48 protein-coding genes and 1 other RNA gene (1 of these 49 running past the window's edge) are annotated in these 57,671 nt (G+C 48.7%); 28 read left to right on the top strand and 21 right to left on the bottom strand.

Going from position 1 to position 57,671, the window contains the following annotated elements; genetic code table 11:
- Window positions 1-107: 107 nt before the first annotated feature.
- The 10 genes from NDA01_RS12890 to NDA01_RS12935 form a co-directional block, all read right to left on the bottom strand.
- A complete protein-coding gene (locus tag NDA01_RS12890) occupies window positions 108-1,835 on the bottom strand; it encodes a phospholipid carrier-dependent glycosyltransferase (RefSeq protein WP_348228252.1) in 1,728 nt (575 codons plus the stop codon).
- Window positions 1,836-1,923: 88 nt separating this feature from the next.
- A complete protein-coding gene (locus NDA01_RS12895; RefSeq protein WP_348228253.1) occupies window positions 1,924-3,177 on the bottom strand; it encodes an ABC transporter ATP-binding protein in 1,254 nt (417 codons plus the stop codon).
- Complete coding sequence (locus tag NDA01_RS12900) at window positions 3,178-3,969, bottom strand: ABC transporter permease (protein WP_313930121.1); 792 nt, start codon at window positions 3,967-3,969, stop codon at window positions 3,178-3,180.
- Window positions 3,966-5,231 carry a glycosyltransferase family 2 protein gene (locus tag NDA01_RS12905; RefSeq protein WP_348228254.1) on the bottom strand — a complete coding sequence of 422 codons (1,266 nt, stop codon included), beginning with the start codon at window positions 5,229-5,231 and terminating at the stop codon, window positions 3,966-3,968. Before NDA01_RS12905 ends, NDA01_RS12900 begins: the two co-directional genes overlap by 4 nt.
- The gene (locus NDA01_RS12910; RefSeq protein ID WP_348228255.1) at window positions 5,221-6,525 is read right to left on the bottom strand and encodes a glycosyltransferase family 2 protein; all 1,305 of its coding nucleotides are present in this window, start codon (window positions 6,523-6,525) and stop codon (window positions 5,221-5,223) included. Before NDA01_RS12910 ends, NDA01_RS12905 begins: the two co-directional genes overlap by 11 nt.
- Window positions 6,526-6,548: 23 nt before the next feature.
- Window positions 6,549-7,721: a glycosyltransferase family 2 protein gene (locus tag NDA01_RS12915; RefSeq protein ID WP_348228256.1), complete on the bottom strand. Its 1,173-nt coding sequence runs from the start codon at window positions 7,719-7,721 to the stop codon at window positions 6,549-6,551.
- An 81-nt stretch (window positions 7,722-7,802) separates the two neighbouring features.
- A complete protein-coding gene (locus NDA01_RS12920; RefSeq protein ID WP_348228257.1) occupies window positions 7,803-8,960 on the bottom strand; it encodes a glycosyltransferase family 2 protein in 1,158 nt (385 codons plus the stop codon).
- Window positions 8,950-10,008: a glycosyltransferase family 2 protein gene (locus tag NDA01_RS12925; RefSeq protein ID WP_348228258.1), complete on the bottom strand. Its 1,059-nt coding sequence runs from the start codon at window positions 10,006-10,008 to the stop codon at window positions 8,950-8,952. Before NDA01_RS12925 ends, NDA01_RS12920 begins: the two co-directional genes overlap by 11 nt.
- 14 nt (window positions 10,009-10,022) lie before the next feature.
- The gene (locus NDA01_RS12930; RefSeq protein WP_348228259.1) at window positions 10,023-11,405 is read right to left on the bottom strand and encodes an FAD-dependent oxidoreductase; all 1,383 of its coding nucleotides are present in this window, start codon (window positions 11,403-11,405) and stop codon (window positions 10,023-10,025) included.
- Window positions 11,406-11,893: 488 nt separating this feature from the next.
- Complete coding sequence (locus NDA01_RS12935) at window positions 11,894-13,654, bottom strand: LIC_10190 family membrane protein (protein WP_348228260.1); 1,761 nt, start codon at window positions 13,652-13,654, stop codon at window positions 11,894-11,896.
- A gap of 92 nt (window positions 13,655-13,746) precedes the next feature.
- Between NDA01_RS12935 and NDA01_RS12940 the strand changes: the two genes are divergently transcribed.
- Entirely contained in the window at window positions 13,747-13,887 is a 141-nt protein-coding gene (locus NDA01_RS12940; protein ID WP_348228261.1) for a hypothetical protein, read from the top strand.
- 68 nt (window positions 13,888-13,955) lie between these two features.
- Here the strand turns inward: NDA01_RS12940 and NDA01_RS12945 are convergent, their stop codons facing one another.
- Together NDA01_RS12945 and NDA01_RS12950 are read right to left on the bottom strand one after the other, a co-directional pair.
- Window positions 13,956-14,924, bottom strand: a complete 969-nt coding sequence (locus NDA01_RS12945) for a peptidoglycan recognition protein family protein (RefSeq protein WP_348228262.1) — start codon at window positions 14,922-14,924, stop codon at window positions 13,956-13,958.
- Between the two features lie 346 nt (window positions 14,925-15,270).
- On the bottom strand, window positions 15,271-15,621 hold the full coding sequence (locus NDA01_RS12950; RefSeq protein WP_348228263.1) for a hypothetical protein: 351 nt from the start codon (window positions 15,619-15,621) through the stop codon (window positions 15,271-15,273).
- Between the two features lie 480 nt (window positions 15,622-16,101).
- Here NDA01_RS12950 and NDA01_RS12955 point away from each other — a divergent pair, with 480 nt between their 5' ends.
- The 8 genes from NDA01_RS12955 (at window position 16,102) to sds (ending at window position 27,949) form a co-directional block, all read left to right on the top strand.
- Window positions 16,102-18,546 (top strand): hybrid sensor histidine kinase/response regulator, encoded by a 2,445-nt coding sequence (locus tag NDA01_RS12955; protein WP_348228264.1) that lies wholly within the window; start codon window positions 16,102-16,104, stop codon window positions 18,544-18,546.
- Between the two features lie 48 nt (window positions 18,547-18,594).
- The gene (locus NDA01_RS12960; RefSeq protein ID WP_348228265.1) at window positions 18,595-19,299 is read left to right on the top strand and encodes a PD-(D/E)XK nuclease family protein; all 705 of its coding nucleotides are present in this window, start codon (window positions 18,595-18,597) and stop codon (window positions 19,297-19,299) included.
- A 163-nt stretch (window positions 19,300-19,462) separates the two neighbouring features.
- The gene (locus tag NDA01_RS12965) at window positions 19,463-20,098 is read left to right on the top strand and encodes an HPP family protein (protein ID WP_348228266.1); all 636 of its coding nucleotides are present in this window, start codon (window positions 19,463-19,465) and stop codon (window positions 20,096-20,098) included.
- A gap of 165 nt (window positions 20,099-20,263) precedes the next feature.
- Entirely contained in the window at window positions 20,264-21,076 is an 813-nt protein-coding gene (locus tag NDA01_RS12970) for a carbon-nitrogen hydrolase family protein (RefSeq protein WP_190434786.1), read from the top strand.
- Window positions 21,077-21,208: 132 nt separating this feature from the next.
- Window positions 21,209-22,672: a cation:proton antiporter gene (locus NDA01_RS12975; RefSeq protein ID WP_348228379.1), complete on the top strand. Its 1,464-nt coding sequence runs from the start codon at window positions 21,209-21,211 to the stop codon at window positions 22,670-22,672.
- 537 nt (window positions 22,673-23,209) lie between these two features.
- Window positions 23,210-25,042, top strand: a complete 1,833-nt coding sequence (locus NDA01_RS12980) for an N-acetylmuramoyl-L-alanine amidase (RefSeq protein ID WP_348228267.1) — start codon at window positions 23,210-23,212, stop codon at window positions 25,040-25,042.
- Window positions 25,043-25,064: 22 nt separating this feature from the next.
- Window positions 25,065-25,985, top strand: coding sequence for a glutamate racemase (murI, locus tag NDA01_RS12985; protein WP_431193396.1), 921 nt, complete (start codon window positions 25,065-25,067; stop codon window positions 25,983-25,985).
- 992 nt (window positions 25,986-26,977) lie between these two features.
- A complete protein-coding gene (sds, locus tag NDA01_RS12990; RefSeq protein ID WP_190559889.1) occupies window positions 26,978-27,949 on the top strand; it encodes a solanesyl diphosphate synthase in 972 nt (323 codons plus the stop codon).
- Between the two features lie 78 nt (window positions 27,950-28,027).
- Here sds and NDA01_RS12995 read toward each other — a convergent pair whose 3' ends face one another.
- Window positions 28,028-28,504, bottom strand: a complete 477-nt coding sequence (locus tag NDA01_RS12995; RefSeq protein ID WP_190553561.1) for a hypothetical protein — start codon at window positions 28,502-28,504, stop codon at window positions 28,028-28,030.
- A gap of 76 nt (window positions 28,505-28,580) precedes the next feature.
- Between NDA01_RS12995 and hetZ the strand changes: the two genes are divergently transcribed.
- The 3 genes from hetZ to NDA01_RS13010 all read left to right on the top strand — a co-directional run bounded on the left by hetZ (window position 28,581) and on the right by NDA01_RS13010 (window position 33,381).
- Window positions 28,581-29,774 (top strand): heterocyst differentiation protein HetZ, encoded by a 1,194-nt coding sequence (gene hetZ, locus NDA01_RS13000; protein ID WP_348228268.1) that lies wholly within the window; start codon window positions 28,581-28,583, stop codon window positions 29,772-29,774.
- Between the two features lie 11 nt (window positions 29,775-29,785).
- The gene (locus NDA01_RS13005; RefSeq protein ID WP_348228269.1) at window positions 29,786-30,898 is read left to right on the top strand and encodes a PatU; all 1,113 of its coding nucleotides are present in this window, start codon (window positions 29,786-29,788) and stop codon (window positions 30,896-30,898) included.
- A 113-nt stretch (window positions 30,899-31,011) separates the two neighbouring features.
- Window positions 31,012-33,381 (top strand): transglutaminase TgpA family protein, encoded by a 2,370-nt coding sequence (locus NDA01_RS13010; protein ID WP_348228270.1) that lies wholly within the window; start codon window positions 31,012-31,014, stop codon window positions 33,379-33,381.
- A 118-nt stretch (window positions 33,382-33,499) separates the two neighbouring features.
- Here NDA01_RS13010 and NDA01_RS13015 read toward each other — a convergent pair whose 3' ends face one another.
- Both NDA01_RS13015 and NDA01_RS13020 read right to left on the bottom strand, forming a co-directional pair.
- On the bottom strand, window positions 33,500-33,775 hold the full coding sequence (locus NDA01_RS13015) for a hypothetical protein (RefSeq protein WP_190434808.1): 276 nt from the start codon (window positions 33,773-33,775) through the stop codon (window positions 33,500-33,502).
- Window positions 33,776-33,993: 218 nt separating this feature from the next.
- Window positions 33,994-36,594, bottom strand: coding sequence for a M1 family aminopeptidase (locus NDA01_RS13020; RefSeq protein WP_348228271.1), 2,601 nt, complete (start codon window positions 36,592-36,594; stop codon window positions 33,994-33,996).
- Window positions 36,595-36,909: 315 nt separating this feature from the next.
- Between NDA01_RS13020 and ssrA the strand changes: the two genes are divergently transcribed.
- The 6 genes from ssrA (at window position 36,910) to NDA01_RS13050 (ending at window position 41,223) form a co-directional block, all read left to right on the top strand.
- Window positions 36,910-37,295, top strand: a transfer-messenger RNA (tmRNA) gene (ssrA, locus tag NDA01_RS13025).
- Between the two features lie 751 nt (window positions 37,296-38,046).
- Window positions 38,047-38,244 carry a hypothetical protein gene (locus tag NDA01_RS13030; RefSeq protein ID WP_348228272.1) on the top strand — a complete coding sequence of 66 codons (198 nt, stop codon included), beginning with the start codon at window positions 38,047-38,049 and terminating at the stop codon, window positions 38,242-38,244.
- Between the two features lie 85 nt (window positions 38,245-38,329).
- Entirely contained in the window at window positions 38,330-40,342 is a 2,013-nt protein-coding gene (locus tag NDA01_RS13035) for a hypothetical protein (RefSeq protein ID WP_348228273.1), read from the top strand.
- Between the two features lie 34 nt (window positions 40,343-40,376).
- On the top strand, window positions 40,377-40,835 hold the full coding sequence (locus tag NDA01_RS13040; RefSeq protein WP_431193397.1) for a C6orf136 family protein: 459 nt from the start codon (window positions 40,377-40,379) through the stop codon (window positions 40,833-40,835).
- Between the two features lie 122 nt (window positions 40,836-40,957).
- The gene (locus tag NDA01_RS13045) at window positions 40,958-41,107 is read left to right on the top strand and encodes a metallothionein (RefSeq protein WP_313930136.1); all 150 of its coding nucleotides are present in this window, start codon (window positions 40,958-40,960) and stop codon (window positions 41,105-41,107) included.
- The gene (locus NDA01_RS13050) at window positions 41,092-41,223 is read left to right on the top strand and encodes a hypothetical protein (RefSeq protein WP_348228274.1); all 132 of its coding nucleotides are present in this window, start codon (window positions 41,092-41,094) and stop codon (window positions 41,221-41,223) included. Before NDA01_RS13045 ends, NDA01_RS13050 begins: the two co-directional genes overlap by 16 nt.
- Here the strand turns inward: NDA01_RS13050 and hemL are convergent.
- Window positions 41,220-42,518 carry a glutamate-1-semialdehyde 2,1-aminomutase gene (hemL, locus tag NDA01_RS13055; protein WP_348228275.1) on the bottom strand — a complete coding sequence of 433 codons (1,299 nt, stop codon included), beginning with the start codon at window positions 42,516-42,518 and terminating at the stop codon, window positions 41,220-41,222. The two genes, NDA01_RS13050 and hemL, sit on opposite strands and share 4 nt — an antisense overlap.
- 409 nt (window positions 42,519-42,927) lie before the next feature.
- Between hemL and hisIE the strand changes: the two genes are divergently transcribed.
- Window positions 42,928-43,578 carry a bifunctional phosphoribosyl-AMP cyclohydrolase/phosphoribosyl-ATP diphosphatase HisIE gene (gene hisIE / locus NDA01_RS13060; RefSeq protein WP_348228276.1) on the top strand — a complete coding sequence of 217 codons (651 nt, stop codon included), beginning with the start codon at window positions 42,928-42,930 and terminating at the stop codon, window positions 43,576-43,578.
- A gap of 251 nt (window positions 43,579-43,829) precedes the next feature.
- Here the strand turns inward: hisIE and NDA01_RS13065 are convergent, their stop codons facing one another.
- The gene (locus tag NDA01_RS13065; RefSeq protein ID WP_348228382.1) at window positions 43,830-45,071 is read right to left on the bottom strand and encodes an MFS transporter; all 1,242 of its coding nucleotides are present in this window, start codon (window positions 45,069-45,071) and stop codon (window positions 43,830-43,832) included.
- 288 nt (window positions 45,072-45,359) lie between these two features.
- Between NDA01_RS13065 and NDA01_RS13070 the strand changes: the two genes are divergently transcribed.
- From NDA01_RS13070 to aroF, 8 genes are all read left to right on the top strand, one after another.
- Window positions 45,360-46,106 carry a sucrose-phosphate phosphatase gene (locus tag NDA01_RS13070; protein ID WP_348228277.1) on the top strand — a complete coding sequence of 249 codons (747 nt, stop codon included), beginning with the start codon at window positions 45,360-45,362 and terminating at the stop codon, window positions 46,104-46,106.
- A gap of 14 nt (window positions 46,107-46,120) precedes the next feature.
- Window positions 46,121-46,747, top strand: a complete 627-nt coding sequence (gene ruvA / locus NDA01_RS13075; protein ID WP_190434833.1) for a Holliday junction branch migration protein RuvA — start codon at window positions 46,121-46,123, stop codon at window positions 46,745-46,747.
- Window positions 46,748-46,803: 56 nt separating this feature from the next.
- Complete coding sequence (locus NDA01_RS13080) at window positions 46,804-48,777, top strand: hypothetical protein (protein ID WP_348228278.1); 1,974 nt, start codon at window positions 46,804-46,806, stop codon at window positions 48,775-48,777.
- Window positions 48,778-48,898: 121 nt separating this feature from the next.
- Window positions 48,899-50,569 carry an alpha-amylase family glycosyl hydrolase gene (locus tag NDA01_RS13085; protein WP_348228279.1) on the top strand — a complete coding sequence of 557 codons (1,671 nt, stop codon included), beginning with the start codon at window positions 48,899-48,901 and terminating at the stop codon, window positions 50,567-50,569.
- A 242-nt stretch (window positions 50,570-50,811) separates the two neighbouring features.
- Window positions 50,812-52,467 (top strand): alpha-amylase family glycosyl hydrolase, encoded by a 1,656-nt coding sequence (locus NDA01_RS13090; protein WP_348228280.1) that lies wholly within the window; start codon window positions 50,812-50,814, stop codon window positions 52,465-52,467.
- A 158-nt stretch (window positions 52,468-52,625) separates the two neighbouring features.
- Window positions 52,626-52,895 carry a 30S ribosomal protein S15 gene (gene rpsO, locus NDA01_RS13095; protein WP_190434841.1) on the top strand — a complete coding sequence of 90 codons (270 nt, stop codon included), beginning with the start codon at window positions 52,626-52,628 and terminating at the stop codon, window positions 52,893-52,895.
- Between the two features lie 13 nt (window positions 52,896-52,908).
- Window positions 52,909-53,388 carry a PAM68 family protein gene (locus NDA01_RS13100; protein WP_348228281.1) on the top strand — a complete coding sequence of 160 codons (480 nt, stop codon included), beginning with the start codon at window positions 52,909-52,911 and terminating at the stop codon, window positions 53,386-53,388.
- Between the two features lie 138 nt (window positions 53,389-53,526).
- Window positions 53,527-54,585, top strand: a complete 1,059-nt coding sequence (gene aroF / locus NDA01_RS13105) for a 3-deoxy-7-phosphoheptulonate synthase (RefSeq protein WP_348228282.1) — start codon at window positions 53,527-53,529, stop codon at window positions 54,583-54,585.
- 38 nt (window positions 54,586-54,623) lie between these two features.
- On the opposite strand, the gene NDA01_RS13110 is transcribed toward aroF, so the two are convergent.
- The 3 genes from NDA01_RS13110 to NDA01_RS13120 all read right to left on the bottom strand — a co-directional run bounded on the left by NDA01_RS13110 (window position 54,624) and on the right by NDA01_RS13120 (window position 55,926).
- Window positions 54,624-54,782, bottom strand: coding sequence for a ribonuclease HepT family protein (locus tag NDA01_RS13110; RefSeq protein WP_348228283.1), 159 nt, complete (start codon window positions 54,780-54,782; stop codon window positions 54,624-54,626).
- Window positions 54,763-55,077 (bottom strand): nucleotidyltransferase family protein, encoded by a 315-nt coding sequence (locus NDA01_RS13115; protein WP_348228284.1) that lies wholly within the window; start codon window positions 55,075-55,077, stop codon window positions 54,763-54,765. The genes NDA01_RS13110 and NDA01_RS13115 overlap by 20 nt, the downstream gene beginning before the upstream one ends.
- Before the next feature lie 132 nt (window positions 55,078-55,209).
- The gene (locus NDA01_RS13120) at window positions 55,210-55,926 is read right to left on the bottom strand and encodes a hypothetical protein (RefSeq protein WP_348228285.1); all 717 of its coding nucleotides are present in this window, start codon (window positions 55,924-55,926) and stop codon (window positions 55,210-55,212) included.
- A gap of 364 nt (window positions 55,927-56,290) precedes the next feature.
- Here NDA01_RS13120 and NDA01_RS13125 point away from each other — a divergent pair, with 364 nt between their 5' ends.
- The gene (locus NDA01_RS13125; protein WP_348228286.1) at window positions 56,291-57,556 is read left to right on the top strand and encodes a GNAT family N-acetyltransferase; all 1,266 of its coding nucleotides are present in this window, start codon (window positions 56,291-56,293) and stop codon (window positions 57,554-57,556) included.
- Window positions 57,557-57,566: 10 nt separating this feature from the next.
- On the opposite strand, the gene NDA01_RS13130 is transcribed toward NDA01_RS13125, so the two are convergent.
- On the bottom strand, window positions 57,567-57,671 hold the 3' end of the coding sequence (locus NDA01_RS13130; protein ID WP_348228287.1) for an ATPase, T2SS/T4P/T4SS family. 1,194 nt of this gene lie beyond the right edge of the window; the window shows 105 of its 1,299 coding nt (coding positions 1,195-1,299); its start codon lies off the right edge, out of view; its stop codon occupies window positions 57,567-57,569.

Here is a 57,671-nt window from a genome sequence, read left to right on the forward strand (position 1 = left end):
CGGGTCACCGAGTCATAAGGTTGTCGTGATCTGTAACTGAGAGCAACTGTCTCTCCATCATCAGCACCCGACAAACTTCTGTCGTGACCTCGTCTATACAGTGTCGTCTAATACAGAATTGCCAGAAGCGGAGTAATCGGCACTAAAAAGCGCATTTGGAAGCTGCAAAAAGGAGAAGCCCAAAGGACAACGTACAACAAGACGAAGCCTGCAAACCAGGACGCAGCTGAAGAGTAGCGACGGATAAAAACCCATCCAGGTAGAAACAAGAGAAACAAAGGGCCGAGGGTACCACCGTAATCAGCTGCATTCACCGTCATATCCCAAGGCAAGGTGAGCAGATTTAAGACAGAGTCGGGACGCCCAAATTGCTCTAAGAAATGATCTAATCCTCTTTCGGAAACTGCATCCCAGCGATCGGCAGGGGCACCAAACAGACTGAACAGTTCTGGAAAAACTGGATTTCCTGAAGCGAGCCAGCTGCGGAGATACCAAGGAAACGGTAACACTAGGCTGCCTACACTAAGAGCGATCGCGGGGATGACAGCTTGTCGAAAGTTTTTCGTCTGGAACCAAAGCTGTAGAAATAGCCCTATCGCTGCTAGTGCCAGCACAAAGAGCGCCAAGTGTTTACTAGCCAATGCCAAGCCTAGGTTCAGTGCTGCTAAGACTAACCACTGCCAATGTCGCTCTTGTACATATTGCCACAGAGCATATAACACGAGTCCTACATGCAACGCCAAGGCTAAATCAACATAAGCGCTGGTGGCCTCCCACAAAACAATTGGAACAGTTACTAAGAAAGCACTAGCGAGCCACGGAGAAACTCCAGCAACAAAACGGCGTGTGAGCTGGTAAGTCAGAAGAACGGTCAGGGGCAAAGAAACAAAATGGAGTAATTTGGCAGCGATCGGTCCGCCTAAGGCCAAACCTGCCCCAAAAATCAACTCCCAAGTCATTGGATAAAGCGAAACATACTGAGCTGGCAGGTCTACTAAATATCCTGCTTCCAGCCACATTTCTGGAAAACTGAGGTGGTAACTGAGCGCATCAAACTCCTGCTCTGGAGCTAAAGCACACACAAATGCAATGGCGATCGCGATCAGAGTAACTCCTTGCCAAATTCGATCAGCAGGGGCCACGGTCGGGCTGAGGCGGGGTTGAGCAGCTGAGCGAAGTTGCAATGAATTGTCAGACTTGAAACAGTAGCCCAGCCACAAACTACCTGCTGCCAAGACAGTTGCGACTAAAATTTGAATACTCAAACGATAGTAAATCCCTAGGAACGCGAGTCCTAGAGAGAGATAAGCCAGCGCACCTAAGCCAATTGCACTGTGGTAGAGCCAGCGATTGCGCCAGTCCTGAAACTGCCAACGCAACAGCAATCGACAAACTCCTAGTCCCAGAAATTGAGCCGCTACCACCGTCAAGCCAGCTCCTACGATTCCTATGACACTACGCCCAACGGCTTCATGAAAGTAAGGTAACCCTGGTAATAAAACCCGGCGGATCAAGAGATAAGAGAGAGCCACATAAATTGTCAGTCCACCAAATTCAAGCAAAGTGCCATAAAGCAGTTGGGATGGTTGGGTGAATTTTTCCTGTCGTAGCAGTTGACTAATTTTTCTGCCAACCCGCTGCGCTAAAAACAGTAGTAATGCTGCTCCCAAGCCGATCCCCAACAGTGGCAGTAGATCGACTAGATTGGACCAAACTAAGGCTAAATTTTCTGTGGGTGACAACCAGACTTGGCGGTAATAAATCAGAAGTAGCCCCACCGTCCAAGCTAACCATAGAGCAAGTAGGCAGTACTGCGACCCTCTTTGGATTCTCATGGCTGATTTGCTCCTCTTAGGATGCTCGGCTGGCTTAGTCTGAGAGAATAAAAGAAGAGCCAGATTTAGGTTGCCGAGTCGCGATCGCCTAGTAGCGTGTTCCTAAAGCTGGCACTTGGGCAGGGCTAAGCCGCCAGCGATGAGGAGAAGACAGAATTCCCTTTTGCTGAATGGGTGAGCGAACCGATAAAGGATAGGCATGCCAATGGTAGTCGTAGGCATAAGCCCAGTTCTGTTCATAGATGCCCACATCCACAAAGTAGTCTCCCCCCACTAAATCAAGGCGATCGAGATGTAGTGTGATTTGGTTTTTGCCGTCGAGCAGAGGTAGCGATCGCCCTAAAGTTTCGGTACTGATATCAAAACAAGCTTGGCCGTCTTCTCGGCTGATCGTCACGCTAATGATTGGAGATTCCACTGGCTGCTCAGCTTGGTAATGAATCTCGATAGCTAAGGGAGCTCCACTCTCAATTTCACCTTGAGGTAGCAAGCGTACATTGGTAATCTCAGCTTCTAAAGAACCGAAACGGTTTTCATTGACTCGTAATTCAATCCCTGAATCGGTTAGCTTAGGAGGGCGTGTAGGAGTCCGCCGCCGAGTCTCAGAGCGCATTTCAGCCACATATTGGCCTGCAACGATTCCAGGTTCGCCATAAGCGATAATTTGGCCATCGCGTAGCCAGATTGCTTGGTCACACAGTTCTTGAATTTGTTCTGCACTGTGAGAAATTAGAATAATAGCGCAGCCTTGCTCTTTCAATTGAGCAATGCGATCCAAGCATTTGGCTTGAAAGGAGATATCCCCAACCGATAGAAATTCGTCTACTAGTAAAACTTGGGGGTCAGTATGCACCGCAACTGCAAAGGCTAGCCGCATCTGCATACCAGTACTGTAGGTTCTGAGGGGACTGTCAATAAAGGGAGCTAGTTCGGCAAACTCAACAATGGCATCAAAGCGGCGTGCCACTTCCCGCCGAGTTAATCCTGCGACTACCCCACTCACAAAAACATTCTCGCGTCCCGTTAGATCCGAGTGAAAGCCAGCTCCTAGATCTAGCAAGGCTCCAATCCGACCATTGATTTTTACTTTGCCTTCATCCGGTCGGCCCACCCCTCCAATTAGCTGGAGCAAGGTAGATTTTCCGGCTCCATTTCTGCCAATAATCCCTAGCATTTGCCCTGGCAGAACGGTAAAACTAATATCCCGTAAGGCCCAGAACTTCTCAACGGGTTGCATCCGACGCAAACCAGATAGAACGGCTTCTTGAAAAGTTAAGGGGCGATCGCCATGATATCGGGAGAACTGCTTGCCTAAACCCTGGACCGAGACTGCGTAACGCATTTACAACTCCTCCACAAAGCGATCGCTCTGCCGTCTGAAAATCTGGTGTCCAATGGGAAGCAGCACCACACTCAACGCACTCAAAATTCCTAGCGCCATCCAGTCTGGTTGTACGCCCTGGATCAAAATATCTCGGTAGGATTCCACTAAAAGCACAATTGGATTGAGGTGATAAACCAAACGTAGATTTTCCGGTACACTTTTCAGGTCGTAAAACAAGGGTGTGAGATAGAACAACAGTTGCAGAATCACCCCAAGAATGTGCTGAGTATCCCGAAACGTGACATTGACCGCGGCTAAAGGATAGGTGAGGCTGACTGTGAGTACAAACTGCAACGCTAGTAGCAGCGGCATCGCCAAGATAATTGGCTTGAGTTCGATGCCATCAATACTCATAAACACTAGCAAGATGGGCAGCGCTAAAGTAAAGTGAATCAGGCCAGTCGTGACAGTGACTGCGGGCAAGATGGCTGCGGGAAAACCAGGTTGTCGAATTAGTGCCCGGTTATTAGTGATCACACCTGTAGCTTGAAAGAGAGAGCTTTGGAACCAGTTCCACACCAATAAGCCGCTGAACACAAATGAGGAATACTTAGGAACATTAACTGGCAAGACAAGCTGGAAAACAAAGGCAAAAACAGCCAGTTGTAACAAGGGGTTAATGAGCGTCCAAGCCAGACCCAAAGCCGATCGCTTGTAAAGAATTTGGATATCACGAATTACTAATTCGCGGAGGAGATCTAATCGCTGCATCAACTTCCCCTGACGGCGTGATAGGCTAGCTGTTCTCACGACACTGCCTCTGGAGCGCTAGCTGAGTCAAGCAGTACTTCAACATCTATGTTCTCGATGCGTTGGCTGCGAAGTCGATCAAAGCTGTAGGAAAATGCTCCTACTAACAGACCTAAAACTTCTAAAGCAATCAGAGAACGAGAGAGCCGATTGGGACGCAGGAAGCGCCGCAGCACTGATTGTAAGAACCATTGGTAAAGCATGACATGCCCTACAGCCAACCAGTGAACTCTACCCTTACTAGTAGAAGCGACTAAATGAGCACCAAAACCGCAGTTATCCCTGAAAATCTCTCGTCGCAATTGAGCTAGGCTCGGTTCAGCCGTATGCCAAGCGATCGCAGCAGGTTCATATACCAAAGTATGCCCTTGGGCTAAAAGACGGTGGAACATTTCCAACTCATCGCCACCACGGCTAGGAGTACCATCTCCCAAAGCTCCATCAAAACCGCCTAGCTCAGTAAAGAGAGAGCGGCGGAAAGCCATATTAGTGCTTGTACCTAGCAGATTTGTCCATAACAAATTCCGGTTGGGCACCTCTGCATTCACAATCCGTGATTCTGAAAACACCGTTTTGCAAACGGTACGACGCTGCAACCGTTGCTTCATGCCACCGTAATGCAGCTCATACAGGTATTGTGCTTGAGTTTGTAGTTCAGCAGGTGCAGCCAATCCGGTAACGGCCATAACTTTGCTATCAGCAAAAGTTCTCGCGATCGCTTGCAACCAGAACTTATCCACTGTTACATCGTCATCAATAAAAGCGACGATGCCATGACGTGCAGCTGCAATGCCACGATTGCGCGCCCATGCTAATCCAGTTTGGCTTTCACGGACATAGCGCACTGGCAACTGAGCAACGAGTTGTGCCGTGTCATCATTACTAGGAGTTCTATCGACCACAATGATTTCGTAGCTGGGATAGTCCAGTGCCAGCAAGGATTGTAGACATTGGCTTAGAGCAGAGACGCGATCGCGGGTGCAAACGATGATGCTAATTGGCTCAGCCATAGTTGCTTGTGGCTCAAGCTCTAGGAATTGTTGCTCAACTGTCGCTGCCATCAACTCCCAGCCCAACTGTTCGGTCGCAGCTTGCTGCAATTGCTCAGCTGTCACAGCAATCTGATGACGCACAGGTAAGTAGATCCAACCCAGCGGTTTTTGGTGGTAACGCACCAAAACTTGCAGTTGATGAAAATCTTCCAGATTCCAAACAGAAGAAAGCGGCTGGCTAAAGTCTAAATCAAGTACCTTAGTTGACATAAACAAGCTCCGGAGACTGAGAAGGTTGAGCTGGAAGTTCGTAAGTAACTTGAGGCGAGGAGTTAGTGACATTAACAGCCTTGTCTAGGACCAATGCTGGGATCAACGCTGGAGCCAAAGTCGTAGCTAATGTCGGACGTAGGTGAGCGGCATGTAACCTTTCTGTTCCAGGGATGGCTGGAATGCGACCGATGATTTGTTTGCCATAGCGGAGACGAACTCCAGTAGGGCGCTCTTGCTCTAATCTGCACTCAGCCTGAGCTAACCCTGCCTTGAGATCGATTTCGATATCTAAGAGGTTGGGACTGGAAACAGGGCGAGAACCTTGTAAAAAGGTAGTTAGAGCCTGTTGAGTGCTAGAAGCTTCAGCGATGCCACGCAAATACCAGTAGCCTAAGAGGCGATCGAGCAAAGTGCGCCAGTAGCTCCGTAAGCGCATCCACTCTAAAAGATCGAGCGATCGCCGTAGTCCTTTGGCCAGCAGATCGCCAAGTGCTGGCATTTTGAATATTACAATTAGGGCCATTCGGTCAACCCAGGAGCACCGAGCAATCATGGTTGACACTAATAAAGTGGGTTTTAGCTCTGGATATTTCTGGCCCAGCTGAACATCTGCCTTGCCTTCTTGATATTTGCGACGTAACGAGCGATCGAGATCAGTTAACTCGTGGTGATAGCCCATCGCTGCTTCAGCAAACGTAAATTTTGCCTTAGCTTGCAATAACCTCATGCCTAGCTCATAGTCCTCATGGCAGCGGAACTGAGGGTCAAATTTGCCAACTGCGGCAAACAAATCTGCACTCACTGAGAAGTTGCCACTGAGCAAATCGCAGTAAGCGAAGCGATATCCAGGCTGACGCATTCTCTGAAACATAGCTTCCCACCAACCCCGTAAGGTAATTCGGAAGAAGCCTGTTTGAGTTTTTAGGATAGTGGGTAGGTAACCCAATACCACTTGATTAGCTTGTTTCTGGTGAGCTTGCACATGAGCTGCGACAAAGCCTGGAGAAGCCTCAATATCATCATCTAGAAAGATGAGTAACGGAGCTAATGCCAAGGCTGCCCCTTGATTGCGGGCAACCGCAGGTCCCTGGCTCGGTTGCTCAATCACCTTAAGCGTATAAGGCGCTTGATAAGCCTTGAGCATCTCGCTGGTGTCGTCGGTACAACCATCCGCAGCAACGATCACTTCCATCTCAGACAAAGGATAGTTTTGCTGAGCTAGGGCATCAAGGGTCCGTTTGAGAACAGCACTGCGGTTGTGGGTGGGAATAATTACACTAACAGTCGGCATGGTGTTAACGGCTTAAGGAGAACTTAGGCAGATTGTTTGCGAGCAGTTAAATAAGCTTTGGGACCAGCGAGACAACCTTGGAGTTCGGCAAGGGCGAGATCTAAGGGCAAGCTATTTGGCAGTCGGAAGATAGCGCGAAATAGATTAGGGAGTTGGTCGTGGAGAAACCATGCGATCGCAGGCTGCACCATTACCCATTCTTTTTCCACTAGCAGGGTGCGAGTCCAGAAAGCGTAAACGCCCACACCATAACCGTAGAGAGCTCGGCGCAGTTCTTCCCAAGTGCGACGATGGCGATGCCAACTCAGTGCTGTAGGTTCGTAGACAATGCGGTAACCTGCCAGCAGGATGCGAGCAAACATTTCATGGTCACCGCCAGAGCACGTAGCAGTGCCTGCATCCAGATAGGGATCAAATTCACCTACTTGTTCAAGTAAGCTGCGGCGTACCGCCATGTTAGCCCCAGCACCCACTCTGCCTGTTGCCAATGGGTTCTGTTTAGCACTCTCAAACACAACTCGGTGGAAGCCTTTGCCAAAGGGACTATAAGTTTCAAACCACTCTTGAGCTTCTGTTTCTAGCTCCAGAGGCATGGTTAAACCTGTGGTGCAGATAACGAGGGGATCGTCAAAATTAACTAAAAGCGATCGCAACCAATTTGGGTCAGGAGCCGCATCATCATCGGTGAAGGCGACAATTTCATGGTGAGCTTCTCGTAAAGCTCGGTTGCGAGCGTTGTTCAGCCCTGGGCGCTCTTCGCGCACATACCGAACTGTGGGATAGTGAGTGACTAACTCCTGAGTGGCATTAGTGGCAGGGCAGTTATCGATGACTAAAATCTCTTGACCGTCATCTGGCAGTTGAATCAGAGCATCCAGACATCGCTTTAAGTCATCGGGGCGATCGCGGGTACAGATGGCCACTGTAGCTAGAGGCAAAGCAGAAATTTTACTCTGCACTTCATCCCACTCTAGATACTCCCGCAGCCACTCTTCCCAAAGTTGAGACCCAACAGCATTGACCAACCGTTCTCGCAACTCCAGACCACTAATGTGTCCTTCTGCGACAGGCAGGAGCGCTTTGCCTAGCGGTTTGCCATTAGAGCGAATCAAAACTAATGCTTGATTGTATCGTTCTAAATTTGTAATCTCAGCGGGTAACTGTTTTAAGTCAATGTCTAGGACTGCGGTCGCCATTATTTCCCCCAAAATGCAGTCAAAAATAGTAGATTCTGTTTTCAAAAAATCCGGATAATAGTTAAAAAATTCACTTATTCTTCAGCCATCTGAAGACGTATTGAATTGATTTCCTTGCATCCACCGATGGAGTGATCTCTCTATTAGTAGTTTTATCCTGATATCAGCCTTGGAATTAATAAACTCTGGTGAAGTACTGACTACTTTTCTGTTAAGCCTAAGTGAACTTGTTGATCTAGCCCCTCGGAAGTATTTAGTAGCAAGTGAATCAGTAATCATCCCGAAAAAATTCATCATCAGTAAAATATAAAATTCTGGTCTTAGTAAAGAAGTTGTAAAGTCTACGTTGAAAGCGGCTGTCAACCAGAACAGCGAAGCTAGATAGTTTTTACCTTGGTAGCTTTGACGAGCTAAGTATAGATAGAAACTACTGCTCGACAAGCGGTAGATTAAAGCAGGGATATCAGAATATTTTTGACGGATTGCCCGGAGCATCAAGGCATGAGATTTGGCCATTGAAGTAAAATCACGGGACATGCTAGCTGGAAGCTTGCGATATCCAACTAGAAATTCTGGAACAACTCGAAATTGGTAATGTTCAGCAATTCGCAGATATAAATCCCAGTCTTCACAGCCCTGAGCATTTTGCTGCTTGAAATTGCAGTTGTAACCGCTCACCCTCTCTAAACAGCTGCGACGAATCAAGGTTGAGCTAGCATTTCCTAAAAAATAGTGGCAAAGTAGGGTTCTAAAAACAGAACCTTCGATCAGAGAAGCTCGATATTCCCCAGTTTGCCAGTCAGCCTCATCAATATCTGCTGACCAAGAATAAACGAGACCTACTGACGCAGGGGCCTGCAAAAGACAGCACACCTGTTTTTCTAAATTAGTGCGATACCAAATATCATCAGCATCAATGGGAGCGATAAATTCTCCCTTAGCTGTTTGAATCGCTAGATTACGAGCTGCTGCCACTCCTAAATTGGATTGCCGTAGTAATACAATGCGGCTATCGTTTTGACTGATTTGATTAACGATCTCAGCAGTGCGATCGCTAGAGCCATCATCAACCACTAACACTTCAATATTTTTGTAAGTTTGGTTGATTACAGACTCAAGCGTTTTAGCGATAAAACGTTCAGCATTATAAGCCGGAATAATTACAGACACTAAAGGAGTATCAGTCTCCTGGCAGCGACTCATCTTTGCAGCCTGATTAAAAGATGGATTAATGATCAAAAAGTGTTTTAGTCACAGCTCGGTCCTTACCGAGTTTCTCTTGCCAATGCAGATAATTTCCTATTAGAAAAGCAAGGCCGCTATAGATGTAATAAAGCCAGTGCATCAAAATTGCTTTTAGTGTGAAACTCAAGTCCCGCTTTTGTCTGAAAAAGCGATATACGTCTTGATTCAGAATGAGAAGGGCGATCGCCACCAGCAAAAGTCCCCACACAGCCTGAGGACTATAAAAACTGCTCAGCCCTAGCAACAGAAGCAAATAAACTGCCACAACACTAAGACGGCTAGAAACTTGAAGATTGAGATCGTTGATCATCCCAGAACGACTATCGAGCAATAATTGAGTCCAAGGGATACCGCGATCGAACAAGTCTGTTTTAATCAGGCTGTTGAGCTTCCAAGCTTTGTGATGTTTCACTTGTACCTGTTTGGCTAAAAGAATCTTGCCGCCTGCCTGCTTGATACGATAACCCAAATCAATATCTTCGATGCTGGGACGAGAATAGCGTTGGGTATCAAATCCTCCTAAAGCCAAAAAGGTAGAACGCTTCACTGCACCACAGCCTGCCCAAAAAGTAGAAGCATCTTCACATCCAGTTTGATGGGTATAGTGATGCAGTAAGTTTTTGTACTGAGCTACAAAGTTGGTGGCTTTGGGGGCATCGTCGTAAGAGCCGAACACAGCGTCTAGCGTGAGATCCTTACGCAGAACTTCTGCTAGACGGTTTAACGTTTGGCTGTTGACTTCACAGTCAGCATCAATAAAGCAAAGATATTGACCCTTAGCTACCTGAGCCCCGACGTTGCGAGCAAAGCCAGGGCCGCTCTGTGATTGATGAGTGCTGAGCACAGTGGCCCCAAACTCGGAGGCTATCTGAGCAGAGCGATCGCTAGAGCCATCATCAACTACAATCAGTTCCCAATTTTGGAAGTGCGATCGCCTAATGGCGCTCAGACAAGCCCTGAAAGCTTCACCTCCGTTATAGACTGGAACCACAATGGAGAGGAATGGATGAGAAAGAGCCTTGAGTGGTGCTGGTTGTCGCATGATCATCTGTGCCCCTACATCCAGCGACCCGCAGCCGTAGACAGAGGCTGCACTTGCGCCGCCCCTTCTGGAAATAACTTTTCAATTAAGCGGAACACATCTTCAATTACACCGTCACTATTCATGTAGTGGAACGAGCCAGTTCTACCTGCCAGATGCAGGTTATCCCACTGGTTGAGGTAGTCTTTGACTTTGCTGAGGGTTGGTTCGTATCCAACTCGGTAAACCGGATAAGCGTAAGGCACCCGCAACACCCAACTTTTGTGCACATCCGCTTTGCTGATCCAACCAATCTGATGCATTTGCTCAATCACCTTGTCCAGAATGGCGTCATCCGACATTTCCCAAGTGGGTTCGCCTCGGCTGGAAAAAATTTCGATCGCCAGAGAGGTGTAGTCATTGCTAGGAACCATTTCTGGCGACCAATTTTTGGGTTCATGAGTGCGACCAAAAATTAGGTCTTTCATGGGAAAGTAGGTCCAGCTATCCTGGCTGACTTGTGGGCGTTTGAGCGCTACAAACAAACAAATGATGTCTCGGTACTCCAAGTTGTAACTCTGTAAAATCTCTTGGCTACCAAGCTCTTCGGGAATCGCTTGCAGTAGGGAGTTGAGTGGAATCGTAGAAACAATTTGATCTGCTTTCAAGGTCAGCGTGGTGCCGTCTTGATGACGAACATTAACTTCAAAACCTTGAGTGAGGGGTGTGCAGCTCAGCAAAGAAGTATGGGTGTGAATCGTGCCGCCCATCGCCAAGATGTTCTCACGCAAGGCATCTGGAATCATGCCAAACCCAGCGCGTGGGTAGTAGAACTCAGAGATGGCAGTAGCAGGCGTTTCTTTAGCTGGAGCGATCGCCTGCTTCACCATTCGCCATAGGCTAGGAATGCCAATCCGTTGAGAAGCCCAAGTCGCAGAGAGCTGGTCGCAGGCAATACCCCAAACTTTCTCGGTGTAGGGTTGGAAAAATACTTCGTACAGTGCCCGACCGTAGCGTTTAATTACCCAATCTTCAAAAGAAATATCCTGACGAGTCTTTTCAGTAAATTTAGCTACTAGGTAACTAAACACCATCTGGGCTGCTTTAAGCGGCGAAAAAATGGATAGCGCTCCCGGCAGTTGAATGGGATAGTTAACAAATTGCTGGTTTAAATAAATGTGGCTAGTGCGAGGTACTACTCGTAAATCCTTGCCTAATAAATCTTTAAGCCATTGCACAACCGTGGGATTGTTGCTGTGAAACCGATGCCCACCGATATCGAAGCGAAAGCCATCTTGCTCGAAGGTTCGTGCGAGTCCTCCCACTTCAGCGCCTTGCTCAATCAGCGTGACTTTGCAGCCTCGCTTTAAGAGTTCCTGAGCTGCGGCCAGACCTGCAAGACCACCCCCTAAAATCACAAAATTTTGCCTAGATCTCGTTCCGAAGTAGACAGTTTCAGAATCTATAGCATCTCTCAAAACTTTCGCGGCGATCATCCAGGTAATACTCCAGCAAAGTCAATGTTCACAGTCAACTTGTCCACGCTGAGACTGTAGCTAAACCCGAAAGCGTCAGAAATTCTGGCACAGGCCAACCCTGCTCCGAAACTTCCATTAAGGGGTAGAGTTCTCGCGTTAAATTTTTAGGAATTCTGGGACTTAATCACTGAATCTCCGACCTCGGTATAAATCTACCAATAGGGTGAGGCTCTGTAGTCCTATCAGGGCTGATAGAAATAACTTTGGCACTAAGCTCTAGAGTTTCACAGGGCTGCTACTGAAAGTTTATTAAAAGGAAATATGCCTAGCCATACATACTGAGGGGAAAAATTGCTTAGGCTCCTACTGATTCATAGCTTCAAGCTCTTTAGAATACTTCTTCAGTATGTAAAGTTGCGATTAAATCCTTAAGGCACGGTATTTACTGAGCTAGGAAGCACTTCAGGCTTGCGTACGAATCCTGCGGGAAGACCACGGACAGGACCACGTAGCCATATGTCCTTAGCAGGCTGAGGAGAGCAAGGCAGTTCTGCTGCCCAGCAAGCTCCCTTGGAGTTTTGAGGCGAGGAATAAACAACATTGTTAACTTGTTGTTGTGTCAATTTGGTCTTAGGCAGTGCAGGTGGTAAGACAAGACGCGATCGCACTGGGGGCTGACTCAAAGCCACGAGTACCAAGGTGCCCGAACACAACAACACCCAAGATTGCCATCGATGTTTTTGGCGGTGGGGATTAGCCGTAAATCGTTTGTTCAGCTCAATACAACGGTTTTGCAGCTTGGCATGAAACAAAATGGCAACGGACAAGACAGGTAAAAGCACAACGTAGCCAATCCCAAATCTTAAGAGGGGAGATTGCAACATCATGAAGCTGGTGCCAACTACAGCTAACCCCAACACCCAAAGCTGTCCCTGATTTTGTTGCGAGATGACAGTCCGAAAGACATAAATCATGGAAACGATCGAAAGCCCAATTAATAAAACAATTAATTTGCTAGAGCCGATCGCATTGAACCACTGCCAAAACAGCCACAAAGTCGCAGAAACTCCGGTAGGAGCTGAACCAAACCAAGTCCCCCACCCACGCGTCACTTCGGCCAGTTGCTTTGCCTCTTGCACCGTTTGGGACCAGGGCAAATCAAGGCAGAGGAAAGTAGAGGGATAAAGCGGACATCCAGAAGTCACAAGGCTAAATAGCAACATGGGTAGCAGCAAACCTGCCAAAACCGCACCACCCACTAGTAACCGCTTGAAGCTTGGGCGCTTAGCTACTAGATAAAATAAGCTAGCAATTAATAAAATTGGCAACGCAGTCAGCTTAATCGTGACGGCTCCAGCTGCCAAAATTAGCGGAATTAGTTCAGGCTCTAAAATACTTTTTGGCCCTGCATTCACAGAATCGGTCCGTTGCTCAGAAATCACTAAAATACTCCAAGCTACGACTCCCGTTAAAAAAATGACGGGGATGTCTGGCGAGGGAGATACCAAAATGACTGACAGCAAGTGGGTAAACAACAGCGGTGGCAGCACTAAGCCAAAAAACAAGGTAGCAAACCAATCGCTGAGCTTAGCCTGAGCTGTGAAGCTTCGAGTCAAACTGACCCAGAAATGTAATACGGCTAAAAGTATGGCAAAGCCATTAGGCAAAGCGCTAACGCGTCCTCCTAAACCCACGGGATTCAAAGGAGCCGCTAGAGCAAACCAAGATGAAGCAAAACCGAACTGTTTTTTCAACAGCGCTAGACCCGGTACTGTACCGAATTCGGACAGCCAACGAATGCTGCCGTAGTGATAAATGCCAGTATCGATCCAAGTAACCTGTCGAGTGGTAATAACCGCGATCGCCAAGGTAAGGATTGAAATTCCTAAAATTAGCCGAGGTGATAGATTGACCCGCCAGGCTACAACTTCTTGACGGGCTGATCGCGGCAATAGTGAAGCAGCAACTAAAGCAACGGTAACCAACCCACCGACTACAGGTGATAGGGGCAATAAGAGAGAGGTGCCTAGCAGTGCTACTGCCAGAACTATCAAACCTAACCAAAGTGCTGCCATCGGGCGATGGGGCGATCGCTCAAAACAGTCTGCCTGCAATAGGTTTAGCAGAGCTACACCAATCGGCCAGCAAGCCATACTTAACAGAGTCCAGGCAGCAATAAAGTAAAGCATGAAGGCTAGTTGTGAACTGAAGCTAGGCTAGCATTGCCGCTTGGTTGAGCCTCTAGCTTGAGGAGATTCAAACCATTGCCTTATAAAGGTTTTTGTTTATTCAATCGGAATACAGTGCCTCAAAGATGCAGCGATCGCGACTACTCTACTCGGTCTACGGTCCTTGCTCAAACCACAATGCAGAGAATGATGATGTCTTTGTCGGCGTCGTGAGAACCGTGTTTCAGTTCTAACCAGGTATATAACCAGTTATCTACTCAGGCGATCGCCTAACTCGGGAAGATCGCTCGGCCAGCTTTAACTAGCTGCGAGGTGTAGGAGCCGTCAGAGCGGGTCGAGTGTAAGCACGCAGCAGCGTCAGGAACGTTTGCTGATTAAAACTACGGGGGTCTTTGCGAGATCCAGAGCGATCGACTGCTTGATGAGTGGTAATCCTCGATTCGGGCACAGCGGCTCTTGCAACTAACCAACTCAGCGATTCATATTGAGCAGCTGTGTAACCGCTGTGACGGTTGCCGTTATTGCGACCATCGGGAGGCGTTTCTAAGGAGATATGGTAAGCAAAATTATTGACAGAGGGAGGAAATTTGGGATGCGTTTTCACTGCCTCTGGACCATTCGGGCCATTAAACACCGAGTTGCCTGCCCCAAAGGCTCGCTTATCGGGGGAAACGAGATACACAATCGTCCCATCCTGAGTAATTAATGCGTGGTAGCTTGCCTGGTCTTCGTCTCTAGGATGTGGAGTTTGAAAGAATGAGATGGTGCTGTTCGCCGAGCTGACGGTTTCATGCAGCACGACAATCGGTGCATGGGCAGCAGAACGACCATACACATCTTTGAGCACTCGCTCTCCATAATTCGTGGGATCTGCAAAAGCGACCAGTTCTCTGGGTTGATAAGCTGGGACTGCGGGGGGTCTTGTCGGTGGCTGAGAGGAGGCAGGGGGCGCAGGCTGCGATCGAATGGGCTGCGATCGAACGGGCCGAGAGACTTGCGGCGGCACTGGCTGAACGGTGGGGGAAGCGGACAGCGGGACAGTAGGCACAATGACACTAGACTGAATGCTAGCTCGACTATCAGAGGGTCGCATTTGGCTAGGTGGCACTTGGGCGATCGCAATTTGCTGAGGTTGATTCGCCAGAATCTCGGCATCTCCAGGTTGGATGGTTGTTACGGCATAAACCAACCACACCACACTAATCACAACAGTCGCCAAGACAGCTTTTAATTGATTATCAAGACTCTGAAACCGACGTAGAAAATTCATAGAGTTTTGAGTAAGGGTTAGGGAGTTGCCAATAGAAGAACACTGCTAGTAGTTTTGAGACCTAACTTATGTTTAACGCTCAGTCTAACCAGGCTCAGGACAGAATGGCAGAGATTATTGCTCCTGAAATATTGCAAGCCTAAATAGTTTATGAGAGGCGCACTTCATCAGCTTACGGCTGGTGATGGAGCCATTGATTTAGACATAAGAAAACCCCATCCAGTTTCTGAAATTTGGATGGGGAGATCAGGCTAGTTTAAGAACTTAGGTCAGTGGTTGAAATAGCTAACTTTGGCAGAATTGGTAAATAGATTTTCGCTGGGTAAGCAAAATAATCTATCTACTTCTAGTCGTTACCCGTCACTTTTTCAATTAGCTGCTTTGCCCCTTTGATAATTCCTGAGTTTGGCTGCTGCTCTTGATAGGATTCTAGATTTTTTTCGTACTCTTGCTCCAAAGCACTGGAATCTTTAGCGACTTTTGTGGCGTTGTTGTAAGCTTGCTCACGCTTTTCAACCGACTGCTTCTCTGCCTTAGATGGGTTGGCTTGGTCAGCTCTGAAGTTAGGTACGTTTGCGTCGCCCGCATAGCTAGCTTGCGAAATGATTAGGCTCGATAAGCTCAGTAAGCCAACCAGCGCTATCACTACTAGACTACTGCGAACAAACTGTCCAATAGCGGTAAGAATTCGTTGCATACCCATTTCCTCGTGATTCTAGTTAGACTTTGCAGGCCTTGATCAATACAACCAGCAGCGCGATCGATAACAGCGGTATCAATATCCTTTTGACACGAATCCTACGGCGTCTTAGGAAGCAGCGCCGTCTACCAGAAGGTACATTACTCTTGGCCAAAGAATTACGAAGTATGAATGCTAGGCCCAGGGAGTTAATTAGATACTTGTACGATCGCCCTTAGCAGCACCTCAAGAGCAGCACCTCAAGAGCGATCGCGTAGCTTAAGTTTAAGGAATTTGCTCTAAATGGTGCTTCCAATCATCCGGAGTGCTTCTATAACTTTAGATATAGATGGCAAAATTTTTGAGGTTTCGCGGTCGCACGACCATCTAGAGGGCAGGTTGACAGAAGTCACTCCGCTTCAGCCGACTGAAACTTCCACAGCATCATGGAAGGCCTCAAGTCTGCTACTGTGACTGGCGATTAGTGTTTGGTTCGTAGTGTTTGAGAGCAATCTCAACCAAGATTTGCTGATGAAAGATGAAGACAAAACCAGAGAGCAACTCCTCGACGAAATTGCAGCACTACGGCAGCAAAATCATGAACTGGAGGTTTTGCATCAGCATACCCAGGCACTAAAGCAAGCAGAGGCTGAGCGCCAACAACTGCTGTTGCGCGAGCAGGCCGCTCGGACAGTCGCAGAATCAGCCGAAAGACGAGCCGCATTTTTAGCAGAAGCCAGCCGAGTTCTGGCTAGTTCTCTCGACTACGAAGCGACCTTGGAAAGTGTGGCTCAACTCGCCGTCCCGCCGATCGCTGATTGGTGTTTGGTGGATGTCTTAAATCAGGACGGGACCTTGCGACGCTTAGCCATTGCCCACCCCGACGCCACGAAAGTAGCCCAAGCTTGGCAGCTAAATCAGCTTTATCCTCCCCCAACTGACGCTGCCTCTGGGCCTGCCTATGCGGTACGAACGAGAGCCTCAGAACTGATTCCTCATATCTCTGAGGAGATGTTAGTTGCTTATGCTCAGAACGCTGAACATTTAGAGCTGTTGCGGAGTTTGAGTTGCCAATCTGCAATGGTGGTGCCGCTGATTGCTCGCGATCGCGTCTTAGGAGTGATTACCTTCGCCACGGCTGAATCAAAGTGGCAGTACAACACAGTAGATCTGGTTTTGGCAGAAGATTTAGCGCAACGAGCCGCGATCGCCGTAGATAATGCCCGTCTCTATCAAACTGCCCAAGCCGCTCTGCAAGAACGAGAAGCAGGATTGCGGCTCCAGCAAAGCGTTGAGCAAAAGCTGACTTTGTTAGTCGAAGCTTCTAGTACCTTAATTAGTTCTCTAGAGCTGACCGTACTGCTGCCTAAGATTTTAGACCTGTCTTGCAATCTCATTGCTGCTGATGCTTATGCCGTCTGGCGTTTCCTACCCTCCCTAAACAAATGGCAAGTTGTTTCAGCCGCCGGATTGTCCGAGGCTTACCAACAATCTGTGATTCAGGTGACAACTGCTACACCCACGATGCCCGACGAACCATTTGTGATCGAGGATGTAGAACAGTCGCCCCTCCTAGAAATGCGCAAAGCGGGCTATCGCCAAGAAGGAATCATGGCGCTCCTAGTACTACCGCTAAAAATTCATGGAGAAACCTCTGGGACTTTGGTGTTTTATTACCACCAACCCCACCCATTCCACGATACCGAAATCCGAGTGGGGATGGCCTTGGCTAACTTGTCGGCTTCAGCCATCGGCACAACCGAGCTATATCAGGAGCAGAGACGCCTACGCGCAGAAGCAGAAGCAGCCAACCGCATCAAAGACGAATTTTTGGCGGTGCTCTCTCACGAATTACGCACCCCTCTGAATCCCATTTTGGGCTGGGCCAAGTTACTCAGAGGCGGCAAGCTAGAACCCGCCAAAGTGGATTTAGCCCTAGAAACCATTGAGCGCAATGCCAAGCTGCAAACTCAGCTCATCGAAGATCTGCTCGATGTCTCTCGGATTCTCCAAGGGAAGCTGACCTTGACGGCTCATCCCGTGAATTTAGTAGCTGTGATTGCCGCTGCGATCGAAACAGTCCGGTTGGCAGCAGAAGCTAAATCGATTCGCATTCACACCTTCTTCGAGGACGGCGTTGGTCAAGTTCTGGGGGATCAAAACCGACTCCAACAAGTAATTTGGAATTTGCTGTCTAATGCAGTAAAGTTCACCCCCGCAGGCGGGCAAGTAGAAGTAAAGCTAGAACAAATAGGGAGTCAAGCCCAAATTCGCGTGAGTGATACGGGCAAGGGTATCGCCCCAGAATTTCTGTCCTATATCTTTGACTACTTTCGCCAAGCAGACAGCACCACCACTCGCATCTTCGGCGGCTTAGGTCTAGGACTGGCGATCGCTCGGCATTTGGTAGAGCTGCATGGTGGCATGATTCAAGCTGCTAGCGCCGGAGAAGGGCAAGGAGCCACCTTTGTCATCCGTTTACCACTGTGGCAAGTTGAAGAAAGGGATCAGCATGAACTGCTCCCTGGGGATGCTCCCGTTCTCAGCCTGCAACCCTGGCTAATAGCCGTGAGAATTTTGCTGGTGGATGATGATGCCGACACCAGAGAAGTGGTGGAGTTCATCTTGAGCCAAGCAGGCGCAACCGTCACTGCTGTAAGTTCTGCGGGAGCAGCCTTAGAAGCGCTGAGCCAAGCTCAACATGATTTGCTTTTGAGTGACATTGGCATGCCGCAAATGGACGGTTATATGCTGATTCGTCAAGTGCGATCGCTGCCCCCCGAGCAAGGTGGCAGTATTCCCGCGATCGCCCTAACCGCCTATGCAGGAGAGCTGAATCAGCAACAAGTGCTAGCGGCTGGTTTCCAACAGCATGTCGCCAAACCCATCGAGCCTGATTATCTAATTAAGGCGATCGCCCAACTGATGGGACGAGTGGATTAGAGCGCCAGAGGCTACAAACTTCTAGAATAAAGCGTTTGCTCTTGATCTATGTCCTTGGAATCGCAGCGACTCCCCCACTACACCGCCAAAACAGTACGCGAAAACGGCAAACAATATTATGTCAATAACCAAGGTAGACGTTTACCGAGTGTCACCACCATTCTCAATGCCACTAAACCCCAGGCTCATCGCGAAGCTTTAGCAAATTGGCGCGATCGCGTAGGGGCCGCCGAAGCCACTCGCATTTCTGGGGCCGCAAGCCGACGCGGGACAGGCACCCACAAGCAAATCCAGCGTTATTTGTCCGGTGAAGCAGTGGTTTGCTCAGAAACCGTGCAACCTTATTGGGACAGTGTCGCACCCGTGTTGCAGGAAATTCACCAGATTCGCTTAGTCGAAGGCTTCGTATTTCATGAAGACTTGGGTTACGCCGGACAGGTAGACTGTGTTGCCAGCTATCAAGGCGTGCCCTGTGTCTGTGAGTGGAAAACAGCAGATAAGCCAAAGCAAACCATAGAGCGGCTGTACGATTATCCCTTACAGTTAGTTGCCTATTTAGGCGCAGCTAATCAGCTATATCAAGACCACGAACTAAACTTGGCGCACGGATTGTTAGTTGTGGCTCTTCCTGGCCTAGCAGCCGAAGTGTTTTGGTTTGACTCAGAAACCCTCAGTGCTTACTGGCAAGAATGGGAAGCCAGAGTCGCAGAATTTTGGCGGCGGGCAAGGTATTGGGGGAAAGGGGAAGGATGAAGGATAAAGGATGAAAAGGTTAGAGCGTAGAAACCTGCGATCGCTGCTCTCTGCGCTAAGTATTATTGCCTTATTGCTCAAAAATCTGTAACATACAGAACAATTCATCATCAAATTTTGTGTATCACCTGTCCCCATAGACAAGGGCTTACACGACTCTCCTATGAAAAGCCACTTTCTCAACCTGCGTAGAGTAGAGCTAGATCAGTCATTACCAGCTTCACCCCCACGCCGCTTTAAGGCAAATAACATCAGGCGGTTTGTTCGGGTCAAGCGATGGCCTCAGCGATGGAACAACTATGTTGGCAAAATGCGGGGAACACCCATTCAACTGCCGCAGCCGAATTATAAATATGTGTTGTGGTCATGGTTGGGCGCTTTCTTAGCGATCGCCACCACCGGATACAGTTCGGCGATCGCTCAAGCTCCAATGTTGATTGCGCCGTTTGGAGCTACCTGCGTTTTAGCTTTCGCAGCGCCTGAAAGTCCTTTGGCTCAACCGCGTAACATTGTGGGTGGCCACTGTCTAGCGAGTCTGATTGGCTTGGCTTGCTTGCATCTGTTTGGCTCGGAGGCTTGGGTGATGGCGCTGGCAGTAGCAACCGCGATCGGTTGTATGCAGTTGACTCATACGCTGCATCCACCCGCCGGAGCTGACCCACTCGTGATCATCATGACAGGGGCAAGTTGGAAATTTTTCTTTACCCCAGTACTGACAGGCTCGATTTTGCTGGTGTTGTGCGCGGTCGTATTTAATAACCTGGCAGAAGATCGAAAATATCCTAAGTACTGGCTTTAGGAATTACGACCCGAAAAACGCAGCAAAAAGACGCGGCAAGCTAAGAATCGTTGCAGTCAAACCCAAAGGTGATAAACCATGCGACTTTGCAAGGGAAGATGGATATAGGCCACAATATTGGTTCTAGCTCACATTACTGACCTTGCATCTTTGTTAGCGACATCTATGAAGTCTTATCTGGCTGCCGCCATTCAAATGAATAGTCTGCCTAATTTGGAAAAAAATTTAGTGCAGGCAGAAGAACTGATCGACCTTGCAGTGCGGCAGGGCGCAGAATTAATCGGGTTGCCAGAAAATTTTTCCTTTTTAGGAGATGAGGACGCCAAGCTGGATCAAGCAGAAGCGATCGCCGTTGAGAGCGAAAAATTCCTCAAAACAATGGCTCAGCGTTTTCAAGTCACCATCTTGGGCGGTGGGTTTCCGGTTCCTGTCGGCAATGGCAAAGTTTACAACACAGCCTTGTTGATTGATCCGAGCGGACAAGAGTTGGCTCGCTACGAAAAGGCACATTTGTTTGACGTTGACCTACCGGACGGCAACACCTACCGCGAATCTAGCAGTGTACTCGCAGGCATGCGGGTGCCGCCCATCCATCCTTCTAAGGAGTTGGGCCAGATTGGGCTGTCGGTGTGTTACGACGTACGCTTTCCAGAGCTATATCGGCATTTGTCTCAAATGGGTGCGGAAGTGCTTTTTGTGCCTGCTGCATTCACAGCCTATACAGGCAAAGACCATTGGCAAGTTTTGCTGCAAGCTAGAGCGATCGAAAATACTTGTTATGTGGTTGCACCCGCCCAAACAGGTCGCCACAACAGCATACGGCAGTCACACGGCCATGCCATGATCATTGACCCCTGGGGCGTGATTTTAGCGGATGCGGGAGATAAACCAGGGATTGCGATCGCCTCGATTGAACCTGCGCGTCTAGATCAAGTCCGTCGTCAAATGCCTTCCTTGCAGCATCGCGTGTTTGTCTAAATCCAGCGTTTCTGGCAGGACTCATAGCCTAGAGCAGATTAATTCTGTAAAGAAACCTGTACATTAGACAGAATGAGTTCTGCGGAAGCAATGGCTGATTTAACTGCCTGGGTAGCCTCCTCCATCTTCTCCATGCCTTTTGTTCCTCCTGCTCCCTTGCTGGCAACGGCAGCGGAAACGGAGAGTAGTGCTCTGGTCCTAGCAGGAGTATTGCTGAGCTTAGTTGTCGTTTACTTAGCTAGCAAAATTGGTGGTGAACTTTGCGCTCGAATTAACTTGCCGCCAGTTTTAGGAGAGCTGGTGGGCGGTGTTGTCGTGGGTGTCTCGGCCCTACATTTGTTGGTTTTTCCGGAAGGTGGGGCCGATGCTTCCACCTCCGTAATCATGAATTTCATCCAAATGACCACAGGCTTGAGTTCGGAAGCGATCGCGAGCCTGTTTTCCGCTCAGAGCGAAGTTATCTCGGTTCTGGCGGAACTGGGTGTTGTGATTTTGCTGTTTGAAATCGGGCTGGAATCAGACTTAAAAGAACTGATTCGGGTGGGTCCTCAAGCAGCAGTGGTGGCTGTGGTAGGAGTAGCTGCACCTTTTGCCGCAGGCACAATTGGGCTTATCACCATTTTTGGCGTGCCCACGATACCCGCAATTTTTGCTGGGGCGGCTCTAACCGCTACTAGTATTGGCATCACCGCGAGAGTTTTGGCAGAGATTCAGCGCCTCAGCTCACGTGAAGGCCAGATTATCATCGGCGCGGCGGTCTTAGATGACGTGCTTGGCATCATTGTTCTAGCGGTCGTAGCGAGCCTTGCCAAAACCGGAGAAATTGAAGTCGCGAATGTAATTTATCTAATTATCAGCGCCACAGTCTTCTTAGTAGGCTCGATTCTCCTGGGTCGCTTTCTCAGCCCCTTCTTTGTCTCCTTGGTCAACCAGCTCAAGACTCGCGGCCAACTGCTGATTTCTGCCTTAATCTTTGCTTTCATCTTGTCCTACATTGCAGCCGCAATCCAGTTGGAAGCCATTTTGGGGGCATTCGCGGCAGGCTTGATTCTGGCAGAGACAGAAAAACGTGGTGAGCTAGAAAAACAGGTTATCCCCATTGCCGACATGCTCGTGCCGATTTTCTTTGTCACCGTGGGTGCTAGAACGGATATTGGTGTCCTCAATCCAGCGATTCCCAGTAATCGGGAAGGGTTGATTATGGCAGCCTTTTTGATCGTGGTGGCGATCCTGGGTAAAGTCATCACCGGATTAACAGTGTTTGGTCAGCCCAACATTAATCGGCTAGCCATTGGAGTTGGCATGATTCCGCGGGGCGAAGTGGGCTTAGTCTTTGCTGGCGTAGGGTCGGCGAGTGGTGTCCTTTCCAAATCTTTAGAAGCAGCCATCATCGTCATGGTGATTCTTACCACTTTTGTCGCACCTCCTCTGCTGCGGCTGGTGTTTCAAAATGGCCCGGATGCCTCAGCCAGTGAGCCAGCAGACTTGGCGTTGGCAGCAGGTCAGACTCAACCCTTGAGTGAAACCGTTGGACTGCAAGGCGATCGCGTTGAATCAGACACTCTCGAATCCACCAGCGAGCCTGGGCAACATTAGCCAATCAGCTGAGACAACGGGTACATTTGGAGGATTTCCACCTCAGAATCCTGAGGAGGTTCGCTGTAGGTTGATTAACACTATTGGATGAAACTTGTGTGGCTGAGTCTGCGTCCAATCGCTTATCAATCTCAATTGAACAGTGAGTCTGAGCGCAGCAGGCTGCTGCAAAACGATGGCCGAGTCCGTTGGCATCGTCGAAGCTGCAAGCAACGTCTGCAAATTATGCGTTTAACCGAGACTCTAACTTGAAAGATTGGTGGGTGTGAGGAATGTGGAGCAACAAGTCAGTTGCCAATGACCAATGGAATAACGCTGTTGGAGCAGTCTGGTTCAGGCAAAAGAGCCTACTAGCTAATCAACTTCTAGCTTCTAAGGCTGTGGTGTGACCTAAATCGTGGTATTTTTCAACGCAGCCTTCAAGTTTGAACTTAGCAGAGGAACGTAGCCCAGCATGGGGTTTGGCTTACTGAATTGGGTTGATTTCCAACTCGCCAATAGCTTACAGCGACGCAATCCAAACGAGGAGAAATCACAGTGAGGCTTCACTGGCTACTACCCAGCTTTCTGGGCATTATTTTGCTGTCGTCCCCTGCAGAAGCGGCTAGACTACAGTCTTGGCAATTTAATGCCAATCAAAATCAACTTGACTTCACAACTGACGATGGGGTGCAACCCAGAGCGCAATTGATTGCTAATCCCACGCGCTTGGTAATTGACTTACCAGGTACTAAGGTGGGCGGAGCTTTGAGAAATCAATTAGTGGGCGGAGCCATCCGTTCTATTCGGGTCGGCCAGTTTGATCCTCAAACCACTCGCATCGTTGTGGAGCTGACACCGGGCTATACGCTTGACCCACAGCAAGTCAAGTTTCGAGGCCGTTCGGCCAATCAATGGTCTGTGCAACTGCCGACTCCTCAACCTGTATCGTCAAATAATCCTGGGGTCGTAGTCCCCGGTTCACCTGTCAACCCTACACCTCCAGCCACTTCCCCAGTAGTGACGGGGGCTACCACTCAAATTCAGAATGTCCAGGTCACCCCTGATGGCATCTTTGTCCGGACGACGGGTAGAGCTCCAGAGGTCAAAGTCGATCGCAGTAATAATGGACAGCAAATCGAAATTTCCCTTAAAGGGACCGCTATTTCTCCTCGCCTGACCCAGCGATCGCTATCGATTAACCGCTATGGAGTCAGTCAGCTTCAGGTGACTCAAGCCCAAGCATCTCCTCCAGTCGCGCGCATCACCCTCAATGTGGCGAGAAGCAGCCCCAATTGGCAAGCTACAGTCAGTAACTTGGGTGGCGTAGTCCTCGTTCCCACCGGAGGAGTAACAGCAGCCACAGTCGATAGCCAGCGCCCCACCCCCAATAACTCGCGTCCAGTTCCCACCAGCCCTCCGGATACAAATCAGGTAGCCACCATTGAAGCGGTGGACCTAGAAAATAACGGTAATCAACTGCTGATTCGCGGCGATCGCTCGTTCACCTACACCACTGGCTGGGACCGCAATTCGGGGCTATACCGGATTACACTCAACTCGGCTCGATTGGCTGACCGGGTGCGGGGGCCTAAATTGGATGCAAGTAGTGCGTTGCTACGAGTACGCGTGCGGCAAGAAGACCCCCAGACAGTCGTCATTTTGCTCCAACCCGCAGCGGGTGTGCAAGTTGGGGACATTAACCAGCCCAGCAACCAAATACTGGCCTTACAACTGCAACGGTCGCGTCCAGCACCAGTGCTGCCTCCAGGTAGCACAGTCGGGTCTATTCCAGTCCCACCTCCCACCAACAGACCACCCACGACCAACCTGCCTCGCGTTCCCAATGGGCGGCTAGTCGTGATCGTTGACCCAGGGCATGGCGGACCTGATCCGGGTGCCGTTGGCATTGGCGGGCTCCAAGAGAAGGGCATTACTATGGACATTTCCCGTCAGGTAGCCGCAAGACTACAGCAACAAGGTGTGCAGGCAGTTCTGACGCGCGAAGATGACCGAGACTTAGATTTGGAACCTCGCGTTGCCTTAGCAGAGCGAGCGAATGCTAGCTTGTTTGTCAGTATCCACGCTAACGCCATTAGCATGAGCCGACCTGACGTCAATGGTCTGGAAACCTACTATTACAGCAGCGGCGAACGCTTGGCTCGGACTATCCATAGCAACGTGCTTCAAGGGACTGGAGCCCGCGATCGCGGAGTTCGCTCAGCGCGATTCTTTGTGCTACGCAAAACTTCTATGCCTTCAGTCTTAGTAGAGGTTGGCTTTGTGACTGGTGCAGAAGACGCGGCTAGACTGTCAACGTCGAGTTATCGGACTCAAATGGCTGACGCGATCGCACGTGGTGTTCTACAGTACATCCAGCAAAACTTTTAGTTCCACCTGAATGCAACCATCCGTGTCTAACCACTCACAGCCGCACTCCACTTCCCTTCCTAGCGACAATTTGACCTCAGAGCCGCAAGCTAGCTTAGAACCCAATCTGCCTACACCGTTTGCCACAGAACGACAGCGGGCCTACATTGGTGTGTTTGACAGTGGGGTCGGGGGACTCACAGTTTTGCGAGAGCTGTATCGGCAATTGCCCAACGAGTCAATTCTCTACTTTGGAGATACGGCTCGCCTTCCCTATGGCACGCGATCGCAAGCAGAGATTTTGCAGTTTGTGCGGGAGATTTTGACCTGGATGGTGCAACAAGGGGTCAAGATGGCAATCATGGCCTGCAACACCAGCTCAGCTTTGGCTTTAGAAGCAGTCCGGCGGGAGTTCAAAATTCCCATCTTGGGTTTAATCTTGCCAGGAGCCCGCGCCGCAGTTCAGCAGGGCAGCCGCATTGGTGTGATTGCCACTCCTGCCACCGCAGCTAGCAATGCCTACCGTCAGGCTGTTCAAGAAGTGGATGAAACGGCTGAAGTGTGGCAAGTAGGGTGTCCGGAGTTTGTGCCCTTGGTAGAGCAAAACCGCATTAGCGATCCTTACACCTACCAAGTCGCTCAGGAGTATTTAGCTCCCCTTTTGCAGCAACAGATCGACACGCTTGTTTACGGCTGTACCCACTATCCTCACTTGGCACCTGTACTACGCAGCCTATTGCCCCCCTCTGTGAAGCTAGTCGATCCGGCAGTTAGTGTGGTAGCCGCAGCAGCCCAAGAACTAGAGTTACTCGGGTTGAGAAATATCCGGTTGCCGCTACCTACCCGCTTTTGTGTAAGTGGCAACCCGGAACAGTTCGCTCAAATTTCTGTCCAGTGGCTTGGATTCACCCCGACCGTCGAAAAAATCAATCTTCCAGAAGTACGGAGTCAAATTGTTTCTTGAACCACCGCTGAGCTGTTACCGCTTCTCTAGGCCAAGGCTGGAGCAACTCTAGTCTTGGTATTTTTTCTGGGCAGGGGGGAAGATTAAGACAGCGCAATTTGAGCGATCGCTAGCCTCAGAGCTACGCCACCACTTACTTCAAGCACTCAACTTCTAGAGTACTCCGTCTTTCTGGCTAAGCGAAACAATTTAGCGTGGCACCTTAGAACTTCGCTGAGCCAACATCAGTAGCAAATAGATTGTAAATAAGTACCCTGTGGCTAGGAGCAGAATAATGGCTGGAATATCGTGATACATAAGACGGCCAGGAGCAAAGCGGGGGTTGGCGAAGGAAAGCAAGCTCAGACAAACAAAGCTAAATTAGCCTGCAAGAAATCACTGGTGTAGCCCCTAGACACACCAACTAATCTCTATCAAGTTGCTCAGCCTAACTGCCGCCTCTAGCCCCTCAAATTCTGGTTCGGCTACAAAAGACTAAGATTGTAAGCTACAACCCCAACAACATAAGTCTTTTGATTTAGGCAGCAGACAAAACCCCAACTGCCACTAGCATAAGGAGAAACCAGAAGACTGAACTGCCATTACCTACTGAGTATCTCAGTAGAGCAGACGATACAGTTACCCTGAGGCAACTCACAGTCTCAGTCGCTTTGTAAAGTATGAAATTGTTGAAATCCTTGTCATCTAGACTAACACACGATTTCCGTGTTTTTGGACCTTACTGCACAAGTTAAGTCGCTAGAAGTGGCTGCAATCGAAAAATTACAAACAATTGGGTTACTGCAAAACTTGTCACCTTTCCAAAGTCAAGTTCTGCGGTTGATTTCTTAGGCTCAAACGCCCAATCTACAGTAACTGTTGGCTCACAACGAGGTCGAATTATCAATCAGCTAAAAACAAATCTTTCATAATGCGGGAGGGTTAGCTTAAAATGAGGTTAGGATATGTAAAATTTCGTAACCTAATATCGTAACGCCTGAGCTGGCCTCTCCATGACCTCAGCTACTTCTTTGTTCTCTACTGTCGAAACTGACCTACGGGTCTTGACAGACAATCTGAAAAACTTAGTTGGTGCCCATCACCCCATTCTCTATGCTGCCGCCGAGCATTTATTTGGAGCGGGGGGAAAACGGCTGAGGCCAGCGATTGTCTTTCTGATCTCGCGAGCCACCATGCCAGGTCAAGACATCACTGCTCGGCATCGACGATTGGCTGAAATCACTGAAATGATCCACACAGCGAGCCTCGTCCATGATGATGTCGTGGATGAATCAGAAGTTCGCAGGGGTGTTCCAACCGTCCATAGCAGCTTCGGAAACCGCATCGCAGTGCTAGCAGGCGACTTTCTTTTTGCTCAGTCTTCTTGGCATTTAGCTAACTTGGACAATTTAGAAGTTGTGAAGCTTCTGTCTAAAGTGATTATGGACATGGCCGAGGGGGAAATCCAGCAGGGGTTGAACCGCTTCGATACTAGCTTGTCGATTGAAGCCTACTTAGACAAGAGCTATTACAAAACAGCTTCCCTCATCGCTAACAGTGCTAAAGCCGCAGGTGTGCTCAGCGATGTTCCATCCCCAATGGCTGAGAACCTATACAACTATGGTCGTCATATTGGCTTAGCGTTCCAAATTGTGGATGACATTTTTGACTTCACTGGCTCTTTGGAAGCTTTAGGGAAGCCTGCTGGATCAGATTTAAAGAGTGGCAACCTTACCGCTCCAGTTTTATTTGCCCTTAAAGAAAACCCGATTCTCGAAGGCTTAATTGAACGGGAATTTGCTCATGAAGGCGATCTTGATCATGCGATCGCTCTGATTTTAGAGAGCAATGGTATGGAGCGATCGCGTGAACTTGCAGCTCACCATGCCCAAAGTGCCGTGGCCTGCCTCAGCGACCTTCCTCCCTCCGAATCCCACCAAGCTTTAACAGAAATGGCAGATTACGTCTTGAGTCGGCTGCATTAAGCACCCAGTTGGGAAGCGAACCTCAAAAGCAGCTTGCCTCGGCAATTGGACAATCAACTAAAAAGTTCACCCAACAACTTAAGCCACATCCGGCGGTAAGTTGTTGCTTGTGGTGGAGAGCTGTTGCATGTGTCCTTGAATTAACTTCGTCACTTCTTCACGTAAAATTTCGGTGCCGATATCAACGTTTCCAGGGGTATCGAAAAAAATCATGCCATCTAAACCCGGCATGGAGATGAGGTAGAACAAAATGTGCGCGATTGGCATGGGTAACGCCAGCACCTCAGGATCTTGTAACTGATAAGGGCCTGACGCCACATCTTTTAGGGTAGAAAAAGCATAAACAACGTTCTTCTCGACCCCAGGTTGGGAACGCTGGTTTAAGGTTGTTACAATCCAAGACTGATTCAGGGTTTGTAAGACATAGTATTGAGGGTGCCGCAATCGTCCTGCTATTTGCTTCAAAATGGGGGCGATCGCTTCAATTAAGCGGGGTGTAGTGCCATCTTGAGGGGCTTGCTCGATCAGGACTTGAATCTGCTGGTCTAGATCCATGCTGGAGTCTCGGAAAGATTAATCATTCTCAGTCTAGACTTTCTTCAAAATTGCTTCAAATTTATGGCTGGTGAGTATGCTAGGGTCTTGGTTAGCTGTTAACCATCATGGGGAGATCTGCCGCGACGTGGAGGCAATTTTTCAGCTACTGTTCAATGAACTTAGGCTGGCAACGGGAGCGTCTGAGCAGAATTGTACGGATGTAGCAGAGCGTTTGACGCAAGAAGTAAAAAGAATTTGCACTGAAAGTAAGCGGATTCAGGCTTCTGGAGAAGTAGAAACTTGGGCGATCACCTTAGCTCGGCATCGCCTCACTCAGTGTTTGACCTACTACAAGCTAGGGTCACGGCGGGGTCGAGTCGAGCTGCACAGTACCCTCAGTGCCGTGATCTATCGCTATATCACCCCCTCCCAAGGACAATCCAGTTATCAAGCCCGATTAACCTTGATCGAGGATTTTCTGCAAGGGTTTTACATGGAAGCCTTGAATGCATTTCGGCGGGAAACCCAGATGCCAAAGGCTTACTGCCCCAAAACCTTGCTAGAGCTAGCAGAATACATGGCCTTTACAGAGCGCTATGCTAAACGCCGCATTCCTCTGCCAGGGCACCGAAATCAGCAATTGATCATTCTGCGAGCCCAAACCTTCTCGCAACAGCAACCCTTAGAAACTTACGTAGATATTGAGCAAGCCGCCGAGGGAGCTTCTCAAGAAACCGATCAAGCTTGGAACGCAGCTTCGGTACAACAACTGCGGGAGCAAATGGTGGCTCAAGCCCCAGAACCCGCCGATGATAGTTTGCGTCACACCGTTGTGACTGAGCTGATGGCTTACCTGGAGGAGCGGCAGCAGAGTGACTGTGCAGACTACTTCGCTTTACGACTGCAAGATTTACCTGCCCATGAAATTGAGGCAATTTTAGGGCTAACCCCTCGTCAGAGGGATTACCTCCAGCAGCGATTTAAGTACCATTTAATTCGATTTGCGCTCTCTCACCATTGGGAATTGGTGCATCAGTGGCTAGAAGCTGACTTAGAACATAATCTGGGTTTGACACCCCAGCAGTGGGAGGCCTTTCAAACGCAAATCAGTGCGCAACAGCTTAGAATATTGCAGCTAAAGCAACAGCAATTTACCAATCTCGCGATCGCTCAAGACGTTGGGTGCACAGTAACTCAAATCCAAAAACAGTGGTCTCAGTTGTTGGAGCAAGCTTGGGAAATTCGCAATAGCCTAGTATCCGGAGCAAGTCCATCTACAGATGAATAGGGGTTTAGGAGATGACTAAGAATCCTGAATCATTTTCCGAAGAGTTACTCGCATGGCTACTGCAGGACTCCAACTCAGCTGAATTTTCAACTGAGACGGGTGCCAATTCTATCAATTCAGGCAACCAGGCTCAGGTTGAGCCGCTCGCTTCTAGTCAAGCGAACCCAGCGGTTAACTATAAGAGTAACAGTCCTGAATTAGCAGACTTAGATCCGTTGGATTCAGAAGGGATAGACTTTGCACTGACTAACTCCAGTGAAGTGCCAGCCTTCTCCCCGCACTCAGGGAGCCAATCACTCAAACCGGGAGAAATACTTACTGTGCAAGACAGATTCCACGCTCTTTTAAAGCGTCGATTACAAACTGAAATTCAACGCCATCCACCTCTGTTTCCTTGGGAATCGGAGGTCTATGCTTACGAGCCTGATCAAGTTGACTCAACTGTGGTCGGGCAGGTTCCCAGGCGGTTATGGGCAGCTCAACTACGCAACCTGAGTGTCCCCGTTGCGCTACCAGAGGCGGTTCTGGCTCAATTGCTGGACCAATGCCAAGATTTGCTGCAAACTTCTCTGCGGGAAGGAGCCAAATTAGTTCGAGCGGTTGAGACCTTATTTCCGGGTCATACTCAGACTCTGAATGATTTGGCTGGTATGGTACTGGTATCTCCGGCTCGCTCTGGAACCTTGGATGCTCAGATGGGATCCTCCCTATTAGAAACGAGCACTAAGTTTCCCGATAGTTATGAAGCGGCTACACCGAAGCAGCAAATGGCGCTATCCCTTCTGGCGGCTCGCGAAATTTTAAGTTCGCTAACGTTATCGATTTCAGCTAGCCAATCTTGCCTGGAACGCCAGTGGCTAACAGCAGCAGGGCTGTTGACCTTAGAGATCCGCTATCAGCCTCAAGCAGAACCAAGACTCCGGGTGCAAGGTCGCTTACCTTCCGGTGGCAGCTTAAAGTTGCAGGGGCGATCGACTCAATCAGCCGCTTCTCGATCGCAACCGGGTTGCATTAGTGTTGAGGTATTTGATCCACAACCCAATCAAACTTATCCTCTAACCGTGGAATTCTACGACCAGGAGCAAGAGCCGCTGGTGTTTGTGATTCAGCCGCTGAGCGATTGAGTGCTTAACCAGAATTGATTTTGTACAGAAGCGCTAGGATAACTCCAAGGCGCTTATGGTTGGCTTGCTACCAACCGCTGAGCGGCTAGAGTTAACTGCTTCTGTATAAATCTATGTCTAACTCACCTGGGGTACGGCAACGGCGAGGCATCCCTGTTTGGCAGCAGCTACAGCAGCGTTTGGAATCACTGCCAAACGTTGAGGTGGAGGACTCGATCCTACTACGAGTACTTGTGCAGGTACTGGTAACGGTGGGAATTATCGCAACCGATATCGCAGCCAAGGATGCAGTGGCAGAATGGCCGATTACCAGTTATTGGGCGATTCCGTTGAGCTTGTTGGGGGCCACTTGGAGCTGGTACCGTCGCCGCGATCGCAACATCCCAACGAAATTTTGCTTAGCCATTGGCATGTTAGTGACGCTACTGGCTTTTTTTGTGCGTCTATTTGGCGAGCTGAACGATACTCGCTTAGCGTTGGCTCAGTTATTAATTCAACTTCAGGTTCTGCATAGCTTTGACCTGCCTCGCCGTAAAGACTTAGGCTACTCAATGGTGATTGGTCTGATTCTGCTAGGCGTGGCAGGTACGCTCAGCCAAACGCTAGCATTTGGGCCATTTCTGCTCGTATTTGTGGCGATCGCCTTACCTGTTCTGGTTTTAGACTACCGCTCTCGTTTGGGATTGGTATTCCAAGGCTGGAAACTCCGCGGTGCTGACCTGGCTCCCAAGCGTTTGGGTATTTTCCTGCTAGTTGTAGTCAGTCTGGGACTGATCATTTTTGCTTTTCTACCTAGGCTACCTGGCTACCAATTGCGGACGTTTCCGGTCAGCGCGCCCGTAGACTTCCAAGGGGAGTTTGACACGAGTCGGATTCTGAACCCTGGTTATGTGCGGGGGGGACGCGGCGGCGGCGAGGAAGGTGAAGGAGAAGGATCTGGTGCTGAAGCGGGACAACGGGGGCAAGGCCGAGGGAAGGGCAAGCTAGACGAAACCTACTACTACGGTTTTGATACCCAAATTAATCAGAACTTGCGTGGACAAATGAAACCCCAAGTTCTAATGCGGGTGCGATCGCAAGCAGAAGGTTTTTGGCGCGTAGTCGCCTTCGATCGCTACACCGGACAAGGATGGGAAATTTCGCGTAATGACCAAGCAGAGACGATTAACCGCTCTAGTTGGTCTTATCAATTTTTCCTCCCTAGACCCATTGTTTTGGGCAAAGACAAGGAAGTAGTTCAGACTTATACGATCGTGGCGGAAGAACTGCCAAACGTGATTCCAGCGATGGCTTGGGCCAAGGAACTCTACTTCCCAACTCGTCAGGTTGCTATAGATCCAGAAGGTAGCTTGCGATCGCCCTTAGCCTTAGTAGAAGGCTTTACCTACACGGTTGTCTCAGAAGTGCCTTACCGCAACCGAACGTTGCTAAGCAAAGCTGCGACCGACTATCCGGAGGCGATACGGAAAAACTATCTCCAAGTTCCACCCGAAATTGCAGCCAAGGTGCGGCAGAAGACGCAAGAGATTTTAGCCGCTGCTCCAAATCCGCTTACTAGTCCTTCTGAGCAAGCGCTTTATTTGGCTCAGTATTTGAAGCAGCAATATACGATCCAGCCCGACTTGGCTTTTCTGGAAGATAACGACGACTTAGTCGAAGCGTTTCTCTTTCGCTTTGAAGGCGGCTACCCAGATCATTTTTCAACCGTGCTCACCGTCATGTTGCGATCGGTCGGGATACCTGCGCGTTTGGTAACTGGGTTTGCCCCAGGGGAATTTAATCCCTTCACTGGGTTATATGTGGTTCGCAATACCGATGCTTACGCCATGACGGAAGTTTACTTTCCCAAGTATGGCTGGTTTGCGTTTGACCCCATTCCAGGTCATGAACTGATTCCTCCCTCTGTGGAAGAAAACCAAACTTTTAGTGTGCTACGGAAGTTTTGGCAGTGGGTAGCGGGCTGGTTGCCTTCTCCGGTGACAGGTATTCTCAGTGGCTTGTTTAATGCGATCGCGACCATCCTGGCTCGAACAATCGGTTGGTTTCTAGGTCTCTTTTCCAAAGGATGGCTGGGCCTGTTTACAGGACTGATTGTATCCGTTGGGCTGGCTTTTCTAGGTTGGTTGGGTTGGACAGGTTGGCGAAATTGGCGCTATCAACGCTGGCTGGCCAAACTACCGCCGATGGAAAGCCTATACCAGCAAATGCTGGCTTGGTTGGCAACCCAAGGGTTTCACAAACGACCCGCCCAGACTCCTCTGGAATATGCTCAGCAATGGTACAGCCACCCCTCGCCAGAGTATAGTCAAACGATTGCGGCGATCTCACATGCCTATGTGGGCTGGCGCTATGGAGGTCAAGCTGCAAATGTGAGGCAGCTACAGCAGCAGTTTCGCAGCTTGAAAAAGCAGCAAGCTAAGAGATCGCTTGCCATCTGGAAATTGAGAAGTCAACGTCTGATGCAAAGACAGAGCGCTCGATAAATTACATAATCAAGGGCAATCATAGATAAAACAATTTACCCTCCCATTTAAGGAGGGTAAATTGTTTTATCTATGATTGCAGTAAGGAAGTTAGCACGCTAGGACGAAGTGATAAACCTTAGGCTCCTAAAAGCTCGATCGCAACTTCCTTAATATGCTGCAGGTTAAAACAAGTAACTCGTCCCATTAAAATTCGAGCCGCTGCTCGGAACTCAAAATCTGCTTCCTGCTGATTAATTTCTTGGCCGAATAGCGCTTTAGCAGCTTGCTGAATCTCTACTAAGATTTGAGCATACTCATGTTGATAGTCTTGTTGAGAATCGACAGGGATAGAAGGTAGGGTCATAATCAGGCGCTCTGGTCGAGGTGAGTTTGGCAAAGCTGCATGACGCATGAGCCTGCTTATTTCAGAATTCCCGAACTCACCAAAACTATCCGTACCACAGCTTCAAGATTTTGTAAGGAACCGTCACCTTTACATAAAGGATTGGTTTGGAATCTGAAGACGCAGGAGCCAGCCGATCCGTAGTTTCTCCGAATTCTGGCTCCTAGGTTCTAGCTTCTAACTCTTATCAAGGGCTGTACAGCCCAATAAGCTTGGCTCCAGTCAGGCTACTTAGCCTTGGCTTCCAAAGCTTCTAAGCGACTCTTCAGATCTTGGTTCTCTTTTTTCATCTGATCTAGCTCTTCGCGCAGTTGCTTCACAGCTTTATCAGAGCCAGCGTGCTTCTGAACTCTTTGGACTGCTTCTTCAGCAATGCGACGCACTCGACCGTCAGGAGTCTGATCGGCAAGAGCTTGGAGGATGGGAATTGCTTTGAGCGTTTCCATCTGCCCTAGAGCTGCCGCTACCGCCACTTGAGTCAGGAAGAAAGTTTCCCGTGACAACTCACTAAGACGCTCTAAGATCCGTGACAAATTCACGTTGGTTTGACCAGAGGAAATGCCCCCTAACGCCCGGATTGCGGCGAGACGTAACGATTGGGGGATTCCAGGAGCGGTGTACTCTAAGATCAAATTCAAAGCTGCTTCTGAAGTTTTCATCTGGCTCAGTCCCGCGATCGCCCCGGATCGCACGACTTCATTCCAGCCTGAGCGTTCTGCTAGAACTGTTTTCAGCAGCTTCAGCACCTTGTCATCCTTAGGTTTTTCATGCAGGTTAGAAGCAGCAATCCCACCAATCGCCCGAATGGCAGCGGCTTCAACGTAGTAGCTGGGGTCGCCTCTTTCAACGATTGGTTTTAGGGCTTTATAGCTCTCGGAAGTCTTGATGCTAGCTAACGCTTCAACGACGGCTCGACGGACCTGGGCAACTTCATCCTTTAGCCCTGTGACCAGTCCTGCAAAGGCCTGGTCTAGTTTGACGTCTGCTAGTTGCTTAGCAATTTCTGCTCGGACTCCCCAAAAGCGATCGCGTTTTAGAGCATCCGATAGTGCCTTCACTGCTTCTAATCCACCTTTCTTGGCTAAAGCTTCAGCAGCATAAATGCGGGAAATGGGGTCAGGATCATACTGAAGCTGGGCTTTAAGTTCAGCGACAGGGTATTCCAGTGAAACAGTTTTGAGGACGTGATTGCCTTGGTCAAAGCTGATGAACTGGGGCTTCTCTTCTAGGGGGAAGTAGAACGTTTGTTCCCGCTCATGGACTCGCACCGTGAAGGTTTTAAAGCTCCTCTCTTCTTTCTCCTCACCGCTGACATACCCAAATGCGATTGGCAATTTCAGATCAAACAGCTCATTCCGACTGCCGTTATCATTACTCTTCGCTTGGGTTTGAGTGAGGGTGATTTTGGCTAACTTGCTATCGCCATCCCAGGCGTAACCCACTTTGTAGTCGGGATGTCCACCGCGAAACACATATTGATCGAAGAGAAATAGCAAGTTGCGTCCCGTCGCTTTCTCGATCGCCCGTAGTAAATCGATGGTTTCTACAGTTTGGTGGGCGTTGTCGTTGACGAAGGTGGCGATCGCTTTCCAGAACAAGTCATCCCCCAACTCCGCCCGGATCATGTGGTAGACGCAAGCCCCCTTTTCGTAGAGGTGGCGATCATAAAGCTCGATCGCTTCTCGATAAACGTGAGTGACAATGGGGCGACGGTAACGGGCAGTATCCTCTGCAATATAGTTGCGAGCTTCACCAAGCCGATAGTAAGCAGCTTCTTCGGCTCCGTATTCCTCTTCAGTCCACATCACTTCCGAGTAGGAAGCCATACCTTCTTTGAGCCAAGCATGAGACCAGTGCTTGATCACCACCAAATCCCCAAACCACTGGTGGGCCAGTTCGTGGCAGACCAAGCTCTCAGTGCTGCGGTTATCTAGCGCGGCTCGTTCATCCAACAGGCAGCGATCGGTCAACAGCGTGGTGGAAGTATTTTCCATGCCGCCGAAGATGAAGTCATCGACGCAAACCTGAGCGTATTTCGGAAAAGGATAGGGGTAGCCATATTTCTGGCTGAGAAACTCCATCATTCTGGGAGTTTTGCCCATGCTGCGGCGGGCATCAGCTTCGCGACTTTTTTCGACGTAATAAGGAACGGGTTTTCCTTGCCATTCATCGCGAATCTCGGCAAAGTCTCCGATTGCTAAGGTCATTAAATAAGTCGGATGCACCTGCTGTTGCAACCAGTGATAAATCTTGGTGTCGCCCTCAACCTCAGTGTTGATCAGCTCGCCGTTGGAAATTGCCGTTAAGTGCTTCGGCACCCGGACTCGAATTTCAGAGCTAGTCAATTGGCCTGGGTAGTCGAAGCAAGGAAACCAGAAGCGAGAGTCTTCATCTTCGCCTTGGGTCCAGACCTGAACAGGTTTATTAGGATAATGCTTATCTGGTTGAATAAAGTAGAGACCACGCTGGGGTTTTTCGACGCTGTAGGCGATCGCTAACTCCAAGGGCTTCCCTGTTTCCGTGGGTTGCTGCAACTGGATGTGCAGTTGTTCTCCATCGGTTTCAAAGGCTTGCTCAATCGCGGCAATTTTCACCGACTGAATGTTTAAGTTCACTGCATCCAGAGTCAGGCGATCGATGCCATTGCAAATTGGATTGAGGCGAATGGTGCAAGTGCCTTGGTAGGACTGGTTAGGAATGTCGAGAGCGAGATCTAAAAAGATATGCTCCACTTGACCAGGGCGATCGGGATTGTAGTGAGGCCGAGCACCCGGTAGCTCAAATGACTTATGGCTGTTCTGGTCAGAATCGAAAGACGACTGCAACATTGGTAGAAGATGACCTGTAGGGCTAAAGAATAGAAGCGCCCACCCAAAAACCCGAAGAAGTTTTGGATTTCAAGAACTTCTGAGTTTTTGACTAGACCTTAAGACGGTTGACTAAACGAAGCCGAGCACACGGTTGTTTACAGAGTAGCGTGTTCTAGACCTGATATCTTAACTAACTCGAAGTCATATCCACTACTTTGTCACCTTGGGCTGGCGAACTGGTTAGAAGCAGCCGTTTCAGTCAGCCCTTAAGTGAAATAAGCTGCTATTCAACACATTTTGAAATAAATGAACTATAATCAGAGATCCAAGCATGGGGCTGCACTGGTTTCGACGTGATGGCGAAAGCTGCTTCGTGATGCAGGTCGAGAGTGAGTCACCTCTCGCAAATCAATGGCTCAAAACAAGTACATGCGAACAACATCGTACCCTTTGCTCGTAAAGCAGCTGCTGTTGCCTAAAAACCTCTCATAGGTTCGAGCGTCTGTAGTTTGACTCCGTTAAGGATTACAGACAAACCCCCAACGGATGCGTTAGCTAGTTACCTCTGGTTGACTGGTTAGCAAAGACTTTACCAGAGCATCCCATTGTCCGGGATAAAGGACAGTTCCCGCTTCGAGGATTAGAGAAGCTAAACCTGTGAACGAGCGGGGGGTCAATACCCGTTGCGGACAGCGGTTCGATTCCGCTCAGCTCCACTTCTAATTTTAGTAACCTCACCCATGCTTTAACTGGGTGAGGTTTTTTATTTAGGTTGAATCAGTTAGGCGCTAGGCGTTTAGGTCAAAGAGCCAGCGCTGCTTAACGACAGCAACAGTTTCAAACAGGTCTACCACAACCAACTAAAAGATAGGTAGTGGCTAAGGTAGTCACCAGTAGAACAGTCATTGAAATCATAATCTTCGAAGCACCCTGTAATAGTTCACAGTCAACGACGACTCAATTTCATCTAGCCTAGTCAGATAGCTCAAGTTCGCTCTGCAATCAGGCGCAAAAACCAGCAGATTTTGGTTCAAACAGCCTCAATCTCTTATCAGGACCGACAAGAGTGAAGCGATCGCTGAACCTAGGTTAAATCATGTGGCGATGGTATGGCATGAACGAGCAACAGGAAACAAAATTTGACTCAGGCTGAAACACAGGGAACTTTAATCTGGGCCAAGCTATAGCAGCTTGACTTTGGCGTGAAGTTTAGCTGAACTCTAAGGGCATATTGTACAGCTTTATCACCGTATAAATACATAAGAAAAAGAATTTTTCTCATGCTCGATCGCGAAGCAAGCTAGGAAAGTAACTTGATACTATTAGCCATCCTTAAGTCAAGTTTTGCTGTATAAACTAATACCTAAGAATCGGAGATTGCTTTTTAGAAACTTTACATCTCCTCCGTAATTGAGCGATCGCTGCTTGGTTCTCTATGTAAGCACTGAATTTATGGAGGGGACAGCAACGATGCAAGTGCAAGCTCTCGAATGCCCCAAGTGCAGCAAGAAGGCAGTAGTTCAGCGCACCAGCGATCTTTATCTGTGCTTATCTTGCGACTTCAAGCGCGATTTATCCAAGTCAGCGCTTTCTAGGTCAGACAACGATCTGTCTCTGATGTTGATGACGCTGCTGACGGCGCTCTTAATTGCACTGATCATTATTTAAGTAAGCGTAAGTAAGGGGCGATCGCTCTTCGCATCAACCTGGAGACCGTGCCAAGATAATGGCAGTTTTGCGGGCTAGAGGATAGATGAAAGGGCTGAGTAAGGTTTCATCCTGGGTAGCGATCGCCTCACTAGCTGGGGGAGTGCTGGCTTGTCGTGCTAATACGACCCCAAACGTCAGTCCTTCCACAGTTGGTCCTAAAGTATCTGAGCTGACTCTCAATGCTACGCCTGTACCAGGAACAACAAAACTAGTAGCGGCTGAGAATAGCGGTTTGCCCATCCAGCCCATTCCAGTTGATCGTCGGCTGCGGAATCCTTGGCCGTCAGAGTGGGAGCAGGAATTCCAGCAGCGAGCCAAACAAGCCATTGCTTTTTATCAAGGGAAGAAGTATGGCAACAATAAAGGCGAAAACGAGAAGCGGTCTTACCCTTACGCCATGTTCGATTTTTTGGCGGGAAATCGAGACCCAGCGATCGCCTTTTTACAAAGCGAAGACAAGCAAGCCAAAGATAACCAGCACACGGCAGGCATTGACTATTACTATTCCTTCACGCTGAAAGGCCAGATGCGGAAATATTTTCTGTTTGGCCAATTTCTTGAGCCTGCTTACAAACAGCGAATGTTTGAGGGTGCTAAGAACTGGACCAAGCAAGACCCAAATCGTCGCCCCCACCCGATTTATGGCAAAGGCGATGACAGCAAGCAGGGCTGGGGTCCAGAGGTGCGAGGCAGTTGGGTAGATAACCGCAACACTGACAATCTCCGAGCCATGCGCGAAATCTCAGTGTACTTAATGGCCGAAGAGACAGGAAATGAAGCGGTACGCCGCTTATACAAGCAGAAGCTGCATCGCTATGTGGCGACGCTCTACCACATTGGCATGGGAGAGTGGGATTCAGAAAACTATCACGGCCACACATTGGCAGCGTACCTGAATCTCTATGATTTTGCCAAAGATCCGGAAGTCAAACAATTGGCCAAGGCAGCTTTAGATTGGCTCTCGGCTACTGGAGCTGTGAAGTACTACCACGGCGGATTTGGTGGACCCAGCAAGCGAGATTATGGCAAAGGAAATGTGGTGTTTGGCTCTAGTGCGGCTAGGCTGCTCTGGCTGTACTTCGGAGATGCTACTCTCCCTAATCCTGAGCCAGAGCGAGACTCAATTCATGTAATCACCAGCGCTTACCGTCCCCCTGAGGCGGTGGTGAATCTAGCCCGGAAGCAGTTTGCCAAATCGACAGAATTGCTGATCACGCATCCTACTTACGAAAATTGGAAACCTGGTCGATCTGACCAACCTGCTTATTGGGAAACCACTTTCTTCGGCCAAACCTATCAACTAGGAAGCGTGGTGTCTTCCTTTAAGGATGGTGATGTGGGGCCGTTTAAGTTGATGGCGCAGAACTCTCAACGCGGCGTGGATTATTTTGTAGCCAATACCGATGGCGATCGCGTGCAGCCTGGCAAGAATCGGGGCGACCAAATCGGGCAATACCGCAATCTGATGATTTGGTTGCGTCCTGCTTCAGATACACCGTTTTTCTTTCAAGTGCCCAAATCTGCCAAAGCAGAGGTTGAAGATGGCGTTTGGTTTTTCCAATTTGAAAATACCTGGCTAGCCGTTTCTCCGATTAATCTTCAGCCTTATGAAGAAGTGGCGATCGCGAACAAAAAAACCGCTGAGCTTTATCGGCAAGAACGCACGCTGAAGTCTGTACCAGGCGATAGTGCTTATACAGGCTTCACCTTAGAAGTCGGGGAACCTGCAACTCACGGTCGTTACCAACAATTTAAGCAAGCCGTCAAAAATAAGAGCCAATTGAATTTGAGCCGTTTGCCCCAAGGAACGGTCCAGTTGCGAGGGGTCACTGGAGAAACTCTAGAGCTAAGGCACAATCCCCAAAATGAGTTACCAACCGTAGTCCGTAATGGTGCGGTTTACAACTGGGAGCAGCACTTTGATCTCTACAAACCGACAGAAGGGAACGGTCCGATTTCTCTAGGTTGGAAACAAGGTAGGCTACGAGTGGTAGCGGGTAATTCCACCTTTGAAACCCAGGTTGAGGCAGCGGACACCCTAGAGGTTGCACCATAGGTTGAATAAGAGTCGTTGGAGAGAGGGAAACAGATTGCAGACGCAGGAGTATCAAGCTCAGGTAGAGCAGGTAATGCAAACGTTGAGAAATGATTTGCCGACTTTGTTTGAGCGAGACATTTCCTACGGCATTTACACTCAAAACATCTTGTTCCAAGACCCCGTGAATCGGTTTAAGGGTAAGTTCAACTACCGCATCATTTTTTGGACCTTACGATTTCACGGTCAGCTCTTTTTTACCAAACTGTTTTTTGATTTACACGACGTATCTCACCCTGCTCCTGATGTGGTGCTAGCCACCTGGACAGTACGGGGTAAATTGCGAGTACCCTGGAACGCCAGTATTTTCTTCAATGGTTACTCAACCTATAAGCTCACGCCCGAAGGGTTGATCTACGAGCACATCGATACTTGGGACCGTAAACCGAGCGAGATTTTGCGGCAGTTCCTTCCTGAAAAGAGTTTGTCTGAGAACAGCGATCGCAGCCCTTAGGAACCCATCACATCAAGCGATCGCCCTAAATTTCTATCTTTAAGCCAATATCTGAATATATGTTCATCTGTTAAAGTAGCTTAGAACTAGTAAAGGTAAATTCTATGACTGCTGTGTCCCAAATGAAGTGTGCCTGCGATTCCTGCCTGTGTATTGTTTCTCCCAACGAGCAAGCAGTGCAAAAAGATGGCAAATACTATTGCAGTGATGCTTGTGCAAGTGGGCACTCTAATGGAGAAGGTTGTGGTCATACAGGTTGCGATTGCAACTAGGACTCAAACTCAAGCAATTCCTACAAAAAGAACCCGCTGGTGCCAAGACTAGCGGGTTTTTTCATGAATATGCGATCGCCTCCCTTAAAGAGGGCTACACCTTAGCGCCAACTTAGAGGCTAGACAGTACATCTCGTGATGCTTCCAAGGTGCGATCGATATCAGCATCGGTGTGCGCCAAAGAAGTAAAGCCTGCTTCAAATTGCGAAGGTGCTAAGTAAACGCCCCGCTCTAGCATGCCGCGATGGAAACGGCTGAACTTGGTGAGGTCGCACTTTTTGGCGTCTTCGTAGTTGTGAACTGGGCCTTCGGTAAAGAAGAAGCCGAACATACCGCTGATGCTGCCACCACAAGCTGCATGACCTGTTTCTTGAGCGATTTGCAGCAGACCTTCAACCAGCTTTTTAGTCACGCGATCAAGATGCTCGTAACTGCCAGGTTGCCGCAGCAGTTCCAGAGTTTTGATGCCAGCGGTCATCGCCAAGGGGTTACCAGAAAGGGTGCCAGCTTGGTACATCGGGCCAGAAGGCGCAACCATCGCCATAATGTCGCGACGACCGCCATAAGCCCCTACAGGCAGACCACCACCAATCACTTTACCCATCGTGGTCAGGTCGGGAGTGATGCCGAATTTTTGCTGAGCGCCGCCGTAGGAAATCCGGAAGCCAGTCATGACCTCATCGAACACGAGCAAGGCACCATGCTCTTGAGTAATCTCGCGCAAGCCAGCTAAGAAGCCCGCATCGGGAGGAATGAAACCCGCATTGCCGACGACAGGTTCTAGAATGACGCCAGCGATTTGGTCAGGATTCTCGGCGAATAGGGCTTTGACGGCATCAAGGTCGTTGTAGGGAGCCGTCAATGTGTTGGCAGTGGTGGACTTAGGAACCCCCGGAGAGTCAGGTAAGCCCAAAGTGGCAACGCCTGAACCTGCCTTGACTAGGAACATATCAGCATGGCCGTGGTAGCAGCCTTCGAACTTGACGATTTTCTCCCGTCCAGTGAAAGCTCGCATCAAGCGCAACACGGACATGCAAGCTTCTGTACCAGAGTTGACGAAGCGCACCATCTCCACGCTGGGAACGGCATCAATTACCATTTCAGCCAGAATGTTTTCGAGCGCGGAGGGAGCACCAAAGCTAGTGCCTTTCTCTAGGACTTCGTGCAGGGCTTTGTTCACTTCTGGATGGGAATGCCCACAAATGGCTGGCCCCCAACTGCCTACATAGTCAGTGTATTGGTTGCCATCTACGTCCCAAGCGTAGGCTCCTTGGACGCGATCGAAAACGATGGGCTGACCACCCACAGATTTGAAGGCACGCACTGGAGAGCTAACGCCCCCTGGCATTAGTTTTTGAGCAGCTGCGAAAATTTCTTCTGACTTAGTGGTTTTAAGTGTCGTGACAACCAAGGTTCTCTCCTGATGTTTCTCTTAACTTTAAAGTCTGACCTAAACTAAAACTGGAGTTTTCACGGGCGTAGAGCTAGAGAGTTGAAAGCTGCCCCTCCAACCCAAAGACTTTGTACTGGTTCAATATCCACCGCTGGACAGGCGTGAACTGTGCGGCCAGAAGCTATGCTAGTCAATTATCTCACTTCTAGGAGCCGCATGACTTCCTTCGCTACGAATCAGGAAGTGCATGCCAAGTTGAAGAGTGCTATAAATTTGCCTGCCAAATGATTGAGAGACTTTGAGTTACTCAAGATTTTCTGTAATGATCGCCCAACATTTTGCTGGAACTAGAAGTTCGGTCGCGATCGCGCGATGATATCTTAGACGGGTGAACGTTGCGCCAACCTCCGCTGAGATTTCTGAAGTTATGTCTGCTCCTGAATCAACTGCCTTTCGTCAAGCTATCCCTGTAGACCAAATTCACTACAACGAGCAGGGACTGGTGCCCGCCATTGTGCAAGATTACCTCGATGGCACGGTATTGATGATGGCATGGATGAATCAGGAGTCCTTGCAAAAAACAATGGAAACAGGCGAAACCTGGTTTTGGAGCCGTTCGCGATCTGAGTTTTGGCATAAAGGAGAAACCTCTGGCCACACCCAAAAGGTGCGATCGCTGCGCTATGACTGCGACAGTGATGCCCTCTTGGTCAGCGTGGAGCAAATTGGCGATATTGCTTGCCACACCGGAGAGCGCAGTTGCTTCCATCAAGTGGATGGCGGCATCACTCCTCCACCCGCCGACACGCTCTCTCAAGTGTTTGGTGTGATTAGCGATCGCCGCGACAACCCCAGCCCCGACTCCTACACCTGCAAGCTCTTGGCAGGGGGTGACAACAAAATCCTCAAGAAAATTGGTGAAGAATCGGCAGAAGTGGTGATGGCCTTTAAGGATGACGACGCCGAAGCGATCGCCGGAGAAATAGCCGACCTGTTCTATCACACGCTAGTTGCTCTAGCCCATCACAAAGTAGACATCAAAGCCGTATACCGCAAACTGCAAGAACGCCGCCGCTAAGCAACAGACGTGCTAGGGGCAAAGCATTCAGCAATTAAGTTGAAAGCTAGATAGTAGATTCCGGCTGAATGCTTTGCCCAGTGCAAGTTGCTGAGCAATTAGGTGTCTAGGTTCAAATTCTAGGGTTTGGCATTTGCAGTGCAAGCTAACAGGCTTGTGTCCTCATCAGGGCCGAATGCTAAATCTCTACATGCTTGCCGGGACATTCAAGAAATATTCAGATAAGAGTTGAGAAGTGTTTCAGCGCTAAATTATCTAGGTTGAGACATTAGGCGTTGCAAAGACTGCAAAATTACCAAAGCGATCGCAATGCTCAAGGCCAAGCCTAGCCAGAAGTTGTGAGCCACAAACTTTGATTGATCCAGTGCCCATCCCCCTAGGGGGGGGCCGATAAAATAGCCGATCGCCCAGCATTGCGAATTAATTGAGAGATACACACCGCGTAGAGATTCTGGAGCCAGATCTACTACCAGCGAAGAAGCCGCAGGCGTGTAAGCGACATTGGCGATCGCCAAAACTGCCAAACTCAACCCAGCCCAGAACCATTGGCCATTAGCTGCGGCACCTGTAGCCCACACCAACACAAAGCCGACCGCCCAAATCAGAGCCGAGATCATCAGAGCATGGGGGCGGCTAAAGCGATTCAGCCAACGAGCGGCAGGGAGTTGACACAACACAGATAAGACTAAGTGGGCTGTAAACAAAGCGCTGATTTCCTTAGGAGCAAACCCCTGTCCAGAATTACCCACTGAGACAAAGTTGCTAAAGTACAGCGGCATCGTGCTCTGGATTTGGGAGACATAGGTGGTGAACAGAATATTCACCAACGCATAGACCAGCAAAGCGCGATCGCGTAGAGCTACACCCCAGCCTTTTAGCCACTGCTGAGGCTCTTTTTTGGGTTTAACGGTTTCAGCGATCGCCACATAAACCACACCCAAGAAGACCACAAAGGAAATGCCATCCAGGATAAATAACGTGCGATAAGCACCCGTAGCACTAATCAAAACTCCTCCCAGTACCACACCCAAACCTAAACCCAAGCTATCGGCCAACCGAGTCAAGGCGTAAGCTTCATTACGTTGGTCTGGAGTGGTTAGATCGGCCACAACCGCTTCAGTGGCAGGCCAGTACAGGCCTAAGCCTAGCCCCATCAACAAGTTGCCAGCAACAAAGATGGGGAAGTTGGTCGTTGCAGCCAAGACAAAAGAAGCGATCGCTGAAACCAGCGCCGACAGCAGCAAGGTTCGTCGCCTGCCGAACTGCGGAGAGTCACTCAAGGAGCCACTTGCAAGTCGCCCTAAAACACCAGAAATGGAGGCGCTACCTAAACCCAAACCAACAGCTGCTGCCGACAAATGCACCTGATTGACGAAAAAAATGGGAGCGTAAAATAGGGTAAAACCGCTGCCCACTTGAGAGAGCAATCGACCGAAGACCAGAATCCAAACTTGGGCGTTGAACTGGGGCAGCCAAGGAAATCGCGAATTGATGGGACTCTCTCCTGCTAATTAAATCTAAGTCAAGCCAATCTCAGCGATCGCAAAAGCACCATCAGCCATCGAGCGATCGCAGGTCGTTGCTCACTACTTCTTGCAATATTGCAGCTTCATCCCAGCTTAGAATCTCCCCTTTTAAGGACATCTGTTGGCCAGATTTAGGCCACTTCCGAATGGTTTGAGCGATCGCAGCCTTCCAATCATGATTCTTCCTGAAGAGGAAGCGATTTCCAGCAAGCTCCCCTTAAACTTTTCATGGAGTGACCGGAGCGTAAAGAAGCTGTGACGCAATTTCTATTTGTAACCGACCTGGACAACACTCTAGTAGGAGATGCCGCCGCCCTCCAAGTGTTGAACCAAAAGCTAGCCCAACATCGCCAAGAGCATGGCACCAAAATTGTTTATAGTACCGGGCGATCGCTGTCGTCGTACCAGGAACTCAAAGCCGCACAGCAATTGCTAGAGCCAGATGCCCTCGTCGTGGCAGTGGGCACCGAAATTTACTACAACGGCGTTGATGCTCCAGATGCGACTTGGTCAGACAAGCTCTCGCACCACTGGGATCGAGAGATGGTGGTAGCAACGGGAGCGCATTTTGCGGATCTAGTACCTCAACCCGATCCAGAACAGCGTCCTTTTAAGGTCAGTTATTTCTTGACGGAAGAAGCCGCTGTTGAAGTTTTGCCACAAATCGAAGCGTTATTAAAACAGCGCGGTTTGGAAGTAAAGCTGATTTATAGCAGTGGCAAAGACTTTGATATTTTGCCTCGCCAAGCAGACAAAGGCATGGCAATGGCATTTTTGCGGCAAACCTGGGGAATTGACTCTGCCCAAACTGTGGTGTGTGGCGATTCTGGCAATGATTGTGCTTTGTTCTCAGTGGAGAAGGAGCGGGGAATTATTGTCGGCAATGCCCAACCGGAAATGTTGGCGTGGCACGAAGCCAATCCATTCGAGCACCACTACTTAGCCAAAGCTCACTGTGCGGGCGGTATTCTGGAAGGTCTGAACTACTTCGGCTTTCTCTAAACTTTTGCTAAACGATGATTGGTTATCTCAAGGGCACCGTCGCCAGCATCCAAAAAAATCCCAGCAATCGGGTCACCCTCACCCTAGATGTCAACCAGGTGGGCTACGACATCCAAGTTGTCCCCCGCTTAATTCAACAATTACCTGACTTAGGAGAACCTGTCCAAATCTTCACGCATTTACAAGTGCGAGAAGACCAAATGATTTTGTTTGGCTTTGGCACCGCCGCTGAGCGGGATTTGTTTCGCCAACTGGTCAGCGTCAGCGGCATTGGCCCACAACTCGCCGTAGCGCTTCTAGACAAAATGGGGCTGCAAGACTTAGTGCAGGCGATCGTTTCTGGCAACACGAAAGCTTTGGCCCGTACCCCTGGTGTGGGAGCCAAAACCGCAGAACGGATTGCCCTAGAACTCAAAACCAAGCTGGCCGAGTGGCGGCAACATACAGGCTTGTCCAGCTTGCCCTCGGCTGGCCCCACCCCTGAAATTCAAGAAGATGTAGAAATGACGCTACTGGCTCTGGGCTACACCAGTGACGAGATTATGCAAGCGCTGCAAGCCGTAGGGCAAAATACTAGCTTGGCAAAAAATTCTGAACCCGATGCCTGGATTCGGGAAGCGATCGCCTGGTTGAGCCAATAGCTTAGATTTGCATAGGGCTGATTGTTGGTATTTGAAGGGTGCTAGAGGTAACAATCATGTTTGTCTCATTGGTTTTTATTTCACTAGCACTTTCAATTTTTACTTTTATTGCCAAAGGCTATGAGTATCGTATTTCTATATTATTGGGAGCTACACTTTGGGCAGTCTTGCTAACCTTTGCTACTGAGTTTCTAAGTATCTTCGATCTAATAACATTTAATTATGTTCTAGCTTCTTGGATATTAACTACGGTTGCATTAGTTGGCTGGTTCTTTAAATGTAAAAGACTTGGGTCTGGGACTTTGGCGAATGAGGTTAACCTTAACACTAATCAGGGAAATTCATTCTCTCTATTTTCAATTGCTCTGATAGGTGGGATTGCTTTCATCATCATTACTATCGGCTTAACTGCCTTAGCCGCTCCGCCCAACAATTGGGATTCCATGACCTATCACATGGCCCGCGCCGTACACTGGCAACAAAACCATAGTGTTGCTCATTATCCAACTCATATCCTACGACAGCTCTATCAAAGCCCTTGGGCAGAGTTTGTTATTTTACACTTTCAAATTTTGAGTAATAGCGATCGCCTCGCTAATTTGGTGCAGTGGTTCAGCATGATTGGCTCTGCTTTTGGGACATCCCTGCTTGCTAAAAATCTAGGAGCTAATTTTCGCCACCAGCTTTTTACTGCTGCTATGTCTGTAAGTATACCCATGGGTATATTACAGGGCTCTAGTACTCAAAATGACTATGTAGCTGCTTTTTGGTTAGTGTGTTTTACTAACTTTGTTCTTCTAGTGATCAGACGTGAGATGCGTAAGGTCAGCCTAGTTGCTGCTGCTGGTTGCCTAGGGCTTGCTATCCTAACTAAAGGAACAGCCTATATCTATGGATTTCCCTTTCTCATTTGGCTATTAATTTCTGAATTAAGGTTTTCTCGTCAGGCATTCCTTAGATCTATAATCACTACGACCTTAATAATCATCTTAATAAACCTTGGTCATTATTTACGCAACTTCGATTTATTTGGTCTTCCTATTACAACTTACTCTCACAAATTAACCAATGACACCTTTACTATTCAAACCCTATTGTCAAATACTATTAGAAATGTTGCCTTACATATTTATACTCCTCTAGATTCATTCAACAATGCAGCAGAAAATATAATCCGTGTCGTACACAAAAGCTTGAATCTAGATATTAGTGACCCTAAAACAACTTGGCCCGGAGCGAAATTCTCCATACCAAGACTCCAAACCTATGAAGATACAGCTGGCAATCCAATTCATCTTTTTCTTTCAACGCTGACAATCTCTGTCTGCTTTAGCAATAAAAAAATAAAGCAAAAAAAATACATCTCACCTTATCTTACATCTCTTGTAATTTCATTTCTTCTATTTTGTTTTCTATTAAAGTGGCAGCCCTGGAATAGCAGACTTCACCTACCCGTATTTGTCTTATTCTCTCCTTTGATTGGAATATTCTTCGAGGCTATCAAAATTCAAAAGGTTAAAGGCTATCTTGTTTTCATCATTCTGTATATATCGCTTGCTTGGGTATTCCATAACGAATCTCGTCCTATTCTCGGCAATCAAAACATCTTTAACACTAATGTTATTGAGCAATATTTTACCAATAGACATGATCTGCAAGAGTCCTATGTAGAGGTTGCTAACCAAATGAGGGTTGAGCAGTGTTCAAAGATTGGCTTAGTCCTTCGGGAAGATGCTTGGGAGTATCCTCTATGGGTACTGCTTCAACAAAATATTTCCGCACTTCATATTGAGCATGTTGATGTTAAGAATGTTTCAAACCAAAGGGCTAGCGTAAAGCGCTATGAAACGTTCAGCCCCTGTGCAATCATCTCCGTGGGATATTCAGGACCAGATCGAATTTCTTATAAGGGGGTAGCTTTTTTCAAGCAGTGGGTATCAGCCAATTCTTTAGAATCGGTTGGGGTTTTCTTCAGGGCAGCCCCTCAGGTAAAACCTTCTAAAGTTCGAGCAGTTGAGCTTAGCCAGTAGAAAACCACTCTTCTGGTCGCTGTCTGTGCTCCTGGAGACTGATGTGGTTGCTGAGTGAAAAAATTCACAATTGGTAATAAAGCTCTCAGCAATTGCAATTTCCGTTTTCTAAAGGATAGCTATGGTAAGCCCTATTGAGTTCAGCTTATTTGCTCCCCGTGTCGAGAAAGTGGCACTCATCGGATCGTTCTTAGACTGGCAGGAGACGCCGATGACCAAGGGAGAAGATGGCTACTATCGGGCCTCTGTAGACTTAGAAGACGGAGTTTATCAATACAAATTTCGGGTGCTGTCCAAGACTGAGTACTTGCACGGCCAGTGGCTCGACGTGAATGATCCTTACGTTACCGAAATCGACCTCAACACTCAAAATGGCGTGATGCGCGTCAAAGATGGGGAAAAGGTCAGCACCTTTTACGAATGGCAGCACGATGACAAGCCTCTCCCTGCCAATGAAGAACTTGTCATTTATGAGATGCACATTGCAGATTTCGTTGGTGAAATTGAAGGGGTCACGTTGGGGCAATATTTTCTTGCCGCGATCGCCAAACTAGACTACCTCGTAGAACTGGGCATCAATGCAATCGAACTCATGCCCGTGACAGAGTACACCGGAAATTACCGTTGGGGCTACTTGGTGCGTTACTTCTTCGCCCCTGAATCCAGCTACGGTAATCCAGAAGACTTGAAAAAATTTATTGATGAGTGCCATGCGCGCGGCATTCGGGTCTTGATCGATGGCATCTATAACCACTCAGACGGGGAAAGCCCGCTCCTCAAGATCGATCGCGACTACTGGTACTACCACGACATGCATTATCCAGATGACCCAGACAACTTCTGGGGACCAGAGTTTAACTACGATGGCTACGATGAAACCCTGGACATCAAACCAGCCTGGAAGTTTATTGGCGATGTCGTGCGATATTGGGTGCAGGAGTACCACATTGACGGCATTCGCTACGATGCGATTCGCCAGTTGGGGAACTACGACTTTTTGTTCTGGCTAACCCAGGAAGCCACGAAAGCCGCAGGCAACAAACCTTTTTACAATATTGCTGAGCATATTCCAGAGGCCATTTGCGTCACAGAGCCGGATGGCCCCTTTGAAGGCTGCTGGCACGAAAGCTTCCGCATCTTCGCGATCGAGCATATTTGCAGCGACAGGTTCGATTTAGCCAAGCTCAAAGAAGCCTTAGATGGTAAGTTTCAAGGTTTTGCGGGTGCCACTTCTGTCGTGAATTATCTTGCCAGCCACGATCGCGAACGCACTCTAACTGAGTTGGGCGATCGCGGCATTTTTGACCAAGCAGCTTTCCAACGGGCCAAGTTAGGTGCAGTCTTACTGATGACCGCAATGGGTCTGCCGATGATTTGGATGGGCGATGAGTTTGGTGAGTATAAACGTAAAACCGAAACGACCACTCAGCCGAACAAGTTGCAATGGCATTTATTAGAACAAGACTTTAACCAAGACTTACTCAAGTACTATCAAAAGCTCATTGCTCTACGGAAAAAGATTCCGGCGCTACAAACTAGAAATGTTAATTTCTTCTACGAACATATCGAGAATCAAATATTAGCTTACGTGCGCTGGAATGATATGGGTTCCAGAGTTGTAGTGGTGGCTAATTTTTCTGACCAATCGTTCCCAGAATATCAAATTCCTAATTTTCCAGAAGATGGCAATTGGTATGAATGGTTGGGCGATCGCCAATACCAAGCAGAAAATGCTTGCCTCACTACGGAACTAAAAGATTTTGCAGCGAAAGTATTTATCTACCAGCCTTAAAAGCTGCTTTAATTCGCCTATTTCCTGAAACCAACCACGCCTATTGCTTGTAGGGGCACTTCTTGTAGGTGCCCGGTTTGTTCTCATGCCTCAATTTCCATCAGATTGCGATCGCCCCCATCCTAAAGACATAAATCAAAGTAAAGCAGACCTGTGATTGTCCTTACCCTAGCGGGATGATTTAATTCAGAAAAAAATCAGAGAATCGTCCTAGATTCAACTCAACTGCTTTCAAAAGTTTTATGTCAAGCCCTATTGAATTTAATTTATTTGCTCCCTATAACGAAGGTGCTGCTTTAGTCGGGTCTTTTTCTGATTGGGAAGAGATCCCCATGCAAAAAGACAAAGATGGTTTTTTTCGCACCACTGTTGAACTCAAAGATGGCGTTTATCAATATAAATTCCGGGTGCAATCAAAAAGCTGGTTTTTTGAACCCGATCAGTGGGTAGATGTCAATGACCCTTACGCTACGGATATTGATAACCCTACTCAAAACGGTGTAGTGCGGATTAAAGATGGGGAAAGAATTGTCGATACTTACGTCTGGCAACATGACGACAAACCCTTGCCGCCCGACCATGAACTAGTGATTTATGAAATGCACGTGGGCGACTTTTCCGGTGGTGAAGACGATCCCCACGCTCGTGGCAAATACAAGCACGTGATTGAGAAGCTAGACTACCTGTGCGATCTAGGCATTAACGCGATCGAATTGATGCCCGTCAAAGAGTATCCAGGTGACCATAGCTGGGGCTACAACCCCCGTTATTTCTTCGCGACAGAATCTAGTTATGGCACCACCGAGGAGCTAAAGCGCCTGATCGATGAATGTCATGGCCGTGGCATTCGCGTGATCATGGATGGGATCTACAACCACTCCGAAGCTGAAAGCCCCCTGACTCAAATCGATCACGACTATTGGTATCACCACGAACCCCGTGACCCCGACAACAACTGGGGGCCAGAATTTAACTACGAGCACTACGACGAAAACCTAGACACCTATCCCGCTCGGCGCTTCGCTGGCGACACTGTGCGCTTCTGGACACAGGAATACCATATTGATGGCGTTCGCTACGATGCCGCTCGCCAAATCGCCAACTACGACTTTATGCACTGGCTGGTGCAAGAGGCGAAACAAGCCGCAGGTAGCAAACCGTTTTACAACATTGCAGAACATATTCCCGAAAACCCTAGCATCACCAACGTCGATGGCCCGATGGATGGCTGCTGGCACGATAGTTTCTACCACTGCGTTTTAGAGCATATTTGTGGCGATACTTTTGACCTGGAGCGGCTCAAAGATGTGATTGACGCTAGACGGCAAGGGTTCATGGGAGCCACCAACATCGTCAATTACCTCACCAACCATGACCACAACCACATCCTGGCTGAGTTGGGCGATCGCGAAATTTTCGATGAAGAAGCCTTCAAGCGCGCCAAACTAGGGGCAGTGCTGCTGATGACGGCAATGGGCGTGCCACTGGTTTGGATGGGTGAAGAGTTTGGTGAGTACAAATACAAAACCGTTGACCAAGCCAAGATCGAATGGCCCTTGCTAGGCAATGACTTGAATCGCAGCTTGTGGGATTACTACAAAGGCTTGATCCAACTCCGCAAGAGCAATCACGCCCTGTATACCGAGAATGTCGATTTCTTCCACGAGAACCCAGAGGCCAAAGTTCTAGCCTATACCCGCTGGAATGATGAAGGTTCTAGAGTAGTTGTCGTTGCCAACTTCTCAGACCAATTTTTGGCAGGCTACCAAGTGCCCAACTTCCCAGCCGATGGCACCTGGCACGAGTGGACTAGAGACTACGATGTAGAGTCGGGCGACCACAACCTCATCGTTGATTTGGGTAGCTACGAAGCTCAGGTGTTTGTTTGGCAATCCTAAGCTTTTGTTCAAAGCTCCTCTCCTCTTTGGAGAGGGGTTTGGGGAGAAGTCTGAGGTTTATTTATTCTGTGCTCCTTAGCAGTTTCACGCTTAATGTCCAGCATCCTTGTGGTAGGATGGTAGACTGCTGAACTTATGATTAGGAAGTAACTGCATCCATGGCCCTGCTGCAAGAGCGTAAGCACGAAATCATTTCTGACTACCAGGTTCACGAGACTGACACTGGTTCTGCTGATGTCCAAGTTGCCATGCTCACAGAGCGGATCAACAAACTGAGTGACCACCTGAAGACCAACAAAAAAGATCACGCCTCTCGTCGTGGTCTCTTGAAAATGATCGGTCATCGTAAGCAGTTACTCGCTTACATCCTGAAACAAGATCAGGGACGTTATAGAGCTTTGATCGGTCGGCTAGGCATTCGCGGTTAGAGGGTAAGCGGTTATGGCTCCTGAATCTGACGATCGAGCACGCCTACCTTTTGAACCTACTAAAAATCGTAAAAAAGCTGCCAAAACAGAAAGCTCTAAGCCTCAACCAGTTTTGAAGCAAGAGAGCCAACCTAAAGCCAGTACGCAAAAATCCTCTCAGCAGGAAATGGCGATTCCGGATGTAGTCAGCAAGCGTATGGCTCGTCGGATGGCTTTTTTCTGTGGTATCCCTACGAGTTTAGGGATGGCTACATTTTTTGCGGCTTATTGGGTTGTCAGCCACGACTGGATCAAACTGCCCAACGTAGTAGTCGTACTAGTGAGCATGGGCTTTTTTGGTCTAGGAGTTTTGGGACTGACCTACGGGGTGCTTTCAGCCTCTTGGGACGAAGAAGCACCAGGTAGCTTACTAGGAGCCTCAGAGTTTGCTATCAACTGGGGCCGCATGACCGGAGCGTGGCGCTCTGCGAAACAGCAAAAAGATTCGCCTTGAGTTTTTCGAGGCGAATTTTTCTTGGCGATCGCTTAATTCAATCCAGTCAGACCCACAAGCCATTCGGTTATCGCTATCCTGAAACATAGGATAGTTCGTTAAGTCTAATCGCTCTCTTCTAAGCATGAGGACTTCAGCATGATTGTGGTTATGAAGAGCGGCTCGCCGGAAGCCGAGGTTGCTCGTATTACCCAAGAACTCACAACTTGGGGTCTGACACCAGAAAAGATCGTTGGGAAACACAAAGTTGTCGTGGGTCTAGTGGGTGAAACAGTTGACTTAGACCCATTACAAATCCAAGAAATTAGCCCTTGGATTGAACAAGTTTTACGAGTCGAGCAACCGTTTAAGCGAGCTAGCCGCGAGTACCGCCACGGAGAAGCGAGCGATGTCGTCGTTTCTACACCGAATGGTACCGTCCACATTGGTGAACATCACCCGGTCGTGGTTGTGGCTGGCCCTTGCTCGGTTGAAAACGAAGAAATGATTGTGGAAACGGCGCGGCGAGTCAAAGTGGCAGGCGCACATTTTCTGCGGGGCGGTGCCTACAAACCTCGGACTTCACCCTATGCCTTCCAGGGTCACGGGGAAAGCGCTCTGAACCTGCTGGCCGCAGCTCGTGATGCCAGTGGCTTAGGAATTATCACCGAAGTCATGGACGCGGCTGATTTGGACAAAATTGCTGAAGTGGCAGATGTGGTGCAAGTCGGTGCCCGCAACATGCAAAACTTCTCGCTCTTAAAGAAAGTGGGGGCGCAAGATAAGCCTGTGCTGCTGAAGCGCGGCATGTCAGCCACGATCGAAGAATGGTTGATGGCAGCCGAGTACATTCTGGCAGCAGGCAACCCAAATGTAATTCTGTGTGAGCGTGGCATTCGCACGTTCGATCGCCAGTATGCCCGCAATACATTGGATCTTTCCGTGTTGCCTGTGCTGCGATCGCTCACCCACCTCCCGATCATGATTGACCCCAGCCACGGGACAGGTAGAGCTGAGTACGTCCCTGCAATGGCAATGGCGGCGATCGCAGGTGGCACTGACTCACTGATGATCGAAGTCCATCCCAATCCCAAAAAAGCCCTCTCCGATGGCCCTCAATCCCTTACGCCCGATCGCTTTGACCAATTGATGAAAGAGTTAGCAGTAGTGGGTAACGCTGTGAATCGTTGGCCTCAATCTGCAGCAGCGATCGTTTAAAGCTTACCGATTTTAACAAATAGAGGAGGAGAGCCAATTCAAGCCTTTTCTCCTTTTTTGAGGATACTCCGCACAAAAGCTCGTTTGAGTGTTTCGTCTTGCACAAAGATTGCCTTGTTTAAACCCGCAGAACTCTCCAGGATGTAAGCGGTCTCATCAAGAATGTGCTGTAAATATTCACGGGCTGACAGAGACATATTCAACTTCTTCTAGAATGCGCGGGCCAATGTAGGAGCTTAAAGACTCAACTGTAAGCAGGTCAACGGCTCGGCCAAAGAGGTCTTCTAGAAAAAAAGACAGGTGCATGAAGTTGTCGAATGTCTTTTGCTCTGGCTCAAAAACGACCAAAACATCAACATCACTTTGCTCGTGAATTGCAGTATCGCGCACGAAGGAACCAAAAATACCACAACGTTGAACACCAAAACGCCGTAATTCCTGTTGATGTTGCTTTAGAAGATCAAGTACTTGAGTTTTGGTCTGAACAGGCATTTTAACTGATACCTACTTAGGCTGCGATCGCTTGATTCAAGCTTTACAAATTAGAAACCCGTTGGATAAAAACAGCTGTTGACTAATGTAAGAACCAAATATATTAGCAACAAAGATGCATCAAGCAGGTACTTATATTTCGCTGCGATGAGGTAGTGAGACGACTTCTTCTAGAAGTATTTGTTCGTCCCGGTAAGACAACTTGTAGCAAATCTCTCGGCCTGGTGCAACGGCCCAAAAATATAAGGGTTTCGCAAAAGTGCAAAGCTCATATTTAGGATGATTTGACTTGCATTTGCAGTCACTTTTACTATGTTGGCCCTGCTGACAGCAATAATGAAAGTCTTCAATTAATTTTTCAAATTCTCGGCTATCTTTTTTCACCTCTCCACAGATCATAATGTTGCCAGCATGAGATTTTATGACTAGATCAACCCCACGAGCTAGCGCTCCAAAATCCTCTCTTCTCGCTTCTATCTGCACCTGGGATATGTCCCAGCCATATTTCAAGATTAATGCTGATGCAGCTGAAAGTTGACTAATACCCTCCCGAAATAAAGCCCGTGTCCTACGACCCTTATAAGCAAAATGCCAGAATAGTTGAAAACCTTTTTGTTGCCCTTTGCTTTCACTTGCTGTCAGTAGAAGGGAACTTTGAGCATAGCCTCCCTCATCAATACTAAAGAGTTGTGCTTCTAGCCCTAAGATAAAATATTTTGCTTCATCGCTGTCTAGGGCAGGATCGATACGCAAAGCAGGTTTATCATCTGCTACAGACTCATGAACTGGAAGATTGACATACTTCTCTGCTAGATATTCTTCTAACTCGTATATCCAATTTCTCTGCATATTAATTGTGTTGAAAAATTACTGATGAGTTCTTAGAAAACTCACTTTACAATAGTATCAAAATTCATTTGTCTGTCATTAGTAAGTCAAAAATTGTTCGTTGAAGATTTTCATTTATTCAATCTTTGTGAAACTTTGGTAAAAGAGTAGTAGAAAGCATACTCTTGCCTGGAAAGATTTATGGTCAGATAGTGCAGCTCAAACTTAGAGGTGATTTCAAACTTAGAGGTGATAGCGCGATCGCCCCTCTCTCAGCCCTCTCACCACTTCTCTAGTTATATTTTCTGAGGGAAAGCTTATGTTATGGGTAAATTTCTTGGTAGGAAAGATAACCTAGGGATGTAGCCTTCAGACTGGCTGAGTCATGACCACAAACCTGACCGGGATTACGCTGCGGCAAGCCGAAGAAACCGACCTACCTCAAGTCGTCAACTTAGACCGTTTAGCCTTTGCGCCCTTGCGATCGCCTGCCGAGATTGAACGCGATTGGTATGGTCAAGGGCTGAACCTACCGGGTCGCCAGCACATGCTTGCCGTGGATGACTTAACTGGGCAGGCTGTTGCGACCTATGCTCAGCTTGACCTCAGCGTCGTGCTGGAAGGGCAAGGGTTTACCACTGCGGGAGTAGCTGGGGTGGCGGTAGCTCCAGAGCGACGGGGCCAGCGAATTGCGCGGTTTATGTTGGAGCAAGGGGTACAAGAATGGCGATCGCAGCAGATTCCCCTAGCGATGCTTTACCCCTTTCAGCACGGCTTCTATCGGCAATTGGGTTGGGCTTGGGTGGGGCGGCTGCACCAATATACTGTGGCAGCAAAGCATCTGCCGCTGTATCCAGAGCGGTTTGGTATGGTGCCCTACGACCCGAAACACCATCAACCAGCCCTGCAAGACGCATATCAACGCTCAGCTTTGCGGCGGAATGGGTGGTTGCAGCGGCAAGAGCTACAGTGGCAACCTCGCCTAAAGCCAGAACCCGGAAAAGAAATCTACTGTTATCAAGAAGCAGGCAAGCTGCTCGGCTACATCATTCTGCAATATGCGGCTGCGGATTCTCTTCCCAGTACGCTCTCTGTGGTGGTGCAAGAATGGGTGGCGCTAAACGCTGATGCTTACCGCGGCATTTTAGGTTTTCTCTCGGCGTTGCGGGACCAAGTGCACACCGTAGTTTGGAACACTTACCCAGAAGACCCGTTTCCCTATTTAGTGCGGGAACAGCACCGAGTTTTAGAGGTGAACCAAGCTCCCCGCCTCTATGGCTTTACCCATCGCTTCGGCGAGATTGGCGGTGGCTTTATGTGGCGCTTAGTGGATTTGACTACTGCCTTTCGACTCCGCCCAGTCAAGCAGGGTTCTCCCTTTATCTTGACTTTCCAAGTCAGCGATCCAATCCTGGGCGACCAGACGATTACCGCCAACTTTACGGCAGAACGCATGCATCCCGTAGCTCAGCCTGTGCCAGCGGTGTTGAAAACCTCTGTGGAACACTTGACCGAGTTGTTTTGTGGCTTGCGACGGGCGACAGAAATGGTTTGGACGCGAGAAATTGAATACGAAGGCGATCGCGCTTTGCTGCAAAAGTTGGATGCCGCTTGGCAATGCACGCCTCCCTTCTGCTGGGACTACTTCTAACCCAGCGTTATTAAGCGTCTTCTTCTGACTCGTCCACAGCATTAGCAGCTTGGAAGGCATTCAAATTCTTGAGTTGCTGATCGACACTTTGTAGAAGCTGATTCAGAGCAGGCAA

The sequence above is a fragment of the Trichocoleus desertorum AS-A10 genome (assembly GCF_039962155.1).
Lineage (GTDB): Bacteria > Cyanobacteriota > Cyanobacteriia > FACHB-46 > FACHB-46 > Trichocoleus.

Excerpts from the sequence above, each read along its gene's own strand:
- NDA01_RS13010 (WP_348228270.1), top strand. The coding sequence starts at position 31,012 with ATGTCTAACTCACCTGGGGTACGGCAACGGCGAGGCATCCCTGTTTGG.
- rpsO (WP_190434841.1), top strand. The coding sequence starts at position 52,626 with ATGGCCCTGCTGCAAGAGCGTAAGCACGAAATCATTTCTGACTACCAG.
- NDA01_RS12935 (WP_348228260.1), bottom strand. The coding sequence starts at position 13,654 with ATGCTTTACTTTATTGCTGCCTGGACTCTGTTAAGTATGGCTTGCTGG.
- NDA01_RS13015 (WP_190434808.1), bottom strand. The coding sequence starts at position 33,775 with ATGCGTCATGCAGCTTTGCCAAACTCACCTCGACCAGAGCGCCTGATT.
- NDA01_RS13120 (WP_348228285.1), bottom strand. The coding sequence starts at position 55,926 with ATGCAGAGAAATTGGATATACGAGTTAGAAGAATATCTAGCAGAGAAG.
- NDA01_RS13080 (WP_348228278.1), top strand. The coding sequence starts at position 46,804 with ATGTTTGTCTCATTGGTTTTTATTTCACTAGCACTTTCAATTTTTACT.
- NDA01_RS12950 (WP_348228263.1), bottom strand. The coding sequence starts at position 15,621 with ATGCAACGAATTCTTACCGCTATTGGACAGTTTGTTCGCAGTAGTCTA.
- sds (WP_190559889.1), top strand. The coding sequence starts at position 26,978 with ATGACCTCAGCTACTTCTTTGTTCTCTACTGTCGAAACTGACCTACGG.
- NDA01_RS12890 (WP_348228252.1), bottom strand. The coding sequence starts at position 1,835 with ATGAGAATCCAAAGAGGGTCGCAGTACTGCCTACTTGCTCTATGGTTA.
- NDA01_RS12895 (WP_348228253.1), bottom strand. The coding sequence starts at position 3,177 with ATGCGTTACGCAGTCTCGGTCCAGGGTTTAGGCAAGCAGTTCTCCCGA.
- NDA01_RS13030 (WP_348228272.1), top strand. The coding sequence starts at position 38,047 with ATGCAAGTGCAAGCTCTCGAATGCCCCAAGTGCAGCAAGAAGGCAGTA.
- NDA01_RS13110 (WP_348228283.1), bottom strand. The coding sequence starts at position 54,782 with ATGTCTCTGTCAGCCCGTGAATATTTACAGCACATTCTTGATGAGACC.
- NDA01_RS13115 (WP_348228284.1), bottom strand. The coding sequence starts at position 55,077 with ATGCCTGTTCAGACCAAAACTCAAGTACTTGATCTTCTAAAGCAACAT.
- NDA01_RS13085 (WP_348228279.1), top strand. The coding sequence starts at position 48,899 with ATGGTAAGCCCTATTGAGTTCAGCTTATTTGCTCCCCGTGTCGAGAAA.
- NDA01_RS12975 (WP_348228379.1), top strand. The coding sequence starts at position 21,209 with ATGCCTTTTGTTCCTCCTGCTCCCTTGCTGGCAACGGCAGCGGAAACG.
- NDA01_RS12915 (WP_348228256.1), bottom strand. The coding sequence starts at position 7,721 with ATGGCGACCGCAGTCCTAGACATTGACTTAAAACAGTTACCCGCTGAG.
- NDA01_RS13045 (WP_313930136.1), top strand. The coding sequence starts at position 40,958 with ATGAAGTGTGCCTGCGATTCCTGCCTGTGTATTGTTTCTCCCAACGAG.
- hetZ (WP_348228268.1), top strand. The coding sequence starts at position 28,581 with ATGCTAGGGTCTTGGTTAGCTGTTAACCATCATGGGGAGATCTGCCGC.
- NDA01_RS13005 (WP_348228269.1), top strand. The coding sequence starts at position 29,786 with ATGACTAAGAATCCTGAATCATTTTCCGAAGAGTTACTCGCATGGCTA.
- NDA01_RS13125 (WP_348228286.1), top strand. The coding sequence starts at position 56,291 with ATGACCACAAACCTGACCGGGATTACGCTGCGGCAAGCCGAAGAAACC.
- NDA01_RS12925 (WP_348228258.1), bottom strand. The coding sequence starts at position 10,008 with ATGCGACAACCAGCACCACTCAAGGCTCTTTCTCATCCATTCCTCTCC.
- NDA01_RS12970 (WP_190434786.1), top strand. The coding sequence starts at position 20,264 with ATGAAGTCTTATCTGGCTGCCGCCATTCAAATGAATAGTCTGCCTAAT.
- NDA01_RS12995 (WP_190553561.1), bottom strand. The coding sequence starts at position 28,504 with ATGGATCTAGACCAGCAGATTCAAGTCCTGATCGAGCAAGCCCCTCAA.
- ruvA (WP_190434833.1), top strand. The coding sequence starts at position 46,121 with ATGATTGGTTATCTCAAGGGCACCGTCGCCAGCATCCAAAAAAATCCC.
- NDA01_RS13090 (WP_348228280.1), top strand. The coding sequence starts at position 50,812 with ATGTCAAGCCCTATTGAATTTAATTTATTTGCTCCCTATAACGAAGGT.
- NDA01_RS12965 (WP_348228266.1), top strand. The coding sequence starts at position 19,463 with ATGAAAAGCCACTTTCTCAACCTGCGTAGAGTAGAGCTAGATCAGTCA.
- NDA01_RS13100 (WP_348228281.1), top strand. The coding sequence starts at position 52,909 with ATGGCTCCTGAATCTGACGATCGAGCACGCCTACCTTTTGAACCTACT.
- NDA01_RS13035 (WP_348228273.1), top strand. The coding sequence starts at position 38,330 with ATGAAAGGGCTGAGTAAGGTTTCATCCTGGGTAGCGATCGCCTCACTA.
- NDA01_RS13020 (WP_348228271.1), bottom strand. The coding sequence starts at position 36,594 with ATGTTGCAGTCGTCTTTCGATTCTGACCAGAACAGCCATAAGTCATTT.
- NDA01_RS12960 (WP_348228265.1), top strand. The coding sequence starts at position 18,595 with ATGTCCTTGGAATCGCAGCGACTCCCCCACTACACCGCCAAAACAGTA.
- hisIE (WP_348228276.1), top strand. The coding sequence starts at position 42,928 with ATGTCTGCTCCTGAATCAACTGCCTTTCGTCAAGCTATCCCTGTAGAC.
- NDA01_RS12945 (WP_348228262.1), bottom strand. The coding sequence starts at position 14,924 with ATGAATTTTCTACGTCGGTTTCAGAGTCTTGATAATCAATTAAAAGCT.
- NDA01_RS12905 (WP_348228254.1), bottom strand. The coding sequence starts at position 5,231 with ATGTCAACTAAGGTACTTGATTTAGACTTTAGCCAGCCGCTTTCTTCT.
- aroF (WP_348228282.1), top strand. The coding sequence starts at position 53,527 with ATGATTGTGGTTATGAAGAGCGGCTCGCCGGAAGCCGAGGTTGCTCGT.
- NDA01_RS12910 (WP_348228255.1), bottom strand. The coding sequence starts at position 6,525 with ATGCCGACTGTTAGTGTAATTATTCCCACCCACAACCGCAGTGCTGTT.